Annotated in this window: 52 protein-coding genes and 5 tRNA genes (2 of these 57 only partly in view); 34 read left to right on the top strand and 23 right to left on the bottom strand. The window is 73.7% G+C overall.

The features are described from left to right. On the top strand, positions 1–780 hold the 3' portion of the coding sequence (locus tag M3185_RS01805) for a hypothetical protein (RefSeq protein ID WP_251331960.1). Its footprint begins 537 nt before the window's first position; only the last 780 of its 1,317 coding nucleotides appear in the window; its start codon lies off the left edge, out of view; its stop codon occupies positions 778–780. Between the two features lie 195 nt (positions 781–975). Here M3185_RS01805 and M3185_RS01795 read toward each other — a convergent pair whose 3' ends face one another. Together M3185_RS01795 and M3185_RS01790 are read right to left on the bottom strand one after the other, a co-directional pair. Further along, positions 976–1,758, bottom strand: coding sequence for an alpha/beta fold hydrolase (locus tag M3185_RS01795; RefSeq protein WP_251331959.1), 783 nt, complete (start codon positions 1,756–1,758; stop codon positions 976–978). 34 nt (positions 1,759–1,792) lie between these two features. After that, complete coding sequence (locus tag M3185_RS01790) at positions 1,793–2,884, bottom strand: YihY/virulence factor BrkB family protein (protein ID WP_251331958.1); 1,092 nt, start codon at positions 2,882–2,884, stop codon at positions 1,793–1,795. Positions 2,885–3,054: 170 nt separating this feature from the next. Between M3185_RS01790 and M3185_RS01785 the strand changes: the two genes are divergently transcribed. Continuing rightward, positions 3,055–3,876 (top strand): transglutaminase-like domain-containing protein, encoded by an 822-nt coding sequence (locus M3185_RS01785; protein ID WP_251331957.1) that lies wholly within the window; start codon positions 3,055–3,057, stop codon positions 3,874–3,876. A gap of 9 nt (positions 3,877–3,885) precedes the next feature. Here M3185_RS01785 and M3185_RS01780 read toward each other — a convergent pair whose 3' ends face one another. The 7 genes from M3185_RS01780 to bcp all read right to left on the bottom strand — a co-directional run bounded on the left by M3185_RS01780 (position 3,886) and on the right by bcp (position 12,929). Beyond that, positions 3,886–4,344 (bottom strand): MarR family winged helix-turn-helix transcriptional regulator, encoded by a 459-nt coding sequence (locus tag M3185_RS01780; RefSeq protein WP_251331956.1) that lies wholly within the window; start codon positions 4,342–4,344, stop codon positions 3,886–3,888. A 237-nt stretch (positions 4,345–4,581) separates the two neighbouring features. After that, the gene (locus M3185_RS01775) at positions 4,582–5,694 is read right to left on the bottom strand and encodes an LLM class flavin-dependent oxidoreductase (RefSeq protein WP_251331955.1); all 1,113 of its coding nucleotides are present in this window, start codon (positions 5,692–5,694) and stop codon (positions 4,582–4,584) included. 75 nt (positions 5,695–5,769) lie between these two features. Continuing rightward, positions 5,770–8,922 (bottom strand): efflux RND transporter permease subunit, encoded by a 3,153-nt coding sequence (locus M3185_RS01770; protein WP_251331954.1) that lies wholly within the window; start codon positions 8,920–8,922, stop codon positions 5,770–5,772. 130 nt (positions 8,923–9,052) lie between these two features. Then, positions 9,053–10,537, bottom strand: a complete 1,485-nt coding sequence (locus M3185_RS01765; RefSeq protein WP_308222163.1) for a malate:quinone oxidoreductase — start codon at positions 10,535–10,537, stop codon at positions 9,053–9,055. 114 nt (positions 10,538–10,651) lie between these two features. After that, positions 10,652–12,262, bottom strand: a complete 1,611-nt coding sequence (locus tag M3185_RS01760; RefSeq protein WP_251331952.1) for an ABC transporter substrate-binding protein — start codon at positions 12,260–12,262, stop codon at positions 10,652–10,654. A 74-nt stretch (positions 12,263–12,336) separates the two neighbouring features. Next, positions 12,337–12,420, bottom strand: a tRNA-Leu gene (locus M3185_RS01755). 35 nt (positions 12,421–12,455) lie between these two features. After that, positions 12,456–12,929, bottom strand: a complete 474-nt coding sequence (bcp, locus tag M3185_RS01750; RefSeq protein ID WP_251331951.1) for a thioredoxin-dependent thiol peroxidase — start codon at positions 12,927–12,929, stop codon at positions 12,456–12,458. A 202-nt stretch (positions 12,930–13,131) separates the two neighbouring features. Between bcp and M3185_RS01745 the strand changes: the two genes are divergently transcribed. Then, positions 13,132–13,668, top strand: a complete 537-nt coding sequence (locus tag M3185_RS01745; RefSeq protein ID WP_251331950.1) for a MarR family winged helix-turn-helix transcriptional regulator — start codon at positions 13,132–13,134, stop codon at positions 13,666–13,668. A gap of 258 nt (positions 13,669–13,926) precedes the next feature. Here M3185_RS01745 and M3185_RS01740 read toward each other — a convergent pair. Further along, a tRNA-Lys gene (locus M3185_RS01740) sits at positions 13,927–13,999 on the bottom strand. 161 nt (positions 14,000–14,160) lie between these two features. On the opposite strand from M3185_RS01740, the gene M3185_RS01735 reads away from it, so the two are divergent. From M3185_RS01735 to ilvC, 4 genes are all read left to right on the top strand, one after another. Beyond that, on the top strand, positions 14,161–15,174 hold the full coding sequence (locus tag M3185_RS01735) for an NAD(P)-dependent oxidoreductase (protein ID WP_251331949.1): 1,014 nt from the start codon (positions 14,161–14,163) through the stop codon (positions 15,172–15,174). Positions 15,175–15,443: 269 nt separating this feature from the next. Next, a complete protein-coding gene (locus M3185_RS01730; protein WP_251331948.1) occupies positions 15,444–17,336 on the top strand; it encodes an acetolactate synthase large subunit in 1,893 nt (630 codons plus the stop codon). 2 nt (positions 17,337–17,338) lie between these two features. Continuing rightward, positions 17,339–17,848, top strand: coding sequence for an acetolactate synthase small subunit (gene ilvN, locus M3185_RS01725; protein ID WP_251331947.1), 510 nt, complete (start codon positions 17,339–17,341; stop codon positions 17,846–17,848). 106 nt (positions 17,849–17,954) lie between these two features. After that, positions 17,955–18,980, top strand: a complete 1,026-nt coding sequence (ilvC, locus tag M3185_RS01720) for a ketol-acid reductoisomerase (protein WP_251331946.1) — start codon at positions 17,955–17,957, stop codon at positions 18,978–18,980. An 88-nt stretch (positions 18,981–19,068) separates the two neighbouring features. Here ilvC and M3185_RS01715 read toward each other — a convergent pair whose 3' ends face one another. From M3185_RS01715 to M3185_RS01705, 3 genes are all read right to left on the bottom strand, one after another. Further along, positions 19,069–20,130, bottom strand: a complete 1,062-nt coding sequence (locus M3185_RS01715; protein ID WP_251331945.1) for a tartrate dehydrogenase — start codon at positions 20,128–20,130, stop codon at positions 19,069–19,071. A 29-nt stretch (positions 20,131–20,159) separates the two neighbouring features. Beyond that, positions 20,160–21,794, bottom strand: coding sequence for an SLC13 family permease (locus tag M3185_RS01710; protein WP_251331944.1), 1,635 nt, complete (start codon positions 21,792–21,794; stop codon positions 20,160–20,162). A 280-nt stretch (positions 21,795–22,074) separates the two neighbouring features. After that, positions 22,075–22,743 (bottom strand): AIM24 family protein, encoded by a 669-nt coding sequence (locus tag M3185_RS01705; RefSeq protein ID WP_251331943.1) that lies wholly within the window; start codon positions 22,741–22,743, stop codon positions 22,075–22,077. Positions 22,744–22,829: 86 nt separating this feature from the next. Between M3185_RS01705 and metG the strand changes: the two genes are divergently transcribed. From metG to M3185_RS01650, 11 genes are all read left to right on the top strand, one after another. Then, the gene (gene metG / locus M3185_RS01700) at positions 22,830–24,392 is read left to right on the top strand and encodes a methionine--tRNA ligase (protein ID WP_251331942.1); all 1,563 of its coding nucleotides are present in this window, start codon (positions 22,830–22,832) and stop codon (positions 24,390–24,392) included. A gap of 83 nt (positions 24,393–24,475) precedes the next feature. Then, positions 24,476–25,552: a 3-isopropylmalate dehydrogenase gene (locus M3185_RS01695; protein ID WP_251331941.1), complete on the top strand. Its 1,077-nt coding sequence runs from the start codon at positions 24,476–24,478 to the stop codon at positions 25,550–25,552. A gap of 137 nt (positions 25,553–25,689) precedes the next feature. Continuing rightward, positions 25,690–26,799 (top strand): branched-chain amino acid aminotransferase, encoded by a 1,110-nt coding sequence (locus M3185_RS01690; RefSeq protein ID WP_251331940.1) that lies wholly within the window; start codon positions 25,690–25,692, stop codon positions 26,797–26,799. A gap of 70 nt (positions 26,800–26,869) precedes the next feature. Continuing rightward, positions 26,870–27,643, top strand: a complete 774-nt coding sequence (locus M3185_RS01685; protein WP_251331939.1) for a fumarylacetoacetate hydrolase family protein — start codon at positions 26,870–26,872, stop codon at positions 27,641–27,643. 49 nt (positions 27,644–27,692) lie between these two features. Next, positions 27,693–29,207, top strand: a complete 1,515-nt coding sequence (gltX, locus tag M3185_RS01680) for a glutamate--tRNA ligase (protein ID WP_251331938.1) — start codon at positions 27,693–27,695, stop codon at positions 29,205–29,207. A gap of 235 nt (positions 29,208–29,442) precedes the next feature. Then, positions 29,443–29,514 (top strand) — tRNA-Gln (locus tag M3185_RS01675). Between the two features lie 70 nt (positions 29,515–29,584). Then, positions 29,585–29,660 (top strand) — tRNA-Glu (locus M3185_RS01670). A gap of 147 nt (positions 29,661–29,807) precedes the next feature. Beyond that, positions 29,808–29,883, top strand: a tRNA-Glu gene (locus M3185_RS01665). A gap of 151 nt (positions 29,884–30,034) precedes the next feature. Next, a complete protein-coding gene (locus M3185_RS01660) occupies positions 30,035–30,370 on the top strand; it encodes a hypothetical protein (protein ID WP_251331937.1) in 336 nt (111 codons plus the stop codon). Positions 30,371–30,468: 98 nt separating this feature from the next. After that, positions 30,469–30,837, top strand: coding sequence for a hypothetical protein (locus M3185_RS01655; RefSeq protein WP_251331936.1), 369 nt, complete (start codon positions 30,469–30,471; stop codon positions 30,835–30,837). Then, positions 30,834–31,817 (top strand): NAD(P)/FAD-dependent oxidoreductase, encoded by a 984-nt coding sequence (locus M3185_RS01650; protein WP_251331935.1) that lies wholly within the window; start codon positions 30,834–30,836, stop codon positions 31,815–31,817. The genes M3185_RS01655 and M3185_RS01650 overlap by 4 nt, the downstream gene beginning before the upstream one ends. Here M3185_RS01650 and M3185_RS01645 read toward each other — a convergent pair. The 3 genes from M3185_RS01645 to M3185_RS01635 form a co-directional block, all read right to left on the bottom strand. After that, a complete protein-coding gene (locus M3185_RS01645) occupies positions 31,741–32,049 on the bottom strand; it encodes a hypothetical protein (protein ID WP_251331934.1) in 309 nt (102 codons plus the stop codon). The two genes, M3185_RS01650 and M3185_RS01645, sit on opposite strands and share 77 nt — an antisense overlap. Before the next feature lie 93 nt (positions 32,050–32,142). Then, a complete protein-coding gene (locus M3185_RS01640; protein ID WP_251331933.1) occupies positions 32,143–32,421 on the bottom strand; it encodes a hypothetical protein in 279 nt (92 codons plus the stop codon). Positions 32,422–32,603: 182 nt separating this feature from the next. Next, complete coding sequence (locus tag M3185_RS01635) at positions 32,604–33,035, bottom strand: OsmC family peroxiredoxin (RefSeq protein WP_251331932.1); 432 nt, start codon at positions 33,033–33,035, stop codon at positions 32,604–32,606. A gap of 312 nt (positions 33,036–33,347) precedes the next feature. Here M3185_RS01635 and M3185_RS01630 point away from each other — a divergent pair, with 312 nt between their 5' ends. Then, positions 33,348–33,785: a hypothetical protein gene (locus tag M3185_RS01630; RefSeq protein WP_251331931.1), complete on the top strand. Its 438-nt coding sequence runs from the start codon at positions 33,348–33,350 to the stop codon at positions 33,783–33,785. Between the two features lie 54 nt (positions 33,786–33,839). Continuing rightward, complete coding sequence (locus M3185_RS01625) at positions 33,840–34,076, top strand: hypothetical protein (protein WP_251331930.1); 237 nt, start codon at positions 33,840–33,842, stop codon at positions 34,074–34,076. A gap of 66 nt (positions 34,077–34,142) precedes the next feature. Here the strand turns inward: M3185_RS01625 and M3185_RS01620 are convergent, their stop codons facing one another. Beyond that, positions 34,143–34,673, bottom strand: a complete 531-nt coding sequence (locus M3185_RS01620) for a GNAT family N-acetyltransferase (RefSeq protein WP_251332076.1) — start codon at positions 34,671–34,673, stop codon at positions 34,143–34,145. Between the two features lie 133 nt (positions 34,674–34,806). Beyond that, positions 34,807–35,196: a hypothetical protein gene (locus M3185_RS01615; protein WP_251331929.1), complete on the bottom strand. Its 390-nt coding sequence runs from the start codon at positions 35,194–35,196 to the stop codon at positions 34,807–34,809. A gap of 339 nt (positions 35,197–35,535) precedes the next feature. Here M3185_RS01615 and M3185_RS01610 point away from each other — a divergent pair, with 339 nt between their 5' ends. After that, entirely contained in the window at positions 35,536–37,719 is a 2,184-nt protein-coding gene (locus M3185_RS01610; RefSeq protein WP_251331928.1) for a heavy metal translocating P-type ATPase, read from the top strand. Positions 37,720–37,855: 136 nt separating this feature from the next. Here M3185_RS01610 and M3185_RS01605 read toward each other — a convergent pair whose 3' ends face one another. Then, positions 37,856–38,206: a helix-turn-helix transcriptional regulator gene (locus tag M3185_RS01605; protein WP_251331927.1), complete on the bottom strand. Its 351-nt coding sequence runs from the start codon at positions 38,204–38,206 to the stop codon at positions 37,856–37,858. 93 nt (positions 38,207–38,299) lie between these two features. Next, on the bottom strand, positions 38,300–39,370 hold the full coding sequence (locus tag M3185_RS01600; protein ID WP_251331926.1) for a TerC family protein: 1,071 nt from the start codon (positions 39,368–39,370) through the stop codon (positions 38,300–38,302). A 380-nt stretch (positions 39,371–39,750) separates the two neighbouring features. On the opposite strand from M3185_RS01600, the gene M3185_RS01595 reads away from it, so the two are divergent. The 9 genes from M3185_RS01595 to M3185_RS01555 all read left to right on the top strand — a co-directional run bounded on the left by M3185_RS01595 (position 39,751) and on the right by M3185_RS01555 (position 48,656). Next, on the top strand, positions 39,751–40,947 hold the full coding sequence (locus tag M3185_RS01595) for a glutamate--cysteine ligase (protein WP_251331925.1): 1,197 nt from the start codon (positions 39,751–39,753) through the stop codon (positions 40,945–40,947). A gap of 134 nt (positions 40,948–41,081) precedes the next feature. Further along, positions 41,082–41,915: an alpha/beta fold hydrolase gene (locus tag M3185_RS01590; RefSeq protein ID WP_251331924.1), complete on the top strand. Its 834-nt coding sequence runs from the start codon at positions 41,082–41,084 to the stop codon at positions 41,913–41,915. Then, the gene (locus M3185_RS01585; protein WP_251331923.1) at positions 41,822–42,610 is read left to right on the top strand and encodes an alpha/beta hydrolase; all 789 of its coding nucleotides are present in this window, start codon (positions 41,822–41,824) and stop codon (positions 42,608–42,610) included. Before M3185_RS01590 ends, M3185_RS01585 begins: the two co-directional genes overlap by 94 nt. 74 nt (positions 42,611–42,684) lie before the next feature. Next, positions 42,685–43,023: an SHOCT domain-containing protein gene (locus M3185_RS01580; RefSeq protein ID WP_251331922.1), complete on the top strand. Its 339-nt coding sequence runs from the start codon at positions 42,685–42,687 to the stop codon at positions 43,021–43,023. 113 nt (positions 43,024–43,136) lie between these two features. Continuing rightward, a complete protein-coding gene (locus M3185_RS01575) occupies positions 43,137–43,331 on the top strand; it encodes a DUF2795 domain-containing protein (RefSeq protein WP_251331921.1) in 195 nt (64 codons plus the stop codon). A 261-nt stretch (positions 43,332–43,592) separates the two neighbouring features. After that, the gene (locus M3185_RS01570) at positions 43,593–44,000 is read left to right on the top strand and encodes a four-helix bundle copper-binding protein (RefSeq protein ID WP_251331920.1); all 408 of its coding nucleotides are present in this window, start codon (positions 43,593–43,595) and stop codon (positions 43,998–44,000) included. Between the two features lie 121 nt (positions 44,001–44,121). After that, a complete protein-coding gene (locus tag M3185_RS01565) occupies positions 44,122–45,042 on the top strand; it encodes an NADP-dependent oxidoreductase (RefSeq protein WP_251331919.1) in 921 nt (306 codons plus the stop codon). Positions 45,043–45,108: 66 nt separating this feature from the next. Beyond that, entirely contained in the window at positions 45,109–46,971 is a 1,863-nt protein-coding gene (locus M3185_RS01560; protein WP_251331918.1) for a dynamin family protein, read from the top strand. Further along, positions 46,968–48,656 carry a GTPase gene (locus M3185_RS01555; protein WP_251331917.1) on the top strand — a complete coding sequence of 563 codons (1,689 nt, stop codon included), beginning with the start codon at positions 46,968–46,970 and terminating at the stop codon, positions 48,654–48,656. The genes M3185_RS01560 and M3185_RS01555 overlap by 4 nt, the downstream gene beginning before the upstream one ends. Positions 48,657–48,661: 5 nt before the next feature. On the opposite strand, the gene M3185_RS01550 is transcribed toward M3185_RS01555, so the two are convergent. From M3185_RS01550 to M3185_RS01540, 3 genes are all read right to left on the bottom strand, one after another. Beyond that, positions 48,662–49,534, bottom strand: coding sequence for a hypothetical protein (locus M3185_RS01550; protein ID WP_251331916.1), 873 nt, complete (start codon positions 49,532–49,534; stop codon positions 48,662–48,664). Further along, the gene (locus M3185_RS01545; RefSeq protein ID WP_251331915.1) at positions 49,518–51,260 is read right to left on the bottom strand and encodes an FAD-dependent oxidoreductase; all 1,743 of its coding nucleotides are present in this window, start codon (positions 51,258–51,260) and stop codon (positions 49,518–49,520) included. The genes M3185_RS01550 and M3185_RS01545 overlap by 17 nt, the downstream gene beginning before the upstream one ends. Positions 51,261–51,374: 114 nt before the next feature. After that, positions 51,375–52,187, bottom strand: a complete 813-nt coding sequence (locus M3185_RS01540) for an IclR family transcriptional regulator (protein ID WP_285859311.1) — start codon at positions 52,185–52,187, stop codon at positions 51,375–51,377. Between the two features lie 143 nt (positions 52,188–52,330). Between M3185_RS01540 and leuC the strand changes: the two genes are divergently transcribed. The 4 genes from leuC to M3185_RS01520 form a co-directional block, all read left to right on the top strand. Further along, positions 52,331–53,809: a 3-isopropylmalate dehydratase large subunit gene (leuC, locus tag M3185_RS01535; protein ID WP_251331914.1), complete on the top strand. Its 1,479-nt coding sequence runs from the start codon at positions 52,331–52,333 to the stop codon at positions 53,807–53,809. Between the two features lie 28 nt (positions 53,810–53,837). Then, entirely contained in the window at positions 53,838–54,437 is a 600-nt protein-coding gene (gene leuD / locus M3185_RS01530; protein WP_251331913.1) for a 3-isopropylmalate dehydratase small subunit, read from the top strand. Between the two features lie 169 nt (positions 54,438–54,606). Continuing rightward, entirely contained in the window at positions 54,607–55,923 is a 1,317-nt protein-coding gene (murA, locus tag M3185_RS01525; protein WP_251331912.1) for a UDP-N-acetylglucosamine 1-carboxyvinyltransferase, read from the top strand. A gap of 13 nt (positions 55,924–55,936) precedes the next feature. Beyond that, positions 55,937–56,497, top strand: the 5' portion of a protein-coding gene (locus M3185_RS01520) for a lysophospholipid acyltransferase family protein (RefSeq protein WP_251331911.1). Its footprint extends 186 nt past the window's final position; 561 of the gene's 747 nt are visible here — the first part of the coding sequence; it begins with the start codon at positions 55,937–55,939; its stop codon lies off the right edge, out of view.

Genomic DNA, 56,497 nt, shown 5'->3' with positions numbered 1-56,497 from the left:
CTGGCGGCCCTGCTCGCCGGGGTCGTGGCGGTCACCCTGGGGCCCGGGGCCGTGCTGGCCCTCGCCGCGGGCCTCACCCTGGTGGGCACCGCGGCGGTCCTGCTGCACCGCTCGGCGCGGCTGCCACCGGCGGCCCTCCACTACCGGCCCCCGCTGCCGCCCGCGCCCACGCGGGCTGCCCGGCAGCACCGGCGGCGGCTCCGGGAACTGCGCCTGCTGCCCGTCGTGGGGACCACGGCGCTGGGCGCCCTCGTGGGCTCCATGCTCGGGGCCGTCGCGGTGTTCGCGTTCTCGGTGGACGCCCTCGTCTCGGTGAGCTGGCTGTACGCCGTCGCCGGCCTGACGTCCGTCCTGGCGGCGGTGCTGGGCTCCTCCGGGGCCGCCACGGGCGGGCTGTGGAACCGCTGGGTGGTCGCGGCGGCCGCGTCCGTGCTCGCCTCGATGCTCCTGTCGATCCCCGACGACTCCGTGGGGATGGTCGTGGTGCTGGCGCTCGCCGGGCTCACGATCGGGCCGGGCCTCGTGGCGGTCTACGAGATCGCCGCCCTCGTGGCGCCCAGCGCCCGGGTCACGGCCCTGACCACGGTGATGACCGCCGGCATGAGCGTCGGGCTGACCCTGGGCCTGGTGCTCTCCGGGTGGTCGGGGGAGCACTGGGGCTACCGGACCGCCGCGCTGTTCCCCGTCCTGTCGGCGGCGGTGGGGCTGGCCGCCGCGCTGCGCTTCGTCCACCGCTGGCGGCGCACCGCGCCCCCGGCGCCCCGGCCCGCCGGCGGCTGAGCTCCCGGCGCCTCCGGGCCCGGGGCGGTGAAGCACACCGAGCCCGGGCAGTGCCCCGGGGTGTGCACCGCGGTCAGGGTCGGCCCGCCGACGGCCTCCACCACCTTGGCCGGGTCGTGGGCGGGGTCGATGAGCAGGCACGCCTGGTCGTCGCCGACGACCCACACGTCGTCCTCCACCACCCAGGTGCCCCGTCTAGGGATCCTCCGCGGACCTCTGCGGGGGATCGCGGGGGACCTCCCGCGCACGGCGCAGGAAGTCCACGGCACCGTGCCGCGCGGCGCGGGCGGTCAGCACGTCCACGTGGCCGCGGCCCGGGACGAGGAGGACCTCCGTGGGGGCGCCCGCGGCCCGGCGGCGGCGGGCCAGCTCCTCCGGCTCCGCCCACGGGTCCTCCGCCCCGGCGAAGAGCAGGGCCGGCTGGGGCGGCACCGCGGTGTCCGGGTCGAAGGGGTCCGCCCCGACCCGCCGCGCGAACTCGGTCCACGCCCGGGCGCGCCGGTCGTGGTCCGTTCCGGGCCCGGACGCGGGCCGGCCGGTGAGCGCGGCGGCGAGCGCGCGGGCCGCGGGCGAGGCATCGGGGGCGCCCTCGAGGGCCCGGCCGAGCTCGGCCAGCCGGTCCCCGGCGCCGAGCCCGCCGAGCACGAGGGGCCCGGTGCCGGGGCGGCGGACGGCCGCCGCCCACGCCAGCTGGGCACCGAGGGAGTAGCCCACCAGCGGGACCGGCCGCCCGGCGCCGAGACCGTCGACCAGCTCGGTGATCCGCCCGACGAGCCCGGCCCGGGTCGTGCCGGCCAGGTCGGTGCCGGGCTCCGGCCCGTGACCGGGCAGGTCCACGCCCAGCGGCCGGAAGCCGGCGCGCTCCAGCGCGGAGGCCCAGCCCGTGCGCACCCACCCCGAGAACGCCGCAGCGGCGAACCCGTGGATCAGCACCACGGGTTCGCCGCTGCGGTTCTCGCCGAGCTCGAGGAGCTCCATGCGCGGTGCCCGTCCGCGGGCGGACGGCGCCGTCCTAGCTCTCGGAGCGGTCGTCGGCGGAGTAGTCGATGTGCTCGTGCTGGAGGCGCAGCTTGCGGCCCTGGTCGACGAGCTTCTCCTTCTTCTTGTCCACCTTGTCGATCTGGCGGGTGTCCCGCGGCGGGAGCTGGATGGTCTCCTCGGCCTTGATGCCGCCCTGGAGCTCACGGGCGCGCTCCACCTCGGCGTCGATCTCCGCGCCCAGCAGCAGGACGTTGTTGATGATCCAGATGCCGAGCAGCAGGGCGATGACGGAGCCGATGATGCCGTAGGTGGCGTTGTAGGACGAGAAGTTGCTCACGTAGAACGAGAACGCCGCCACGGCGACGGCCGCCACGAACAGGGCGACCAGCGAGCCCAGGCTGATCCAGCGGAACTTGGGCTGCCGGACGTTCGGGGTGAAGTAGTACAGCACGGCGAGCAGCAGCACGGCCAGGGCGACGACGGCGGGCCACTTCGCGATGTTCCACACCATCACGGTGGTGTCGCCGAGGCCGACGAGGTCCCCCACGACCCGGGCGAGGTCCCCGGAGAGGATGAGCGCCACCAGGATCACGGCCACGATGAGGACCGACACGAGGGTGACGAGGATGTTCATGGGCCGCAGCTTCCAGATGGGCCGGCCCTCCTCGACCTCGTAGATGCGGTTCATGGCCCGGCCGAACGCGCCGGTGTAGCCGGACGCCGTCCACAGGGCGCCGAGGATGCCGGTGACCAGGGCGAGCCCGGCCCCCGTCTGCGTGGTGAGGTTGTTGATGGGCCCCTGGAGCAGCGTGGTCAGCTCCGGCGGGGCGTACTGGCCGAGCCAGCCCGTGATCGCCCGCGTCGTGGCCTCGCCCTGCCCGAAGACGCCGAGCAGCGAGACGAGGGCGAGCAGGGCGGGGAAGAGCGAGAGCACCGCGAAGTAGGTCAGCGACGCGGCGAGATCGGTGCACTTGTCCTTGGAGAACTCGGAGAGCCCCCGCTTGAGGATGTAGCCCCACGAGGGCTTGCTGAGCTCGGTGGGGCTGTCGGGCTTCCGGGCGTCCTCCGGGTCCGGAGCGGTGTGCTCCCGGGACCGGCTGTCCTGGCTGGTGTCCTGGGCCATGCTGCGTCCTTCGAGGTCGGCCGCCGGGTGCGGGGCGCGGGACTCCGGGCGGCGGCGGGGGCGTGTGGGGGATGTCTCGTGCATCAGTGTACTGATGAATGCCCGGGGTGGGCGACAATGGAGCGTCGGACCACCGCTCCGACCAGGCCGGACCCTCCGAGAGGACCCTCGTGACCACGCGCACCGTCGCCGCCCAGGTGGACTTCACCGCCGAGACCGACCACCTCGCGGTGTTCTCCCTCGCCGTCGCCCGCCCCGGCGGCGCGGCCCCGGCCGGGGAGAGCCTGCGCCTGCTGGTGGACGGGCGGCAGGTGCCGCTCGAGGAGAGCCTGGACCTGCACGGCACCCGCCTGCACCTGGCCCGCGTGCCCGGCGGCACCGAGTGCTCCGTGTCCTACCGGCTGGAGCTGGACGGCGCCCCCGCCGCCCCGCCGGCCGATCCGGTGGACCACGTGCGCTACACGCGGCCCAGCCGCTTCTGCCCCTTCGACGAGATGGTCGGCACCGCGCAGGCCCTCTTCCCGGGCGCCGCCGGCGGGGCCGGCGGCTACGGGACGCTCCAGGCGGTGCGGGACTGGGTGCACGAGCACCTCGACTACGTCCCGGGCGCGTCGGCCGGCACCGACACCGCGGTGGACACCTTCCTCAGCCGCCGGGGCGTGTGCCGCGACTACGCGCACCTGGTGATCACGCTGCTGCGGGCCCTCGCGATCCCCGCCCGGCTGGTGTCGGTGTACGCGCCCGGGCTCGACCCGATGGACTTCCACGCCGTCGTGGAGGCCTGGCACGACGGCACCTGGTACGTCCTCGACGCCACCGGGCTCGCCCCGCGCTCGGAGTTCGTGCGCATCGCCACGGGGGCCGACGCCTCGGAGACCGCCTTCATGACCACGCTGGGCGGGAGCATCGCGCTGGGCGGGATGCAGGTGTCCGCCGCGTCCTCGGCGCGCGCCGAGGAGGACCCGCGGGCCCGGGTGGTCCTTCCCCTGTAGCCGGCGGGCTCAGAGGGAGGTGACGGCGTCCCGCAGGCGCTCGGCCAGCCGGGTCAGGATGAGCAGCTCCTCCTGGTCCAGGCCCGCGGTCATGAGCTCGTGCACGTGCAGCCGGAACTGCTCGGCGATCTCGAGCTGCATGGCCCGGCCCTTCTCCGTGAGGCGGATCCTCAGGCCTCTCAGGTCCTGGGGATCCTGCCAGCGATGCACCAGCCCCTTCAGCTCGAGGCGCTCGAGCATGCGGCTGAGGCTGGACTGCGTGAGCAGGACGTACTCGTTGAGCTCGTTGAGCCGCATCCCCGCCTCGTCGGCACGGGAGAGGTTGAAGAGCACGTCGTACTCACGGGCGGACAGGTCCGCGAACTCGGGTTGTCGCTGCAGGCGCCGCATCACCGCCACCTGGGCCCTGTAGAGGGCCTCCCAGGCGTCGGCGCTCGTCTGCACGCGATCTGTCTCTCTGCGGGGCACGCCTTCATGCTACGACCGCGTTTCATCGATGCACCCGGGCGCGGGTGTCCCCCTTTCGGGGGCCCCTCCGGGGCCCGGAGGCCGACGCCGAGGCCGGCGGCGGGCCGTTGCCGGGATGACCAGCGCCGATGCTCCGGGGACGGCCCGGGGGTGCCGGGACGGGCCCAGACACCCCCATGGGTTTTCTTGTGCAAACGTCCACGAAAGAGCACGTGCGCGCACGCTGTCACACGGTGCTCAGCCGCGGACCGGCGCCTCCTGCTGCCCGGCGGGCGCCCCGGTGCGCGCCCGCACGCGCGCCGCGTGGGTGGGGCCGTCCGGCACGTGGGCGGGGCGCCGGGCGTCCAGCTCCCTGCGCAGCTCGGGGAGGACGTGCTCGCCGAACAGGTCCAGCTGCTCCAGCACGGTGGCCAGGGGCAGGCCCGCGTGGTCGATCAGGAACAGCTGCCGCTGGTAGTCCCCGAAGTACTCCTGGAAGCCAAGCGTGCGCTCGAGCACCTCCTGCGGGGAGCCCACGGTCAGCGGCGTCTGCGCCGTGAAGTCCTCGAGGGAGGGACCGTGCCCGTACACGGGCGCGTTGTCGAAGTAGGGGCGGAACTCCCGCACGGCGTCCTGGGAGCTGGGGCGCATGAAGAACTGCCCGCCGAGGCCCACGATCGCCTGGTCGGCGGCGCCGTGCCCGTAGTGCTCGTAGCGCTCCCGGTAGAGGTCGATGAGCCGCTTGAAGTGCTCCCGCGGCCAGAAGATGTTGTTGGCGAAGAAGCCGTCGCCGTAGTAGGCGGCGACCTCGGCGACCTGCGGGGTGCGGATCGAGCCGTGCCACACGAACGGCGCGACGCCGTCGAGCGGCCGCGGGGTCGAGGTGAAGTGCTGGAGCGGGGCGCGGAAGGTCCCGGTCCAGTCCACGACCTCCTCGTCCCACAGCCGGCGCAGCAGGGCGTAGTTCTCCACGGTGAGGTTCACGGAGTCCTGCTGGCGCTTGCCGAACCAGGGATAGACCGGCCCGGTGTTGCCGCGGCCCAGGGTCAGGTCCGCCCGGCCCTGCGCCACGTGCTGGAGCATCGCGAAGTCCTCGGCGATCTTCACGGGATCGTTCGTGGTGATCAGCGTGGTCGCCGTGGAGAGGATGATGCGCTCGGTCTGCGCGGCGATCGCCGCCAGCAGCGTGGTGGGCGAGGACGAGAAGAACGGCGGGTTGTGGTGCTCCCCGATCGCGTAGACGTCCATCCCGATCTCCTCGACCTTGCGGGCGATGGCGATCTGGGCCGTGATCCGTTCGTGCTCGGTGGGCGTCCGCCCCGTGGTCGGGTCGGGGGTGATGTCCGAGACGCTGAACACGCCGATCTGCATGGGTCCTCCTGGTGCGGGTCCGCGGGACGCGGCGGGGTGCCGCGACGCCGTCATCCGGAAAACGTGGATACGTCACTAATTATTCCGGGGGGCCGTGCGCGCGGCGATGCGCTCCTCGCGCCGGCGGGAGCGGGCGAGCCGCCGGGACTCCAGGAGGCGGTAGAGCACCGGCACGAGCACCAGGGTCAACAGCGTCGAGGACGCCAGGCCGCCGATCACCACGACGGCGAGGGGCTGGGAGATGAAGCCGCCCTCGCCCGTGAGCCCCAGCGCCATGGGTGTCATGGCGAGCACCGTGGCCAGGGCCGTCATGACGATGGGGCGCAGGCGCCGGGCCGCGCCCTTCTCGATCGCCTCCTCGAGCCCCATCCCGTGCTCGGGACCGCGGTACTGGTTGATGAGGTCGATGAGCACCACCGCGTTGGTCACCACGATGCCCACGAGCATGAGCACGCCCACCAGTGACGCCAGGCCCAGCGGCACGCCGGAGACGAGCAGGGCCAGCACCGCGCCCGTCGCGGCGAAGGGGATGGAGACCAGCAGGATCAGCGGCTGGGCCAGGGACCGGAAGGCCGCCACGAGGACGATGTAGACGATGGCGATCGCGGCGAGCACGGCGAGGCCCAGCTGCTGGAACGTCGACCGCTGCTCCGTCGCCGCGCCGCCGAGCTCGGCGGCGGCCCCCTGCGGCAGCTCGAGCGCGGCGAGGGCGTCGGCGACCTCCGCGGACGTGGTGCCCAGGTCGTCCGTGCCCGGGGTGACGGCGATGGTCGCGGTGCGCCGGCCCCCGCTCGAGGTGATGGTCTCCGGCGTCAGCACCTCCTCGACCCGGGCGACGTCGGACAGCCGCGCCGCCCCGCCCTCGGCGGGCACCGGCAGGGCGCGCAGCTGCTCGACGCTGGCCACCGCCCGCCCCTCGCCGATGCGCACGGCGACCTGGTCGGCCTGGAGCTCGACGGTGCCGGCCGGGATGGGGTTGACCGTGCCGGCGAGCAGCCCGGTCACCTCCTCCTCGGTCAGCCCGCGGGCGGCGGCGGCGGCACGGTCGACGGTGACGACGACGGCCGGCTGCGTGGCGGCGAGGTTGCTGGTGACCTGCGTGGCCGAGCCGATGCCGCGCATCGCCTCGACCACCGCTTCGTCCGCCGCGGCGAGTGCGTCCTGGTCCGGGGCGGTGATCTGCACCTCGACGTCGCTGCTGGTGAAGCCCTGGCTGCCCCCGACCTCGAACTCGCCCGCGCCCTCCAGCTCGCCCAGTTCCCGGCGCACGGTCTCGCGCAGGGCCACCTGGTCGGCCTCCGGGTCCGTGACCACGCTGTAGGTCGCGCTGTTCGTCCCGTTGCCCGGCAGGAAGGCCGAGAAGCCGCCGCCCGGGCCCATGGTGACCTGCACGTCGCGGATCCCGTCCGTCCGGGCGAGCACGGCCTCGGCCTCGGCGGCCCTCTGCTCGGTGACCTCCAGGGCGGTGCCCGGCGGCAGCTCCTGGTCGATCGTCATGGTGTTCTGCCCGGTGTCGCCGAGCAGGTTCGTGGGCAGGGTCGGCAGCAGCGCCGCCGTCCCGGCCAGGACCAGCACGCTCGCCGCCAGGGTCAGCCCCGGGTGGCGCTGGGTGCCGCGCAGGACGGGCAGGTAGGCCTTCTCCAGGCGCGTGGTCGGCGCCGGGGCCGCCCGTGCCCACGGGGCGGGGCGGGAGGGCCGGGCCGACGCCCGCCCGCGCCGGGACCGCGCCAGCCGGGGGTCCCGCAGGAACCAGTACGCGAGCACCGGGACGATGGTCAGCGACACGACCAGGGAGGACAGCAGCGCGAGGGTCGTCGTCAGCGCGAAGGGCCGGAACAGCTCGCCGGTCACGTCCCCGACGAAGGCGATGGGCACGAACACCGCCACGGTGATCAGGGTCGAGGCCGTGACCGCCCCGGCGACCTCCCGCACCGCGGTGAGGATCGCCCGGGTCCTGGCGTTGGCCGGGTCCGTGCTCAGGTCGACGGTCCCGTAGTGGCGCTTGATGTTCTCGATGACCACGATCGAGTCGTCCACCACGCGCCCGATCGACAGCGTCAGGGCGGCCAGCGTCAGCAGGTTCAGCGAGTAGCCGAGGGCGTCGATGCCGATGAAGGTGGCCAGCAGGGACAGCGGGATGGAGATCGCCGTGACCAGCGTGGAGCGCAGCGAGGCCAGGAACACGAGGATCACGAGCACCGCGAAGACGAGGCCGAGCAGGCCCTCGATCGTCAGGTCGTGGATGGAGCGCTCGATGTAGGGGGCCTGGTCGAAGATCGGGGTGATGCGCGCGCCGCTGCCCAGCTGCTCCTCGAGCTCCGGGACCATCCCCGTGGCGGCGTGGGAGATCCCGACCGTGTCGCCGTCGGGGGTCTTGGTCACGGACACCGCCAGCGTGGGCTCGCCGTTGGTGCGGGTGATCGAGGTCTGCTCCTGGTCGACGAGCTCCACGGTCGCCACCTCGCCCACCGTGACCGGCTGCTCCCGGTCCCCGGCCAGCGGGACGGCCCGCACGGCCTCGAGGGAGTTCAGGGGGGAGCCGGCCTGGACCGGGATGCTGGTCCCGGCGCCGTCGACCGTGCCCACCGGCACCAGGCCACCGCTCTCCTCCAGGCCCGTGCGGATGTCGGCGGGGGTGGCTCCCGCGGCGGCCAGCCGTGCCGGGTCCGGCAGGATGGACACCGCCTGCTCCGGGGCGCCGCTGACCTCGGCGGAGCGCACGCCCTCGATCTGCTGCAGCTCCGGGACCGTGAGCCGCTCGAGGTCCGCGGCGAGGGCGCTGAGCTCCTGGTCGGAGGAGACGGCGAGGAAGAGGATGGGGAAGTCCGCCACGGACCCGGCGAAGGAGGTCGGCTCGACGTCCTCGGGCAGCTGCCCGGCGGTGTTGGAGATCGCCCGCTCGACCTGGTTGCGCGCCCGGTCGAGGTTCGTGCCGTACTCGAAGCCCAGCCGGATGCTCGACAGCCCGCTGCTCGAGGTCGACGACGACGTCTCCAGGCCCTCCACGATGTTCAGCGCGCGCTCCAGCGGCTGCCCCACCTGCTCGTCCACGACGGCGGCGGAGGCCCCGGGCATCGCGGAGACGACGCTGATGACCGGGATCTCCAGGGACGGGATCAGCTCCTGCTTCATCGAGCGCAGGCTGAAGACGCCGAACACGGCCACGAACAGGGTGATGAGGACGATCAGGGCACGGTTGGCCATGGAGGCCCGGGCGAGCTGGAACACTCGTGCTCCTCGTGTGTGGGTGTGCCGGGGAAGAGCGCCGGCACGGATCGTTCCCAGCCTAGTCCGGGGACGACGGAGGCCCCGAACCGGTGGGTCGGGGCCTCGGTCGCAATGCCTCGCGGCCGGCGCGTCAGCGGATGCCGAGCACCCGGGCGGTGTGGCCCATGACCTCGTCCGCGAGCTGCGGGTGCTCGTCGAGCTTCACGCCGTAGGACGGGATGAGCTCCTTGATCCGGGGCTCCCACGCGGGCATCCGGGCGGGGAAGGCCTTGCCGAGCAGGTTGAGCATGATCGGCACGGCCGTGGAGGCGCCGGGGGAGGCGCCCAGCAGGCCGGCGATGGAGCCGTCCGCGGAGGTGATGAGCTCGGTGCCGAACTGCAGTACGCCGCCCTTCTGCTTGTCCCGCTTCATGACCTGCACGCGCTGACCGGCCTCCACGAGCTCCCACTGCGAGCCGTCGGCGGTCGGGAAGAACTGCTGCAGGGCCTCGACGCGCTGCTTCTTCGTCTTCGCGAGCTCGCTCAGCAGGTACTTCACGAGGTCCAGGTTGGCCAGGCCCGCGCGGGTCATCGGGTAGATGTTGTGCGGGCGCACGGACAGCGGGAGGTCCAGGAAGGAGCCCTGCTTGAGGAAGTTGGGCTTGAACCCGCCGTACGGGCCGAAGAGCAGGGCGCGCTTGCCGTGCTCGTAGCGGGTGTCGAGGTGGGGGACCGACATGGGCGGGGCGCCCACGGAGGCCTGGCCGTAGACCTTGGCGTCGTGCTGGGAGGCCACGGCCTCGACGGTGTTGCGCAGCCACAGGCCGGAGACGGGGAACCCGCCGTAGCCCTTGGCCTCGGCGATGCCGGACTTCTGCAGCAGCGGCAGGGCGCCGCCGCCCGCGCCCACGAAGACGAACCGGGCCCGGACGAGCCGGTGGTCCTCGTCGTTGAGCCGGTTCTTCACCCTGGCGACCCAGCTGCCGTCGCTCTGGCGGTCGAGGTCCACGACCTGCTGGCCGTAGCGGACGGTGCCGCCCTTCGCCTGCAGGTGCGCGACCTGCTGGCGGGTGAGCTCGCCGAAGTCGACGTCGGTGCCCTCGGGGGACCAGGACGCGGCCACGCGCCCCGCGCCGCGGCCGTGCATGGTCAGGGGGGCCCACTCGGCGATCTTCTCGCGGTCCTCGGTGAACTCCATGCGCTCGAACAGCTTGTGCGGCTTGAACGCCTCGTAGCGCCGGCGCAGGTAGTCGGCGTGGGCGTCGCCGAAGACCAGGGACATGTGCGGGACGGGGTTGATGAACGTGCCGGCGTCCTGGAGCTTGCCCTCGGAGACGAGGGAGGCCCAGAACTGGCGGGAGAGCTGGAACTGCTCGTTGATGCTCAGGGCCTTGGCCGGGTCCACGGAGCCGTCCGCGGCCTGCGGTGCGTAGTTGAGCTCGCACAGCGCGGAGTGACCGGTGCCGGCGTTGTTCCAGACATTGGAGCTCTCGGCGCCGACCTGGTCCAGGCGCTCCAGCAACGTGATCCCCCACTGCGGCTCGAGCTCCTTGAGGAACACGCCGAGCGTGGCGCTCATGATGCCTCCGCCGATCAGGAGGACGTCGGTCGATTCCGTTGCCTGAGGTGATGTCACAGTCGCTGCTCCCGTTGGACGGCCGGCGCTCCGGTGCGCCGGTGAATGGTCGGGAACAGAGTAACGCTCCGCGCCGACGTTTCCGGAATCCCGGGGTCCCCGCCGCCCGGAAGCTCAGCCGGCCGGGTCGAGGCGGACCCGGTTGAACTGCTCGAAGCCCGTGGACGTCAGGGGGAAGGACTCGACCGAGCCGTCCACCGCCACGGCGGAGATCGGGTGGGCGAGGGGAACGGCCGGCAGGAGGCGCGAGACGCGGTTGTTGATGGACACGTATGCCCCCGAGCGGTCGTCCCCGTCGGGCAGCCTCGCGGCGCGGTTGACGACCCCGAACAGGGAGGTCTCCGCCAGGCCGAACTCGCCGTTGGGGGTGCCGAAGAGCGCGGCCATGAAGTAGTCGGGGTCGCGGTAGCCGCCGTTCCAGCCCAGCAGGTGCAGGGCGTGGTCGCCGTCGGGGTCCTGCACCTGCTCCACGTACCCGTCGGACCAGTCCACGGGGACCGGCTCGATGACGAAGCCCGCGCGCACCAGCTGCGCGGCGATGTCCGCGTAGACCTTCTCCGGCTCCTGCATGTACGTCCGCGACGTGTTGCGGGGGTAGTAGAACCGCAGCGGCTCGCCGTCGTAGCTGGAGGACGCGAGCAGCTCCCGCGCCCGCTGCGGGTCGTAGGAGGGGACCCGCAGGTCCGTGCCGTCCAGCGCGAAGCGCGCCGGCAGGAACTGGTCGGCCACCCGGGTGCCGTCCGGGTAGTGCTCGCGCACGATCGCCCCCCGGTCCACCGCGGCGGCGATGGCGGCGCGCACCTCCGGGTCGTCGAGCGGCTCGACGTCCTGGTTGATGCCCAGGTAGGACACCGAGTACGGGTCGCGCTGGAGCACCTGGACGCCGTGCCGGGCCAGGGGCGCGAAGGAGTCCAGGCCGACCTGGTCGTAGCCGTCGACCTGGCCCCGGCGCAGGGCCACGTAGCGCAGCTCGGGCTCGGCGATCGTGCGGAACTCGAGGGCGCCGATGTCGCCCAGCTCGCCCCAGTAGTCGGGGTTCGCGGTGAGCTCCACGGACGCGCCGTCGCCCGAGGCGTACCGGAAGGGGCCGGTCCCCACGGGGTGCTCGCCCTGGGTCCCCGCGGCCAGCGACGCCGGGGAGGCGATCCCGAAGGCCGGCTGGGTCAGGGCCCGCAGCAGCGGGGTGTGCTCCGTCGCCAGGGAGAGCACCACCGTGGAGGGCGAGGGCGCGGTGCAGTCCTCGTAGACGGGCGCCGTGCCGCGCGCGTTGGTGCGGAAGACGGTGTCGAAGGGCGTCAGGGACCCGTCGGCCCCGAGGGACTCCCAGCGCTCGAAGTTGGCGCACACCGCGGCGGCGTCCAGCTCCGTGCCGTCGTGGAAGCGCACGTCCTCGCGCAGCGCGAAGGTGTAGGACAGCCCGTCCCCGGACACCCTCCACGACGTCGCCAGCGCCGGCGCCGGCTCTCCGGTCGAGGGGTCCGCGGCCACGAGGCCGTCGAGCACCTGCGTGGCGATCCGGGAGGTCTCGAGGTTGTCGACCGTCGCGGGGTCCAGGGTGGGCGCCTCCGCGGCATTCGCGAAGACGAACGTGCGGGTGGGCACGGCCGGGGCCCCGGAGCCCGCCGGGCCGGGCGCGTCCTCGCCGGGGGAGCAGGCGCTCAGCCCGACCAGCCCGGCGACGAGCAGGAGCGCGGCCGCGGTGCGGGGGGTTCGCCTGGGCGCCATGGGTCCTTCGCTGCCTCGCCGGGTCGGTCGTCGCTGTGGGGCCTCGGCCCCGGGCCGGGCCCGGGGCCGAGCGGTGCGCGAGGCGGGACTCGAACCCGCACGCCGGTCAGGGCACAGGAACCTAAATCCTGCGTGTCTGCCAGTTCCACCACTCGCGCCGAAGGGCCCCTCGGGACCCCCGCCCATCCTAGCCTCAGGCGGTGAGCCCGAGGTCCCGGCGCAGCTTCGCGACGTGGCCGGACGCCTTGACGTTGTACTGGGCGAGCTCGACGGTCCCGTCCGCGCCGACCACGACGGTGGAGCGCACGAGGCCCTCGTAGGTCCTGCCGTAGTTCTTCTTCTCGCCCCAGGCGCCGTAGGCCTCGGCCACCTTGTGGTCGGGGTCGGACAGCAGCGGGAAGGTGAGGGACTGGTCCCGGGCGAAGCGGGCCAGCGCCTCCGGGCCGTCGGGGGAGATCCCCAGCACGGCGAAGCCCTCGGCCGTGAACCGGTCGAGGCTGTCGCGGAAGTCGCAGGCCTGCGTGGTGCACCCGGGCGTGGCGGCCTTCGGGTAGAAGTAGACGACGGTGCGCCGGCCGCGGTGCTCGGCCAGGGAGACGGGGCGGCCCGAGGCGTCGGGCAGGGTGAAGTCCGGGGCCTGCTGGCCCGGCTCGAGACGTGCGGCCATGGGTGGTCCTCCGTGGGGTCGGGCAGCGCGGGGCGCTGCGGGCGTGGTCCGGTCCCCGAACCCTACCGCCGGCTTCCCGGGCCGTCCTGGCGGCCCGCAACGGCGTGATCCGGACGACTCGGCGTTCACGTGGAGTGAAATGCTCGTAAGTTTGCTTAGCATGGTGCTGATTTCCCCCTTCCGGGTCGGTAGAATGCTTCGCATGCCTTTCACCACTCAATGGCCGACAAATCGACTGCTATCGACGGCTGCGCGGCTCGTGGAGCACGCGTGGAACGAACGCCTCGCCTCGCTCGGCGTGACCCATGCCGGGGTCATGGCCCTCGACGTCCTCCAGACGGCGGGGAGCATGACCCAGGCCCAGCTGGCCCACCGGGTGCGGGTCCAGGCCCAGACCATGGGCAAGACCCTGCACCGGCTCGAGCTCCACGGCCACGTCACCCGCTCCAAGAACGTGCGGGACCGGCGCAGCCACCTCGTGTCGATCACCCCCGAGGGCCAGCGGATCCTCGAGGCCGCCACCCAGCTCGAGGACGAGCTGGTGGGGGACGGGCTGCTCACCGACGAGTCCCTGCGCCGCACCCTCGCCGACATCATCACCACCCTGGGCGGTGCCCGCTGGAAGCTGCGGGTCCAGCCCGACGGCACCGTCACCGACGCCGGCTCGCCCGACGCCACCTCGGCCGAGGAGGTCCGGGACACGGCCGAGGCCATCGCTCCGGCCGACACCTCCTCCTGATCCCCGCTCCGCGCACCCGCGGCGGCGGGTGCGGGGTGCGGGCGCGAACGGCACGGGGCGCGACGGGGTCGCCGGCCCGTGCGTGCACGTGGGCGGGGACCGCGGCCCAGGGTCTCCGCGAAGGGCCACCCGGGACGCCTGCGCGTTCCGGGTTTTTTGCTGCCCGGGCGCGGCCGACGAGGGCCCGGGTGCGGCGCAGGGCCGGGTACGACGAAGGCCCGACCGGGCGTTCTGCCTGGTCGGGCCTTCGTTCGTGGGTGCGCCCCCTCGGACTCGAACCGAGAACCCATTGATTAAGAGTCAATTGCTCTGCCAATTGAGCTAGAGGCGCTTGTCGTGCGGCAAGAACACTAGCACGGACCCGGTCCGTGGACCGAATCGTGCGTCCCGGCTCGCGCCGTTCCTCGCCTCGCAACGAGAGAAGACTCTACCACGTCGTCCGTGCTTGTCCACTCGGCCCCGGCCGCCGCGGGCCCGTCTAGCATGGCGGTCATGGCTTCCGCACCGTCCGGCGCGCCCTCGTCCGCGCCCCCGCCCCCGCTGCCACTGTCCGCGCTGCGCGTCGTCTCCCTGCCCGAGCAGCAGCTCGTCGACCACCTCGCCGGCCGCGTGCCCGGCTTCCGCTACGTGCTCTGGGACATGGCCGGGGACCCGGTGGGGGCGCGCCCCGACGAGGTGGACGTGGCGGTGGCCCCCTACGCCACGAGCGCCTGGCGGCACGCCCTCCCCTCGGCGACCGGGCTGAAGCTGGTGCAGCTGCAGACCACGGGCTTCGACGGGGTGCCGGAGGCCGTCGGCCCGGACCTGGCGCTGACCACCGCGGGGTGGGTGCACGCGGCCGGCACGGCCGAGCTGGCGCTCGGGCTGATGATCGCCGCCCAGCGGGAGATCCCCCGCGCCGTGCTGCAGCAGCGCGAGGGCGTCTACGCCCGCTTCGAGAGCCGCTCCCTGGCCGACAGCCGCGTGCTGGTGCTCGGGGTGGGCGAGATCGGCTCCGCCGTCGTGGACCGCCTGCGCCCCTTCGAGGTCGAGATCACCCGGGTGGCGTCCCGCGCCCGCACCGACGAGCACGGTCCCGTCCACGGGGTGGACGAGCTGCCCGGGCTGCTGGCCCGCACCGACGTCCTCGTCGTGACCCTGCCCTCCAGTCCGGCCACCGACGGGCTCGTCGGCGCCCGGCTGCTCTCCCGGCTGCCCGACGACGCGCTCGTGGTCAACGTGGGCCGCGGCCGCGTGGTGGACACCCCAGCCCTGACGGCGGAGGTCGTGTCCGGCCGGCTGCGCTGCGCCCTCGACGTCGTCGAGCCGGAGCCGCTGCCCGCCGACCACCCGCTGATGCGGGCCCCCGGCTCGCTCCTCACCCCCCACACGGGCGGGTCCAACGCCTCCTTCCGCCCCCGGGTGCGCCGGCTGCTCGAGGCCCAGTTCGAGCGGCTCGCGGCCGGGGAGCGCCCCCTGTTCCTGCAGCAGGAGGGCCGCCTGGCCTTCCCGCCCGCCCGGTCGTAGGCCGCACGTGCCTTGTCTCACATCGTGGGACAGGGGGTCCGAAGTTTGACACCCTTCGTCCGGAGGCAGAGCATTGAGCCATGCAGCTCAGCCTCGGTGTCGTCCAGCTCACGGTACGCGTCCTCGTCGGACGCGGGGCCTGAGCCGCCGACTCATCGAGCGCAACGGGCCCTGTCGCACCACCGGTGCAGCGAGGGCCTTTTTTCTTGCCCGGCACCACCGGGGCGGCGGGGCGAGACGGAACCATCGAGACCACGAAGGACAGCGACATGAGCAAGGGACAGCCGATCAGCCCGGCGCTGATGGCCACCAAGCGGGTCGACACCGCCGCCGACCACCGGCCTCCGGGGGCCCCCGAGCACGTCGTCCCGGCCGCCCCGGTCGTCCACGGCCCCGGCAACACCGTGCCGCCCATGCAGATGACCGGCTCGCAGGCCGTCATCCGGTCGCTGGAGGAGCTCGGCGTCACCGACGTGTTCGGTCTGCCCGGCGGCGCCATCCTGCCGACCTACGACCCGCTGATGGACACCGACCGGATCAACCACATCCTGGTCCGCCACGAGCAGGGCGCCGGCCACGCCGCCGAGGGCTACGCGCTGGCCTCGGGCCGCGTGGGGGTGTGCATCGCGACCTCCGGGCCCGGCGCCACCAACCTCGTCACCGCGATCGCGGACGCGCACATGGACTCCATCCCCATGGTCGCGATCACCGGCCAGGTCTCGTCCAAGGTGATCGGCTCGGACGCCTTCCAGGAGGCGGACATCGTCGGCATGACGATGCCCATCACCAAGCACTCCTACCTCGTGACCCGCGCCCAGGACATCCCGCGCGTGCTCGCCGAGGCCTTCCACCTCGCCTCGACCGGCCGGCCCGGCCCCGTGCTCGTGGACATCGCCAAGGACGCCCAGCAGGACACCATGACGTTCTCCTGGCCGCCGCGGATGGACCTGCCCGGCTACCGCCCCGTCTCCCGCGGGCACTCGAAGCAGATCCGCGAGGCCGCCCGGCTCATCGCCGCCGCGCAGCGCCCCGTGCTCTACGTGGGCGGCGGGACCATGCGCGCCGACGCCGCGGCCGAGCTCATGGAGCTGGCCGAGCTGACCGGGGCCCCGGTCGTCACGACCCTCACCGCCCGCGGCGTGTTCCCCGACTCCCACGAGCAGAACCTCGGCATGCCGGGCATGCACGGCACGGTCCCCGCCGTGTACTCGATGCAGCAGGCGGACCTGCTGATCACCCTGGGCGCGCGCTTCGACGACCGCGTCACCGGCCACCTCGAGACGTTCGCCCCCACCGCCCAGGTGATCCACGCGGACATCGACCCGGCGGAGATCTCGAAGAACCGCACCGCCGACGTCCCGATCGTGGGCGACGTCAAGGAGATCATCCCCGACCTCGTGACCGCGGTGCACCAGGAGTTCGAGCGCAGCGGCACCCCCGACCTCTCCGCGTGGTGGTCCACCCTGAGCAGCCTCCGGGCCACCTACCCCCTCGGCTACCCCAAGCCGGCCGACGGGCTGGGCACCCCGCAGTACGTCGTCGAGCGCCTCTCGGCCCTCACCGGCCCCGAGGCCGTGTACGTCGCCGGCGTGGGCCAGCACCAGATGTGGAGCTCGCACTTCGTGCAGTACGAGCGGCCCCGGCAGTGGCTGAACTCCGCCGGCCTGGGCACCATGGGCTTCGCCGTGCCGGCCGCGATGGGCGCCAAGGTCTCCCAGCCCGAGCGCACCGTGTGGGCGATCGACGGCGACGGCTGCTTCCAGATGACCAACCAGGAGCTCGCCACCTGCGTCATCAACAACATCCCCATCAAGGTGGCGGTGATCAACAACTCCTCGCTGGGCATGGTGCGCCAGTGGCAGACGCTGTTCTACGACGGCCGGTACTCCAACACCGACCTGAACACCGGCCACGACAGCATCATGGTCCCCGACTTCGTGAAGCTCGCCGACGCCTACGGGTGCGCCGCCCTGCGCTGCACCCGCGACGAGGACGTGGACGACGTCATCAAGCAGGCCCTCGCGATCAACGACCGCCCCGTGGTGATCGACTTCGTGGTCTCCGCCGACGCGATGGTGTGGCCCATGGTCCCCTCCGGCGTGTCCAACGACCAGATCCAGATCGCCCGCAACATGACCCCCGACTGGGACGAGGAGGACTGACCATGAGCCGACACACCCTCTCCGTGCTCGTCGAGGACAAGCCGGGCGTGCTGACCCGCGTGGCCGGGCTGTTCGCCCGCCGCGCCTTCAACATCGACTCGCTCGCCGTGGGACCCACGGAGCTCGAGGGCGTCTCCCGCATCACCGTGGTGGTGGAGGCCGAGGGCGAGCTGCTCGAGCAGGTCACGAAGCAGCTGAACAAGCTGATCAACGTCCTCAAGATCGTCGAGCTCACCCCCGAGTCGTCGGTGCAGCGTGACCACATCATGGTCAAGGTCCGTGCCGACGCCGCGACCCGTCTGCAGGTCACCCAAGCCGCAGACCTGTTCCGTGCCACCGTTGTCGACGTCTCCACCGAGTCGCTCGTCATCGAGGCCACCGGCGCCCCGGACAAGCTCCGGGCGCTGCTGGACGTCCTGGAGCCCTTCGGCGTCCGGGAGATCGTCCGGGCCGGTACGCTGGCCCTCGGACGTGGTCCGAAGTCGATGAGCGACCGCGCCCTGCGCCACTGACGCCCCCGGGCGGCGGTGGCCGCGGGCGCCGGCCCGCCGACACCCCTGAACCGTTCCCGCGGCGGTCCCACCGCCGCGCCCATCCACGCTGCAAGGAGACACCCCCATGGCAGAGATCTTCTACGACGACGACGCCGACCTCTCGATCATCCAGGACCGCTCCGTCGCCGTCATCGGCTACGGCTCCCAGGGCCACGCCCACGCGCTGAACCTGCGCGACTCCGGCGTCGACGTCCGGATCGGCCTGGCCGAGGGCTCCCGCTCCAAGGCCAAGGCCGAGGCCGAGGGCCTGCGGGTCCTCAGCGTCGAGGACGCCGCCAAGGAGGCCGACGTCATCATGATCCTGACGCCGGACCAGGTCCAGCGCCACGTCTACGCCGAGTCCATCGCCCCGAACCTCCAGGACGGCGACGCCCTCTTCTTCGCCCACGGCTTCAACATCCGCTTCGGCTACATCGAGGCCCCCGAGGGCGTCGACGTCGTCATGGTCGCCCCCAAGGGCCCCGGCCACACCGTGCGCCGCGAGTTCGAGGCCGGCCGCGCCGTGCCCGCCCTCGTCGCCGTGGAGAAGGACGCCTCCGGCAAGGCTCTCGAGCTGGGCCTGTCCTACGCCAAGGCCATCGGCGGCACCCGCGCCGGCGTCATCAAGACCACCTTCACCGAGGAGACCGAGTCCGACCTCTTCGGTGAGCAGGCCGTGCTGTGCGGCGGCATGTCCCACCTCGTCCAGTACGGCTTCGAGACCCTCACCGAGGCCGGCTACCAGCCGGAGATCGCCTACTTCGAGGTGCTCCACGAGCTCAAGCTGATCGTGGACCTCATGGTCGAGGGCGGCATCGCCAAGCAGCGCTGGTCCATCTCGGACACCGCCGAGTACGGCGACTACGTCTCCGGTCCCCGCGTGATCGGCCCCGCGGTCAAGGAGAACATGAAGGCCGTGCTGGCCGACATCCAGGACGGCACCTTCGCCAAGCGCTTCATCGAGGACCAGGACAACGGCGGCGCCGAGTTCAAGAAGCTGCGCGAGAAGGAGGAGTCCCACCCGATCGAGGTCACCGGCCGCGAGCTGCGCCGGCTCTTCGCCTGGACCTCGCCCGACGCGGACTACGTCGAGGGCACCGCGGCGCGCTGACCGGCCGCGCTCCCCGCACGACGACGCCGCGCCGTCCCCTCCCGGGGGCGGCGCGGCGTCGTCGTGCTCAGGCGGTGTCCGGGCGTGCTCAGGCCGTGCAGCGGGCCAGCACCTCGCGCGTGAACTCCTCGGTGCCGGCGCTCCCGCCCAGGTCGGCGGTGCGCACGCCGGCGGCCATGGCCTGCTCGAACGCCGCCTCCAGGGCGCGGGCCGCGTCGGGCTCCCCGAGGTGGTCCAGCATCATGGCGGCCGCCCACATCGTGCCCACGGGGTTGGCGACGCCCCGTCCCGCGATGTCGGGGGCGGAGCCGTGGACCGGCTCGAACATGGAGGGGTGGGCCTTCTCCGGGTTCAGGTTCGCGCTGGGGGCGACCCCGATGGACCCGGCGACCCCCGCCACGAGGTCGGAGAGGATGTCGCCGAAGAGGTTGGACGCCACCACCACGTCCACGCTGTGCGGCTTCAGCACCAGGCGCGCGGCCAGCGCGTCGATGAGCACCTTCTCGACCTGCACCTGCGGGTACCCGGCCACGACCTCGGCCACGACCTCGTCCCAGAACGGCATCGTGTGGATGATGCCGTTGGACTTGGTCGCCGAGACGAGCCGCCCGCCGCGGGTCCGGGCGAGCTCGGCCGCGTAGCGGGCCACGCGGGCGACCCCGGTCCGGGTGAACACCGACTCCTGGACGGCCATCTCCTCGGGGCGGCCGCGGTAGAGCCGGCCGCCGACCTCGGAGTACTCGCCCTCGACGTTCTCGCGCACGATGACCAGGTCCAGCTCGTCCACCCCGCGCAGGGGGGAGACCACCCCGGGCAGGATGCGGATGGGCCGCAGGTTCACGTACTGCAGGAACTCGCGGCGGATCGGGATGAGCAGCCCCCACAGCGTCACCTCGTCGGCGATGTCCGGGGCGCCCACGGCACCGAGCAGGATCGCGTCCCCGGTGGCCAGCGTCTCCAGCCCGTCCACGGGCATCATCCGCCCGTGCGCGCGGTACCGGTCCGAGCCCCAGTCGCGCTCGCGCCAGTCGATCCGGAACCCGTGCGCCTGCGCGACGGCGTCGGCGCAACGCATGGCCGCCGGGGTGACCTCCTGGCCGATGCCGTCGCCGGCGATGACGTCGACGGTGTAGCGGCGTGTGCTCTCCACGTGGTGCTCCTCCTGCTCGCTTCCCGGCCTCAGCCGCTGATCCCGGTGATACTGATCATCACGGGGATGATCGTGATGATGAGGATCGCGCCGAGGATGTCGAAGACGATGCCGGTGCGGATCATGCGGGTGATGGGCACGGCCCCGGTGCCGTAGACGATGGCGTTCTGCGGGGTGGAGACCGGGAGCATGAACCCGAAGGACGCCGCGAACGTGGCCGCGAGGGCCGGGACGAAGGGGTCGACCCCGATGGCCTGGCACAGCGGGATGACGATGGGCACGATCACCGCCGCCGAGGCGGTGTTGGAGGTGGTCTCCGAGATGAGGATGGCCAGCACCGCGGAGAACACGGTGATCGCCACGACGTTGGTGATGGCCAGGTTCTCGGCCGCGCCGGTGCCGATGGTCTCGGCCAGGCCGGTGGCGGCGAGCAGGGAGCCGAAGATGATGCCGGTGCCGAAGAGGATGATGGTGCCCCAGTCGATCTTCGCCGCGTCCGACCAGGTCAGGGTGGCCTCGCGCTTGGCCCAGTTGGTGGGCAGGACGAACAGCAGGGAGGCGCCGAGCACGGCGACGATGCCCTCGTCGAGGCGGTCGTCGAGGAAGATGTAGGCGGCCGAGTCGGTGCCGCCGATCAGGCTGGCCACGGCCGGCAGCAGCCACAGGGTCACGGTGATCCCGAAGGCGGTCAGGGTGTTGACCTCCGCCCGCGACATCGGGCCCTGGGTGGCCTTCTGCTCGCGGATGTACTCCTCCACGCCCTCGATCCGCCGCACCTCGGGCTTGTTGAGCAGGAACATGACCGCCGCCAGGACCACGAACATGGCCAGGCAGATGGGGAAGGCGGTGGCCATCCACTGGGCGAAGGAGATCCGGGTGCCGGTGGCCTCCTCGATCAGCCCGCGCCCGATGAGGTTCGGGGGCGAGCCCACCGGGGTGAGCAGCCCGCCGACGGAGGCGCCGTAGGCGAGCATCAGCAGCAGGGCCGCCCCCACGCGCAGGCGCAGCGGGTCGAAGTCGGCCTTGACGATCCCGCGGTCCTGCATCATCTGGGCGATCACCGCCAGGATGCCCAGGGCGGTGGGCATGAGCATCGCCACGGTCGCGGTGTTGGAGACGAAGGCCGAGAGCAGGCAGGTGATCACGCCGAAGGCGATGATGATGCGGTAGGTGGACTTGCCCACCCCGGGCAGGGAGAGCACGGCGAAGGCCAGGCGCTGGGCGATGCCGTGCTTGAGCATCGCCGCGGCGAGGATGAAGGCGCCGATGAAGGTGAAGATCGTGGTGGAGCCGAACGGGGCCAGCACGTCCGGGGCCGGGGCGACCCCGAGGATCACGATCGCGGCCACGCCCATGAGCCCGCCCACGGGGATGGGCACCGGCTCGGTGATCCACAGGATGATCACCCCCAGCAGCACCGCGGCCAGCAGGTGCTGGGTACGGTCCAGGTCCAGCGGCAGCAGCGCGAACAGGATCGCCGCCGCCGGGGCGAGGAAGAGCCCGGTGGTCTGGCGGGCGCGTTCGAACTTCTCCTCCCGCGGGGTCAGGGTCTGCTCGCTGAGGCTGCGGAACGTCTTGCCCCCCAGCAGGGCCGCGCGCACGTCGGTGCGAGGCGGTGCGGGTGTGCTGGGCGCTCCCGAGGGCGCCGGTTCCTGGATCTGCACGGTCCTGGTCCTTCCTCGTCGGATAGCACAACCATGCTCCTGTGAGCTGCGTCACGTCCAAGGTTTGTTGGCTACTGCACGGATAGGAAAAACCGATGGATCGTCGCACCGGCTCGGGCGGAGGTGGCCGGGCGCCCGTCGTCGCAGGTCACGGGCGCCCTCGCGGCCCGGACCGCGGCGGGCGGGCCCGTCGTCCGGGACCGTTCCGGCGGCCCCGGGGAATGTGCCATTGTGACGCGCTCGGGGGTCCGTGCCCGGGCGCGCCCGCCCGGCGGGCGGCTCAGGCCTGGCGCACCACGGGCAGGCCCTCGGAGGGCTGGACGATGACGAAGCCCGGGCCGTGGAAGGCGAGCTGGAACGCCTCGCCGGAGCCCCCGCGCAGCAGCGAGCCCATCGACAGGTCGTTCTTGATCCCCGGGGCCAGGTTCGCGGACCACGCCACGGCGGCCTGCGGATCCACGAACGTGGGCTGCTGCGAGCAGTCGAGGATCATCGGGGCGCCGTCGGCGCACAGGGCCAGCATGCCGTGGCCGGACAGCTCCAGGTTGAACAGCCCGCCGGCCATCAGCCCGGCCCCCTGGAGCCGGCGGATGTCCCAGCCCAGGGTGTCGTCGAAGGCGAGCAGGGCGTCGCTGCTGACCGTCAGGGCCTCGCCCTCGAGCAGCACGGTGAAGACGTTGCGGGCCTGCCGGGCGAAGAACACCTCGCCCTGGCCGGAGACGCGCATCATGGGGGCGTCCTCATTGGTGAGGACCTTCTTCATCAGCTTGCCGATGGACCCGGAGCCCTCGTGCCTGAACCCCATCTGCCCCTGGTAGGCGACCATCGCCCCCTTGGTGGCGACGACGTCGGGGCCCAGCCCCACCCGGAGCATGCGCTCCGACTGGAGCGTCCACCGCTCGTGGCTCTGGCGTTCGAAGTTGTCCTGGGCGAAGAGCTCGCTGCGCACGGTGGCCTCCTGGGATCGGGTGCACGCTGTCCCACCCATCGTGGCACTGCGGCCACGGCAAATGCGGGATCGGTAGAGTGGACGCCGTGACTTCTTCCGACCGCACCCCGTACTACATCACCACGGCCATTGCGTACCCCAACGGCGCCCCGCACATCGGGCACGCCTACGAGGCCATCGCGACCGACGTCATGGCCCGGTTCAAGCGGCTGGACGGCTTCGACGTCCGCTTCCTGACGGGCACCGACGAGCACGGGCAGAAGATGCAGCAGACCGCCGAGCAGGAGGGCCTCACCGCCCGGCAGCTCGCGGACCGCAACGCGGCGCGCTTCCGGGAGATGGACGACGCCCTCAACATCTCCTACGACCGGTTCATCCGCACCACGGACGACGACCACTACGCGGCGTCCGCGGCGCTGTGGCGGCGCATGGAGGAGGCCGGGGACATCTACCTCGGCAAGTACGCGGGCTGGTACTCGGTGCGCGACGAGGCCTACTACGCCGAGGACGAGACCGAGCTGCGCGAGGACGGCGCCCGCTACTCCACCGGCACCGGCACGGAGGTCACCTGGACCGAGGAGGAGTCCTACTTCTTCCGGCTCTCCGCCTACCAGGACCGGCTCCTGGCCCTCTACGAGCAGGAGGGCTTCGTCCTGCCCGAGACCCGCCGCAACGAGGTCGCCTCGTTCGTGCGCTCCGGGCTGGAGGACCTGTCGATCTCCCGCACCACGTTCGACTGGGGCGTGCCCGTGCCCGGCAACCCCGACCACGTGATGTACGTGTGGGTGGACGCCCTGACCAACTACCTCACCGGCGCGGGCTTCCCGGACACCGGCTCCGAGCTGTTCCGCACCTACTGGCCGGCCGACGCCCACGTCATCGGCAAGGACATCGCCCGCTTCCACGCCGTGTACTGGCCGGCGTTCCTCATGTCCGCCGGCCTGCCCCTGCCCAAGCGGGTCTTCGCCCACGGGTTCCTGTTCAACCAGGGCGAGAAGATGTCGAAGTCCGTGGGCAACGTCATCGACCCGCACGCCCTCGTCGCCGAGTACGGCCTCGACCCGCTGCGCTTCTTCCTGCTCCGCGAGGTGCCCTTCGGCCAGGACGGCAGCTACTCCCACGACGGGATCCGCAACCGGATCAACTCCGACCTCGCGAACGACCTCGGCAACCTCGCCCAGCGCTCGCTGTCCATGGTCGCCAAGAACTGCGAGGGCCGGGTACCCGCGCCGGGGGAGCTCACCGCCGAGGACCGCGCCCTGCTCGACGCCGCGGCCGGGCTCTACGCACCGGTGCGCGCCGAGTTCGACGAGCAGCAGTTCCACCGCGCGCTCGAGCTCGTCTGGAAGGTGGTCGCCGAGACCAACCGGTACTTCAGCGCGATGGAGCCGTGGAAGCTGCGCAGGACCGACCCCGAGCGCATGGCCACGGTCCTGTGGGTGACGCTCGAGGTCGTGCGGGTCGTGGGCATCCTCGTCCAGGCGGTCATGCCCGGCTCCGCGGCCCGGCTGCTCGACGTCCTCGGCCAGCCCGAGGGAGAGGCCCGCCTGTTCGCCGCGCTGGGCACGCCCATCGCCGCGGGCACCGAGCTGCCGAAGCCCGCGCCGGTCTTCCCGCGCTACGAGGAGCCCGCCGTGCTGCAGGCCTGAGCCGGGCACGCCCGGCTGTCCGGGATGTGAGACGTCCGTCCGGTGCGTGGATAGGACCGTGACGGCGCTCATATCCTGGCGGAATGAGCGACTCGACACCCGCAGCAGCCCCCACCCACCTGAGCATCGCCGTCGTGCCCGGCGACGGGATCGGCCCGGAGGTCGTGGCCGAGGCCGAGAAGGTCCTCGACGCCGTGACCTCCGGCGCCGGTCTCACCGTGGAGAAGCGCCGGTTCGGGCTCGGCGCCCAGCACTGGCTCGAGACGGGGGAGACCCTCACCGAGCAGACGCTCGAGGAGCTGCGGGCCTGCGACGCCATCCTCTTCGGCGCGGTCGGCGCCGCCCCGGGCGACCAGCGGGTGCCCTCCGGGATCATCGAGCGCGACGTCCTGCTGAAGATGCGCTTCAGCCTGGACCACTTCGTGAACCTCCGCCCGTCGAAGCTGTTCCCGGGCACCACGAGCCCGCTGGCCCGGCCGGGGGAGATCGACTTCGTGGTGGTCCGCGAGGGCACCGAGGGCCCCTACGCCGGCAACGGCGGGCGGTTGCGCGCGGGCACCGACGCCGAGATCGCCACCGAGGTCTCCCTCAACACCGCCTACGGGGTGCGCCGGCTCGTGCGCTACGCCTTCGAGCTCGCCGCCCGGCGGGAGCGCCGGAAGCTGACCCTGGTGCACAAGCACAACGTGCTCGTCAACGCCGGGCGGCTCTACGCCCGCCTCGTCGAGGAGATCGGCGCGGAGTACCCGCAGGTGGCCGTCGACTACCTGCACGTGGACGCCGCCACGATCTTCCTCACCACCGACCCCTCGCGCTTCGACGTCATCGTCACCGACAACCTCTTCGGCGACATCCTCACCGACCTCGCCGGGGCCGTCAGCGGCGGGATCGGCCTCGCCCCGGCCGGCAACATCAACGCCGACCGCACCGCCCCGTCGATGTTCGAGCCCGTCCACGGCTCGGCACCCGACATCGCGGGGCAGCAGAAGGCGAACCCGGTCGCCGCGATCCTGGCCGCCGCCATGATGCTCGACCACCTGGGCCACCCCGAGCTCGCCGCCCGCGTCGAGGCCGCCGTGGAGCAGGACCTCGCCGAGCACGGCCACGAGGAGCGCACCACGGCGCAGATCGGCGACGGCGTCCTCGCGGCCCTGCGCTGAGCCCCGGGCGGGCCGCCGCCCCGGGCCCCTCCGCGTCCCCGCCGCGCCGCACGGTGCGGCGGGGATAGGCTGGAGCACGAACCATCCGCCCGCCCCGCGTGCCGGTCGCCACGGGGTCGACCCCGCAGGGAGACGCAGTGACCACACAGCCCACCACCTTCGCCCACAACCTCAACCCGGACCCCGTCCCGGAGGAGGTCAGGGCGGCCGTCCTCGCCGACCCGGGCTTCGGCACGAACTTCTCCGACCACATGGTGAAGATCGACTGGTTCGGCGACGTCGTCGCCGGCACGGGCCGCTGGAGCGACGCGCGGATCGAGCCGTACGGGCCGCTGGTGCTGGACCCGGCCGCCGCGGTCCTCCACTACGGCCAGGAGATCTTCGAGGGGCTCAAGGCGTACCGGCACGCGGACGGGTCCGTGTGGACCTTCCGGCCCGAGGCCAACGCCGCCCGGCTCAACCGCTCCGCCCGCCGGCTGGCGCTGCCGGAGCTGCCCGAGGAGATGTTCCTGGACTCCCTCCGGGAGCTCGTGTCCGTGGACGAGCAGTGGGTCCCCGACGGGGAGGGCGAGTCCCTCTACCTGCGCCCCTTCATGATCGCCACGGAGGCGTTCCTCGGCGTGCGCCCGTCCCGGCAGGTGCTGTACTCGGTGATCGCCTCCCCGGCGGGCAACTACTTCGGCGGCCCCGTCAAGCCGGTGGACATCTGGCTCTCCCGCAACTGGGCCCGCGCGGGCCGCGGCGGCACCGGCGCCGCCAAGTGCGGCGGGAACTACGCGGCCTCCCTTATCGCGCAGATCGAGGGCGACACCCACGGCTGCCAGCAGGTGATGTTCCTGGACCACGACCGCGGGGACGCCGTCGAGGAGCTGGGCGGGATGAACGTCTTCTTCGTCTACGACGACGGCACGCTCGTGACCCCGGAGCTCACCGGCACCATCCTCGAGGGCGTCACCCGCAGCTCCATCATCCAGCTCGCCAAGGACCGGGGAATGGCCGTCGAGGAGCGCCGCTTCGCCCTGGACGAGTGGCGCGAGGGCTGGCAGAGCGGGCGGATCACCGAGGCGTTCGCCTGCGGCACCGCCGCCGTGATCACCCCGATCGGCCGGCTCCTGTCCACCGAGGGGACCATCGGCGACGAGGGGGCCCGTCCCGGCGAGGTCACCATGGACATCCGCAAGCAGCTGCTGGACATCCAGACCGGCCGCGCCGAGGACCCCCACGGCTGGCTCACCCGCCTCGTCTGAGCCGCACCCCCCGCGCGGCCCCGCCCCGGGGCCGCGCGGGGCCGTGCGGACCGTGGGATAGCCTGGACCCATGCGTATTGCCAGGTTCACGGTCGACAACGAGATCCACTTCGGCGCGGTGCAGGGCGGGCCGGGAGCGGAGACCCTCACCGTCCTCGCGGGCGACCCCTTCTACACCGGGATCCACCCCACCGAACAGGTCCACGACCTCGCCGACGTCCGCCTCCTGGCCCCCGTGATCCCGCGCTCCAAGATCGTGTGCGTCGGGCGCAACTATGCCGACCACGCCGCCGAGCTGGGCAACGAGCTGCCCACCTCCCCGCTGCTGTTCCTCAAGCCCAACACCGCCGTCGCCGGGCCGGGCGACCCCGTGACGCTGCCCTCCTGGACCGAGGAGGTCTCCTACGAGGCCGAGCTCGCCGTCGTCATCGGGCGGATGTGCAAGGACGTCCCCGTGGAGCGGGTGCCCGAGGTCGTCTTCGGCTACACCGGCGCCAACGACCTCACCGGCCGCGACGTCCAGCGGACGGACGGGCAGTGGGCCCGCGCCAAGGGCTTCGACGGCGCCTGCCCGCTCGGGCCCTGGATCGAGACCCAGCTCGACACCTCGGCGCTCGCCGTGCGCAGCCGCGTCAACGGCGAGACGAAACAGGACGGCAGCACCCGGGACATGGTCTTCGACGTCCCCTTCCTCGTCTCCTACATCTCCCAGGCGTTCACCCTCCTGCCCGGCGACGTGATCCTCACGGGCACGCCGGCCGGCGTCGGCATCGTCGACGAGGGCGACCGCATCGAGGTGGAGGTCGAGGGCATCGGCGTGCTGCCCACCGTCCTGCGCCGCTGACCCGGACCCCACGACACCCCACCACACCCACGAACTCCACGAAAGAGCCATGACTGCAGAGCCCCTCACCCCGGCCGCCTCCGACCCCGACGCCACCCCGGTGCGCGTGCGCTTCTGCCCGTCCCCGACGGGCACGCCCCACGTCGGGCTGATCCGCACCGCCCTGTTCAACTGGGCCCACGCCCGCCACACCGGCGGCACCATGGTGTTCCGCGTGGAGGACACCGACACGGCGCGCGACTCGGAGGAGAGCTACCAGCAGCTGCTCGAGGCGCTGCGCTGGCTGGGCATCGACTGGGACGAGGGCGTCGAGACGGGCGGGCCCCACGGGCCGTACCGGCAGTCCCAGCGCCTGGACCTGTACCGGGACGTCGCCCGGAAGCTGCTCGAGCACGGCGCCGTCTACGAGTCCTGGTCCACCCCCGAGGAGGTCGAGGCCCGCCACCGGGCGGCCGGGCGCGACCCCAAGCTGGGCTACGACAACTTCGACCGCGACCTCACCGAGGAGCAGGTGGCGGCGTACCGGGCGGAGGGCCGCGAGCCCGTCCTGCGCTTCCGCATGCCGGACGAGGACATCGTGGTGGAGGACCTGATCCGGGGGGAGATCGTCTTCAAGGCCGGGTCCGTCCCGGACTACGTGGTGGTGCGCGCCAACGGCCAGCCGCTCTACACCCTCACCAACCCCGTGGACGACGCCCTCATGGAGATCACCCAGGTGCTGCGCGGGGAGGACCTCCTCTCCTCGACGCCCCGGCAGCTCGCGCTGTTCCGGGTGCTCGTGGAGATCGGCGTCGCCCAGTACGTCCCCGCGTACGGGCACCTGCCCTACGTCATGGGGGAGGGCAACAAGAAGCTGTCCAAGCGGGACCCGGAGTCGAGCCTCTTCCACCTGCGGGACAGCGGCTTCATCGCCGAGGGCCTGCTCAACTACCTCGCCCTGCTCGGCTGGTCCCTGTCCGCGGACGAGGACGTCTTCACCGTCGAGCAGCTCGTCGCGAACTTCGACGTGCGCCACGTCCTGGCCAACCCGGCGCGCTTCGACCTCAAGAAGGCGACCGCCATCAACGGCACCCACGTCCGCAGGCTCGACCCGCGTGACTTCCGCGACCGGCTGGTCCCGTACCTGCAGGCCGCGGGCGTGCTGGGGGAGAGCCTCGACGAGCGGGAGGAGGACATCCTCGACCGCGCGGCCCCGCTGGTCCAGGAGCGGATGAACCTGCTCGGGGAGGCCCCCGAGCTGCTGTCCTTCCTCTTCGCGGCCGACGACGCGATCGAGGTGGCCGACGACGCCCGCAAGCAGCTCAAGGACTCCGCCGGCGACGTCCTGCGCGCCGCCCTGGGCGCCCTGGAGCCCCTCGAGGACTGGAGCGCCCCGGCCCTGGAGACCGCGCTGCGCGAGGCGATCGTGGACGGGTTGGGCATCAAGCCGCGCCTGGCCTTCGGCCCCGTGCGCACCGCCGTGTCCGGCCGGCGGATCTCCCCGCCGCTGTTCGAGTCCCTGGAGATCCTCGGGAAGGACTCCTCGCTCGCCCGCCTGCGGACGCTGGCCGCCGAGCTCGGCTGAGCGCCGGCACCGCCCGACGACGGCCCGGCCTCCCCTGCGCGGGGAGGCCGGGCCGTCGTCGTCGCCGGGCGGCGCCCCCTCCCGGAGCCGGCCACCGGAGGGGACGCCGCCCGGCAGCCGGTGGAGCACCGCCGCCGGTGGGGGACGACCCGATTTGCCGACCGCCCCCGGGACCGGTATAGTTCTTTTGCGTTGCGCCGGTCGGTGCGGGAGACCGCAGGGCCGGGGACGACAGTGGGATATGGTGTAATTGGCAACACTACGGTTTCTGGTACCGTCATTCTAGGTTCGAGTCCTGGTATCCCAGCGCTGCTCCACCTCCGGGTGGAGCTGCACCGATCGGTTCCTCCGGCACCCGCCGGGGCACCGGGCGACACGGCCCCATCGTATAGCGGCCTAGTACGCCGCCCTCTCACGGCGGTAACGCGGGTTCAAATCCCGCTGGGGTCACCACGAGAAGCCCCCGGACCACACGGTCCGGGGGCTTCTTCCATGGGTGCGGAGTGCTCGCCCCCCGCGGTCCGCGGAGTTCGGATCCGCCCCCGGAACCTGGTACAGTGTACGAGGCCGGTCGCGGGAAGCCGCGGACCGGCACGGCAGGGCCCCATCGTATAGCGGCCTAGTACGCCGCCCTCTCACGGCGGTAACGCGGGTTCAAATCCCGCTGGGGTCACCACGAGAAGCCCCCCGGACCACACGGTCCGGGGGGCTTCTTTCACCTCCGCACATCGACAAGCAGCCTTACTTCCTGGCTCCGCCCCTGTTAGCGTGGCAGGACAGTCCAGGACCGGCGCCGGGCCCCGTCGCCGACGAGCAAAGGAGCTGACGTGAGCGACACCCCTCAGCACGACGACCTCCCGCTTCCCGACTACGACCACCTGCCGACGGGCGTGCTCGCCACGCACGTGCGTGGTCTCGACGAGGCCGGAGTCGACCAGGTGCTGCGCTACGAGCGTGCGCACGGCAACCGGCTGCCGGTGGTCCAGCTCCTCGAGCGCCGCCTCGAGGAGCTGCGCTCCGGCGCCGAGCCGAGCGGTGTGTCCGCCGAGACCCCGGAGGCCACCCAGGGCGGGAAGGAATCGCCCGTCTCGCCCGCGACCTCCGGCCCGCCGATCAACCCGCCCTCCCACGGCACTCCCTTCAACCCGACCCAGCCCCGCTGACCCGGATCCGCCGACCCAGCCCCGCTGAGCCGGCCCTACGCCCCCCGACCATGCGCAGGCCCGGTCCCGCGCCCCTCCGATCCCCCGACAGGACGGCCATGCACCCCAGATCACTCGCCCGCGCCCACGGCGCGTTCAACATCCTCAGCGGCGCCTGGCCGCTCGTGCACATGCGCAGCTTCGAAGCGGTCTCCGGGCCGAAGGCCGACCGGTGGCTCGCGCGGACGGTGGCGGGCCTGCTCGTGGGCAACGGCGCCGTCCAGCTCTCCGCGGGGGCCTCCGCCGACGCGCTCGCACAGGCGCGGCGGATCGGACTGGGCACCTCGGCCACGCTGGGGGCCGTGGACGCCGTCTACGGCGGGACGGGCCGGATCAGCCGCGTCTACCTCCTCGACGGCCTCGTGCAGCTGGGGTGGCTCACCGCCTGGGCCGCCGCGCGCCGGCCCGACGGACGGAGCGCGCGATGAGGGAGGTCTACGACGTCGTCGTGGTCGGCGGAGGGCCCGCGGGCCTCGCCGGCGCCCTGTGCCTCGCCCGGGCCCGGCGCACCGTGCTGGTCGTGGACGCCGGGGCGCCGCGCAACGACCCGGCCGAGCACATGCACAACTACCTCGGGCGCGACGGGAACTCCCCGAAGGCACTGCTCGAGGACGGGCGCGCCGAGGTCGCCCGCTACGGCGGCGAGTGCGTGTCCGGCACGGTGGTCTCCGCCGAGGCCCTGAGCGGCTCCGAAGAGGCTCCCCGCTTCCGCGTGGAGCTCGCGGACGGCCGGTCCGTGTCGGCGCGCCGGCTGCTGCTGACGTCCGGGCTGGTGGACGAGCTCCCGGAGGTTCCCGGGGTGGCCGAGCGCTGGGGCAAGGACGTCGTCCACTGCCCCTACTGCCACGGCTGGGAGTGGCGGGACCAGCCGATGGCTGTCCTCGCGACCGCTCCCTCGGCGGTGCAGCAGGCCCTGCTGTTCCGGCAGTGGAGCGCCGACGTGACGTGGGTGCAGCACACCGCCCCCTGGCCGGACGACGAGGCGCTGGAGCAGCTGGCCGCCCGGGACATCGAGGTGGTCGCCGAGCGGGTCGCGGCCGTCGAGGCGGGCGAGGACGGGATCACCGGGCTGCGGCTGGCCTCGGGGGAGAGGGTGCCGTGCCGTGCGGTCGTCGTGGTCCCGCGCTTCACGGTGCGTTCGGACGTCGTCGCGGCACTGGGCCTGGACCTCGAGGAGGAACACAGCGACGGGCACGTGGACGGGACCTACGTTCCCTCCGCGCCCACCGGCGGCACCGAGGTCCCCGGGGTCTACGTGGCGGGCAACGTCACGGACCTGCACGCGCAGGTGCTCGCCGCCGCGGCGGCGGGGCTGAAGACGGCCACCGCCATCAACACCGATCTGATGGCCGAGGACCTCCGCCGTGCGGTGGACGACCGCCGAGCAGCTGGGCGATCGCGCGGGTGAGCAGCTCCTGGTCCGAGGGCGGGAGCCGCAGGCACCCGTGGAGGTAGGCGTCGACCTCCAGCTCGCCGACCTCGCTGCCCAGCGTGAAGCTGCGGAACCAGACCTCCCGGGGGGCGATCCCGGCCCGCCGCACGGCGCGGCACAGCACCCGGGCCCGGGCCGAGCCCTCGCCGTCGTCCGGTGTCTCGTCGCGCACGGTCGTCTCCTCGCCGTTGTCGTCCTGTGACCTCATGGTCCGGAAGCCCGGGTCCCCGAGGCAAACGGCCGTGCGTGAGGGAGCGCATTCCGTCCCTCCGGTGCGTCCTGCGGCCGCCGGCCGGCCCCTTCACCAGGCCCAGCGGCGCGCGGCCTCCTCGTGGGCCGGGGAGGGACCGTCCTCGGTGACCGCCGTGACGGCCGGGCGGCGGGTCAGGCGGTGCTCGGCCGTGGAGAGCAGCCGCCGGGTGCCGTTGCGGGCCTCCCGGATCCACAGCACGCCCAGTTCGGGGGCGGTCTGCTCCACGACGCCGGCCCAGAGCAGGGTCCGGTGCGACCAGACGTCGACCTCGTCGCCGGGGGAGAGGGCGGTCGGGTCGGGGATCTGGAGATCGAGGCGGTCGAGCACGGCGCACGTCCTTCGGGGGAGGGGGGCAGGAACAGGCCCAGGATGCCCCGACCACGTGACGGCGATGTTGCGGGACGGTTGCCTCCACATGTTTCCTCGGCGACCGGCGGTCCTCCCGGCGGCACGCCCCGTCCGGCTCGTCCGCCGGTCCGGGCTCCTCCCGGACCGGCGGACGGTGCGGGTCAGACCAGCGAGGCGTCCACGGTGATGTCCACGGCGAGCGCCTGGGAGACCGGGCAGCCGGACTTCGCCTCGTCCGCGAGGCGGGCGAAGTCCTCCGCGGAGACGTTCTCCACCTGCGCCCGGACGGTGAGCTTGACGCCCTTGATGCCCTCACCGGCCACGAAGGTGACCTCGGCGGAGGAGTCGAGCTGGGTGGGCGGGGTGCCGTTCTGCGCCAGGCCGTTGGACAGCGCCATGGAGTAGCACGTGGCGTGGGCGGCGGCGAGGAGCTCCTCGGGGCTGGTCTTGGCGCCGGGGCCCTCCTCCGCACGGGCCTTCCAGTCGACGCTGAACGGGCCCAGGCCCGAGCCGGACAGACCGGTGGTGCCCGAGCCGTTGAAGAGATCGCCGTTCCAGACGGTACTGGCCGTGCTGATGACGGGTTTGGGCATGGTTCCTCCTGAAGATCCACGGCAGGCGGGCGCTCCGCCTGCCGGCGCCGGGGGCGCTGCCTGCCACGGTAACCGATCAGGCTGCTGATGTGACGGCTGCGCCGTCCCGGGGAACCGGTCCCGGCGAGTCGGCCGCCCCGTCCTCCGGCCAACGTCACCCCGGATCCGGTATCGTGTTGTTCGAACACATCTTCGAACAACGCGACGTGGCGCCCGGCCAGGGGCCGCACCGGACGGTCTCAGGGGGCCGTGGGCGACGACACGAGGGCCCTCCCCGGTGGGTTCGGGAGGGCCGTCGGGAAGGGAGGGGCGATGGGCCTCGCCGGACGGCTGTCCTGGACCATGCTGCTCGTTGCCGGGCTGCTCGTCGCCGGCACGCTCTCGGTGGCCGTGACCTGGCTCAACGTGTCCCAGGGGCGCTGGGGCGCGCACTCGTGGGCGGTGCTCGGGGACGTCTGGAAGGTGGCCGCGGCCTTCATCCCGGCGGCCGTGGTCCTCGTGGCCTTCCAGGTCTACCGTGCCGACCAGTGGTGGAAGCGCGTGGAGTGGGCCCTCGACGCCGCGGCCGACGACGAGCACCCGGTGCGCCAGTTGGCCGGGCTCAAGGTCCTGAACGAGCTCAAGAAGCCCGGTTCGTGGCGGCCGCCCCCGCAGGACAGCGCGATGTTCCAGGCCGTGGGGGCCGCGATCGAGAAGCACGTGCGCGCGCAGTGGGGACGGGCCGACGACACCGGCGACGGCCCGGAGTAGAGTGGGGCCACGACCCGCCACGGGCGGGCGCGCGCGCACGAGAGGAGGGGGCCCATGAGCGACTTCGCCCAGCGGACCCCGGCCGGCTCCCTGACCTACCGGGCCGCCAAGAAGCGCCGCCGCCTGAAGGCGCTGCCGACGTCCTCCGCGGCGGGCGGGAGTGCCGCCGACCCCGTCGACGCCAAGGAGCTCCACACGGCCCGGACGAGCGACGGGGGTACCGTGCGGGTGGACTCGGAGCTGCGCAAGGAGATCATCGAGGAGGCGGCGCGGCTGGCCTCCGGGCACTGACCGGCCGGCACGAGGGGCCCTCCCGGGCGCGGGAGATGACCTCCGTCGTGGCAGGGCGGACCGTGCTCAGGCGGACAGGGTCGCGCCGAGCCCGTGGTGCTCCTCCGGCCCCCGGGCCGGGATCGGGCGGTGCATCACCACGGCCTCCAGCGGCCCCGCCGTCCGCTCCCGGTGCGCGCTGAGCAGCTGGAAGCCCTGCCGGCACCAGAACGTGCGGGCCTCGCGATGGCGGGCGATCACCGACAGCATCAGCTGGCGGCACCCCTGTGCCCGGGCGGCGTCCTGGGCGTGGGCGAGCAGGGCGGTGCCGATCCCTGCCCCGCGGCGTCCCGGACGGACCTGCAGCAGTCCGACGTAGCCGCTGGCCGGGGTCGGCCAGCGGGCCACCCAGTCCAGCAGCCCGACGAGCGTCCCGCCGGCGTCGAACGCTCCCACGAGAGCGTGGGCGGGGGCCCCGGCGCCGTAGGCGGCCGACGACAGGAGCGCGTCGGCGTCCTCGGGGACCGGCTCGCGGTCGAAGCAGATCCTCGTGTGCGCGGGGTCGCTCAGCAGGAACTCCGCGATCACCGCCCGGTCTCCGGCGGTCAGGGTGCGCATCGTCAACACCCGGAACAGGGTAGAGCATCCTCCTGAGAACGTCCGGCCGGCTCCCGCCGGGCGGACGGTACCGCCGCCGGGGCGGACGCGGCTCCGGGTGGGAGCCTCCGGGGGCCTCCCGCGGGGCGGGGGCTCAGGAGGCGGTGTCGAGCTCCAGCTCGGGCAGCGGCACGGGAAGGGCGGCGGAGCGGCGCCGCAGCACCTCCGCGCGCAGCCGGCGGCGGGCGTCCAGCGCGGACGCGGCGGCCTCCGCGGGCGCCTCCCGGGGAAGGAGGAGCTCCACGGCGCCGCGCAGGTGGTCCTCGTGCTCCACGGCCCGGCGCAGCAGGTCCACCGCGACCGGCTCCAGCTCGCGCACGCACGTGAGGTCCACGGTGACCGTGGCGTCCGGCAGCATCGTGCGCGCCCGGCGGAGCACGGGGTGCAGGCCCTGCTGGTTCATCGCGGTGAGCGCCCCCGTGACGTTGACGCGGACGAACTGGCCGTCGAGGTCCACCTCGACGAGGACGGAGATCTTGTTCACGGGGCTGCTCCTTCGGGGGGTGCGCGGCCGGGCGGCCGCGCGGCGGCCCGGGCGCGCAGCGGAACACTAAGCCCACTGCCTGCCGAGGCGCAGGAAAATACTAAGCCCCCTGTTGTTCCTTGTTCAAGTCCGGCCCGGCGGTGCCCGCCGAGCTCCCGTGCGGCCGGCGTCGCGGACCCTCCGTGCCGGCTCCAGGGGTGCGTGCGCCCCTCCCGGCCGGGTGGTCGTGGCGGGCGGGGCGAGGTGCTCCGGGGGTGCCGCCGCACCCTTGACTGATACCCCCAGGGGGTATAACTTCGGGGCAGTGCACCAGCTCCACCGACGACCGAGGGGCCCCCGATGACCACCCCGTCCCACTCCCGTCCCGAGCACGACGGCGGACACGCCGCCGACGCCGCCACCCACGGGCAGGCCATGCCCCACGACCACGCCCACTCGGGCCTCGACGAGGAGCGCCAGGTCCACGCCCACTGCCAGCACGCCGGGCACTCCACGGTGATGTTCAAGCACCGGTTCTGGCTCTCCCTCGCGCTGGCCGTTCCCGTGGTGTCCTTCAGTCCGATGCTCGCCCACCTGCTGGGCTACCACGTCCCCGTGTTCCCCGGGTCGGCCTGGATCCCCCCGGTCCTGGGCACCGTGATCTTCCTCCACGGCGGGGCCCCGTTCCTGCGCGGGGCGCTCACCGAGCTGAGGGCCCGCCGACCGGGCATGATGCTGCTGATCGCCATGGCCATCACCGTGGCCTTCGTCGCGTCCTGGGTCACCACGCTGGGCGTGGGCGGCTTCGACCTGGACTTCTGGTGGGAGCTGGCCCTGCTGATTGTCATCATGCTCCTGGGCCACTGGATGGAGATGCGCGCCCTGGGCGCCGCCTCCGGGGCCCTCGACGCCCTGGCCGCGCTGCTGCCCGACCGGGCCGACAAGGTCACCGACGCCGGCGTCGTCACCGTCCCGATCGCGGAGCTGGCGGTGGGCGACGTGGTCCTCATCCGCCCGGGGGCCCGCGTCCCGGCCGACGGGCAGGTCGTCGACGGCGAGGCCGAGTTCGACGAGTCCATGATCACGGGCGAGTCCCGGCCCGCCGGCCGCCGTCCCGGGGACACCGTGGTGGCCGGGACGGTGGCCACCGACAACTCCGTGCGCGTGCGGATCGGCGCCGTGGGCGCGGACACCGCGCTGGCCGGCATCCAGCGCATGGTCGCCGCCGCCCAGGAGTCCTCCTCCCGCGCCCAGGCCCTGGCCGACCGCGCCGCCGCGTGGCTGTTCTGGTTCGCCCTGGCGGCCGGTGCCGTCACCTTCCTGGTCTGGGTGCTGCTCGGCGACGTGGACGGCGCCGTCGTGCGCACCGTCACCGTCCTGGTCATCGCCTGCCCGCACGCCCTGGGGCTGGCCATCCCGCTGGTCATCGCCATCTCCACCGAGCGCGCGGCCCGGTCCGGCGTCCTGATCAAGGACCGCCTGGCGCTGGAGCGGATGCGCACGATCGACGTGGTGCTCTTCGACAAGACCGGCACCCTCACCGAGGGCCGGCACGCCGTCACCGGCGCGGCCGTCGTCCCCGGGGTCTCCGAGGCCGAGCTGCTGGCGCTGGCCGCCGCGGCCGAGGCCGACAGCGAGCACCCCGTCGCGCGCGCCGTCGTCACGGCCGCCGCCGGCCACCCCGGGGCCGCCCGGCAGGCCCGGCGCGGCGCCCGCTTCAGCTCCGTGACCGGCCGCGGCGTGCGCGCCGTCGTCGACGGGTCCGAGATCACCGTGGGCGGGCCCAACATGCTCCGCGAGCTGGGCGTGGAGATCCCCGCCGAGATCGCGGGCACGACCGGCGAGTGGGCCGGGCGCGGCGCCGGCGTGCTGCACGTCCTGCGCGACGGGCGCGTGATCGGTGCCCTGGCCCTGGAGGACGCGGTGCGCGAGGAGTCCCGCGCGGCCGTGACCGCCCTGCAGGACCGCGGCGTGCGGGTCGCCATGATCACCGGGGACGCCCGTCAGGTGGCCGAGGCCGTGGGGCGCGAGCTGGGCATCGACGAGGTCTTCGCCGAGGTCCTGCCGCGGGACAAGGATGCGGAGGTCGCGCAGCTCCAGCGCCGCGGGGCGACGGTCGCCATGGTCGGGGACGGCGTCAACGACGCCCCGGCGCTGGCCCGGGCGGAGGTCGGCATCGCCATCGGCGCCGGCACCGACGTGGCCGTGGAGTCCGCCGGGGTGGTCCTGGCCGGCAACGACCCCCGTGCCGTGCTGTCCATGATCGACCTCTCCCGGGCCAGCTACCGCAAGGCGGTCCAGAACCTGGGGTGGGCGGCGGGCTACAACGTCGTCGCCGTCCCCCTCGCCGCGGGAGCGCTGGCCCCGGCCGGGATCGTCCTCTCCCCGGCCGTCGGGGCCGTGCTGATGTCCTTGTCCACCATCGTCGTGGCGCTCAACGCCCAGCTGTTGCGCCGGATCGACCTCGACCCCGCCCGCCTCGCGCCCGCCGCCGCGGCGGAGCCGGCAGTCCGGGCCCACCGGAGCCCGACCCCGAGGAGGTGAGGAGGACCCCCGGCCCACGCCACCCGAGCTCCTCCTGGCCGCCCTCGCCCGGCCGCCGTCCCGGCCGGGGTGGTCCTGATCGGCGGTCGTCCGGGACGCACCGGCACCGCAGGGCCGGGGCGTCGTCACCGCAGGCTCACGGCCCCGGACGGTCCTCACCGGCCGGGGCCGTGGGCTGCGCCGTGAAGATCGACAGCAGCTCCCCGACCTCGTGCGCGGCGATCGCCGGGTGCCGGAACGGCCGGTGCCCGTCCACCGTGTAGTGGGTGCGCCGGCCCACGCGCCGCCGTGCCAGGTAGCCGGCCTCCTCCAGCTCCTTGAGGATCGCCAGCGTGGTCCGCACGGTGATCCCCACCCGCGCCGCGATGTCGCTGACCCGGGCGTCCTCGGCCTGCGCCACGGCCAGGAGGACGTGTCCGTGGTTCGTGAGGAACGTCCACGCCGGGCGCTGGACCGGCGGGGCGGCGTCGTGCTGGTCCGGGGTCATGGCGACCATTCTGCTCGCCCCGCGCCGTCCGCGCCCACCGCGCCGGCACCCATCGGGCCGATGGGCGGCGGTGGGGGCGGGGCGGGGCAGAGGTCAGCGGAGGTCTCCCCCGTGCTGTCGGTCCTGGTGCCGGCCGTCCCGCTCCGGGTGCGGGGGTCGGCGGCGGGGCCAGACGGGCTCCAGGGCGGCGTCCTCGGCGGCGGTGGCCACCCGGAAGGGCGGGTCGGACGGGGACGGCAGGGCGCGGCGGCCCGCACCGCGGGTGGCGGCCAGGCTGGCGAGGATGGAGACGGTGATGATCGTGGCGACCACCGCCAGGGAGATGCTGGTGGGGATGTAGAACACGTCGATCTTCAGCAGCATCTTGATCCCCACCCAGATCAGCACCAGGGCCAGCCCGATCTTGAGGTAGACGAACCGGTGGATCAGGTCCGCCAGCAGGAAGTACATCGCCCGTAGCCCCAGGATCGCGAAGGCGTTGGCGGTGAAGACCAGGAACACCTCCTCGGTGACGGCGAAGATCGCCGGGATGGAGTCCACGGCGAAGACCACGTCGGTGACCTCGATCAGCACCAGCACCGCCAGCAGCGGGGTGGCCAGCAGCACCCCGTCGCGGCGCACGAGCAGCCGCTGGCCGTGGTAGGCCTCGGTCATCGGCACGAACCGGCGGAAGCCGCGCAGCACCGTCGAGGCCTCGGGGTCCAGGTGCTGGTGGCGCTGACGGATCATCCGCCACCCGGTGTAGAGCAGGAACGCGGCGAAGACGTAGAGGATCCAGGAGAAGTGCTGGATCAGCACCGCCCCGGCGGCGATGAAGACCCCGCGCAGCACCAGCGCCCCGAGAACGCCCAGGAACAGCACCCGGTGCTGGAACGCCCGCGGCACGGCGAAGTGGCTGAAGACGATGGCCCACACGAACACGTTGTCCACGGCCAGGGACTTCTCGATCAGGTAGCCGGAGAAGTACTGCTGCCCGTACTCCGCCCCCCACCGCAGCCACACCAGCACCCCGAAGCCGACCCCGAAGGCCACCCACACCCCCGACCACACGGCCGCCTCGGCCACCCCGATCACGTGGGCGCGGCGGTGGGCGAACAGGTCCACGGCCAGCATCACCACGATGACCCCGACCACCGCGGCCCAGACCCACAACGGCACATCCATCACGAGAACCTCCCGATCGATCCGATCGGAGGTCTCTCCCGGCCCGCGGCGGGGCCCGCCCCGCCGGACCCCGCCCACGGGGCCGAAGTGACGGCGGAACGTCGGTGGGATACTCCCCTCCCTGTACCGAATAGTGAAGCGCAGTTCATGCTTTGCGTCAAGGGGTGCCGCGGGCGTCGTGGCCGGTGGCAGGGCCTCCACCGCGCTCGCCCGGCGTGCCCGGCGCCGCCGGGCCGGGCTCCCGGGCTCTTCACCGGCTGCACCACCGCCGGCGGTGTTCCCGGTGCTACGCTCCTCGTGAGTTGACCAGGCAGCTCGGCGATGACGACGGGCCCGTGGCAGGTGCCCGCCCCCACCGCTCTCCTCGAGCCCCGATGGTGGTGACGACCGTTCTCCAGTACCCGAACCCCGCGGGACCCCCTCCCGCGCTCTCGCCCACGGCCGGGCCCGAGGCCCCGCCCGCGGCGGGCCCCCTCCGCACCTTCGGGGTGGAGGAGGAGCTGCTCCTCGTGGACGCCGAGACCCTCGACCCGCTGGCCGTGAGCCGCCTCGTCGTGCGCCGCCACGCCGAGCGGGTGCGCGGGCGCGCTCCTGCCCCGCGGCACCAGGTCACCACGGAGCTGCAGCAGGAACAGCTCGAGGTGGCCGGGCCCCCGGTGACCCGGCTCGCCGACCAGATCACCGCCATCCGCCGGGGCCGTGCCCTCGCCGACGCCGCCGCCCGGGAGGTGGGCGCCCGCGTCGTCGCGCTCGCCTCCCCGGTCTCTACGGCCCTGCCGCACCTGGTGCCCGAGCCCCGCTACCGCCGGATCCAGGAGCGGTTCGGGCTGATCGCCGCCGAGCAGCTCACCTGCGGGTTCCACGTCCACGTGGGCGTGGCGGGCCCCGACGAGGGCGTGGCCGTGCTGGACCGGATCCGGCTCTGGCTGCCCGTCGTGCTGGGGCTCAGCGCCAACTCCCCGTTCTGGTACGGCCGGGAGACCGGGTTCAGCAGCTTCCGCTACCAGGCGTGGCTGCGCTGGCCCACCGCCGGGCCCACGGAGCGCTTCGGCTCCGCGGAGGAGTACGAGCGGCGCTGCGCCGCCCTCCTGCGCTCCGGCGTGCCGCTGGACCGGGGCATGCTCTACTTCGACGCCCGGCTCTCCGCCCGCTTTCCCACCGTGGAGGTCCGCATCGCGGACGTGTGCCTCGACGCCGAGCACGCCGGGGTGCTGGCGGCCCTGGTCCGGGCCCTCGTCGAGACCGCGGCCCGGCAGTGGCGGGCCGGCCTGCCCGCGGCGCCGGTCGGGGCCGCGCAGCTGAGCGCGTGGACGTGGCAGGCCAGCATGGCCGGACCCGACGGTCCGCTGGTCAGCCCCGCCTCCCAGGCTCCCGCCCCCGCCGGGGAGGTCGTCGCGGAACTGCTCGAGCACGTGCGCCCCGCCCTGGCGGCGAGCGGCGAGCAGCAGCACGTCGAGTCCGTGGTGGCGTCCGTCCTGCGGGACGGCAGCGGCGCCCGCCGCCAGCGGGAGGCCCGTGCCGCCCGGGGGGAGCCGCGCGACGTCGTGCACGCCGCCGTCGCGGCGACCCACCGCTGAGCGGTGCCCGGTGACCCGGCCACGGTCGTGACAGCGGCCGCCGGCGCACCGCCCCCGATCCCACCCCCGTTCCCGACCCTCCGTTCCCGACCCTCCGTTCCCGACCCTCCGTTCCCGACCCCGAGGAGAACACCGTGCCCCGACCCCCGGCGAAGCACCCCGCTCTGGCGAGGCGGCGCCTCGCCGTCGGCGCCCGCACCGTCGACATCCGCGGCACCTTCGACCGCGCCCGCCCGCCGGTCGTGCTCGTGCACGGCATCGGCGTGTCGGGGGAGTACTTCCTGCGCTTCGCCGACGTGCTCGCGGCCGACCACGACGTCTACGCGCTCGACCTGCCCGGCTACGGCACCACACCCCGGCCGGAGCGCCCGCTGGACGTCCAGGAGCTCGGCGAGATCACGGCCGGCACGATCGCCGCGCTGGGGCTGGACGCGCCCGTCGTCGTCGGCCACTCCATGGGCTGCCAGATCGTGGTGGACACCGTCAAGGACCACCCCGGACTGTGCGCGGGCTACGTGCTGATCGGGCCCACCGTGGACCCGGACGCGCGCACCGCCCTGGCCCAGGGCCGGCGGCTGCTGCAGGACACCCTGCGCGAGCCGCCGCCGACCAACGTCGTGATCTTCCGCAACTACCTCCGGATGGGACCGCTGCGCTACCTGCGCACCACGCGCCACATGCTGGCCGACCGGATCGAGGACGACATCCGCGGCTGCGCGGCGCCGGGGCTCGTGGTCCGCGGGGCCGACGACCCGATCGCCCCCCGGCCCTGGGCGCAGCGCCTGGCCCGCGCCGCGCCCGACGCCCGTTTCCTCGAGATCCCCGGCGGCGCCCACGCCGTCCAGCACACCCGACCCCAGGAGCTCGCCGCCGCATGCGCACCCTTCCTCGCCCTCCTCGCCGCCCGTCGCCCCGGGCCCCGCACGGACTTCCCGAGCGCCTCCTCGACCGGCTTCCCCGGCGCCTGACCGCAGGGGCCGCCGAGACCGGCAGCAACCTCGCCGCCTGGGCCCGGGACTACGCCTACGCCCTGCGCTGGCAGGCCGCCGGGCTCCTGCGCCGGCCGGACCCCCTCGGCTACCGCCGGGGCGCCCCGGACCGGCCGGCCGTCGTGCTCATCCCCGGCATCTACGAGAGCTGGACGTTCCTGCTGCCCGTGGCCGAGCTGCTGCGCGGGCACGGCTACGGGGTGCACGTCGTCGAGGACCTGAAGTACAACACCGGGACCATCGAGGAGATGGCCCGGCTCGTGGACCGCCACATCCGGGACGAGGGCATCGAGCGCTGCGTGCTCGTGGCCCACAGCAAGGGCGGGCTGATCGGCAAGCGGCTGCTGTCCCACCACAACGACGCGACCGCGATCCAGGGCCTCGTGGCGATCAACACCCCCTTCACCGGGTCCAAGCTCGCCTACCTGCTGCCCCTCCCGGCGATCCGCGTGTTCCTGCCGCACTCCCCGGAGCTCACCGAGCTCACGTCCAGCCGGCACGTGGACCAGCACATCGTGTCCATCTACGGCCGGTTCGATCCGCACATCCCCGGCGGCAGCAGGCTGGAGGGGGCGCGCAACGTGCAGCTGGAGACCCGCGGGCACTTCCTGCCGCTCAGCGACCCGCGCGTGCACGAGGCCGTCGTGGACGGCGTGCGGACGCTCTCGCGCTGAGCCCTCCGGGCGCTCCGGCGCCGGGACGGGCCCGTCCGACGTCCGAGGTGCCTGCTATTCTCGCGCCACCGTCCGTGCCTGCGCCTGAGGCCGGGAAAGCCGGGGCGGCGGACGACGTCGGAGGGATCGGTGGGACCGTGGGCGTGCTGGGGCTGTCGCCGTTCCAGGCGTGGGAGCTGGTGGTCTGGGTGCTCCTGATCGCCATCGTGGGGTGGGGCGCGGCCCGGGCCCTCGTGTGGTTCGTGCTGCGCTACGGGCAGGACACCCGGTGGGGGCGCAGGACGCGGACGCGGCTGGGCCTGCGCAGGGCGCGCGACGACCTGCTGGACCGCCATGCCCGCGGGGAGATCACCGAGGAGGAGTACCGGGAGCGGCTGCGGATCCTCGAGCAGGAGGGCCGGGCCGGTCAGTGAGCACGGGCAGCGCCGCGGCGGGGGCTGACGTGCGCCCAGCAGGCTGACAGACTGGGGGCGTTCGTGCCCCGCCCCGCCGGCGGGGCGAGACCGCCCGCGCAGAGGAGACAGCCATGTCCGACAACCCCAACCCGATCGAGCTGCAGAAGCACCTCGGCGGCCTGGACTACCCGGTCAGCAAGGAGGACGTCGTGCGGAAGGCCGAGGACTCCGGGGCCGGCGACACCGTGCTCGAGGCGCTGCGCAACCTCCCGGACAAGACCTTCGAGAAGCCCACGGACGTCACCGAGGCCGTCTTCAACCAGTAGGGCAGGACCCGTCCCCGGGGTCCCGTGCCGCGGACGCCCGCGGCGCGGGGCCCCGCCGTGCCCCGGGGCGGCGCGGGAGGAGGCCCGGGTGCGACGTCATCGTCGACGCTTCGGCGCCCGGGTCTTCACCCGGGGCGACCACCGGGCTACTGTCGGCGACGTGACCGCCGGAGCGCACCCGCGGGCCGCCGATCGCACCCCCCACCGCAGGGCCGGTGCCCGGGAACCGTCCCGGCGCCGCACGGACGAAGGAGCGGGACCATGACCCACGTGACAGCGATGCTCGAGGCCTACCCGAAGGACCTGGGCGGGGTGGACCGGGGCAAGCTGGCGGCCTGCATCGCCGCCTGCTTCGAGTGCGCCCAGACCTGCACCGCGTGCGCGGACGCGTGCCTGTCCGAGGACATGGTCGCCCAGCTGACCAAGTGCATCCGCACCAACCTGGACTGCGCGGATCTGTGCGAGGCGACCGGGCGGGTGCTGTCGAGGCACACCGGCTACGACGCGAACATCACGCTCTCGGCGGTGCAGGCGTGCTGGATGGCGTGCAAGGCCTGCGCCGACGAGTGCGAACGCCACGCGTCCATGCACGAGCACTGCCGGATCTGCGCCGAGGCCTGCCGGCGCTGCGAGGCCGCGTGCTCGGAGCTGGTCGACGCGCTGGGCTGAGCCCGGCGCCTCGCCACGGGCGGATCCCACGGCGCGCCCGTGCGCGCCGTGGGATCTCCTCGTTCCGGCCCGGCCCCCGGCGCCCGGGGAATAGTCCACCGGGAGGCCCCGTTGCCCGGGCATGAGAGCACTGGCCTACGCACGCTACGGCGACCCCGACGTCCTCGAGCTCACCGAGCTGCCCCTGCCCAAGGTCCCGCCCGGATGGGTGCTGGTGAAGGTGCGCAGCGCCGCCGTCAACCCGGTCGACTGGAAGATCATGTCCGGGGGCCTGGACGCCCTCATGGAGGTCCAGTTCCCCGTGGTGCCCGGCTGGGACGTCGCCGGGGTCGTGGAGTCCGTCGGCATCGACGTGCCCGAGTGGTCCCCGGGCGACGAGGTCGTCGCCTACGCCCGCACCGACTGGGTGCACGGCGGCACCATGGCCGAGTACGTGGCCCTGCCCTCGCGCCTGCTCGCGCCGAAGCCCGCGTCCTCGGACTGGGACCGGGCCGCCGCCCTGCCGCTGGCCGGGCTCAGCGCGTACCAGGTCCTCGGCCGCCTGGGAGTCGCCGCCGACGAGACCGTGCTGATCCACAACGCCTCCGGCGGCGTGGGCGGCTTCGCGGTCCAGCTCGCGCTCGCCCGCGGCGCCCGGGTGATCGGCACGGCCTCGGAGGCCAACCACGACTACCTGCGCGGGCTCGGCGCCGAGCCGGTCGCCTACGGGGACGGCCTGCCGGAGCGCGTCCGCGCGCTCGCGCCCGGCGGGGTGGACGTCGTCGTCGACCTCGTGGGCGGGGTCGTGGAGCAGACCCTGGCGGTGCTCGCGGGGGGCGGCCGGCACGCCTCCATCGCCGACGACGCCGTCGAGGCCCACGGCGGCACCTGGATGTGGGTGCGCCCCTCCGCCGAGGACCTCACGCAGCTGAGCCGCCTGGTCGACGGCGGCGCGGTGCAGGTCGAGCTCGCCCGGACGGTCCCGCTGGACGAGGCCGCGGAGGCGTACCGGCTCAGTGCGCAGGGCCACGTCCGCGGCAAGATCGCCGTCCGGATGCCCTGAGCCCCGCCGGGCCCCGCCCCTCCGGGCCCGGTGCGTGCACCCATGCCCCCCGCGAGCGCGGGGAGCATGGGTGCACAGCAGGCTTACTGGCACAATGAGGCTGTGACCGACCAGACGGAGATCCTCAGAGCGCTCGAGGACGCGCGGGCCCTGCTCGCGGCGTCGAGCCTGCCGCTGTCCACGAGCACCGTCCTGCGGGAGCGGGAGGACGTCCAGCGGGCGGTGGCTCAGCTCGACGACTACGTCCTGCCCCGGGTGCGCTCCCTCGACGCCCCGCTGCTCGCGGTGGTGGGCGGCTCCACCGGCGCGGGCAAGTCCACGCTGGTCAACGCGATCGTGGGCCACCCCGTGACCCGGTCGGGGGCGATCCGCCCCACCACCCGCCAGCCCATCCTCATCCACCACCCGCGCGACGCCGAGGCGTTCTCGACCCAGCGGGTGCTGCCGCACCTGAGCCGGATCCACGCGCGGAAGGTCACCCCCGCCGGCTCGGGCGCCGCGGACACGTCCTCGCCCCGGTCCCTGCCCGGCACGGCGGACGGGCAGGCGCTCGTGCTGCTCGCCGAGCCGCGCATCCCGGAGGGCGTCGCCCTGCTCGACGCCCCGGACGTGGACTCGATCTCCGACGAGAACCGCCGCCTCGCCGGGCAGCTGCTGGCCGCCGCCGACCTGTGGCTGTTCGTCACCACCGCCAACCGCTACGCCGACGCCGTCCCGTGGCGGCTGCTCGTGGAGGCCGCCCAGCGCGACATCACCGTGGCGGTGGTCCTCGATCGGGTCCCGCCGGGGCTCGAGGCCGAGATCCAGGAGGACTTGGGGCGGATGCTCGCCGAGCAGGGCCTGGCCGACGCCCCCGTCTTCGTGGTCCCGGAGTCGCCGCTCAACGAGACCGGGATGCTGCCCCCGCCCGTCGTCGCCCCCGTGGTCGACTACCTCGCCGCGCTGGGCCGCGACGCCGCGGCGCGCTCCGAGATCGCCCGCCGCACCCTCGGCGGTGCCGTGCGCTCGATCGCCGACCGCACCGACGCGGCCGGTGACGCCGTGCTCGCCCAGCAGCGCGTCGAGGCGCAGCTGCGCGCGGACGTCGAGCGGGCGTTCGAGGAGGCGCTGGCCTCCGTCGTCGACTCGACCCGGGACGGCACGCTGCTGCGCGGGGAGGTGCTCGCCCGCTGGCAGGACTTCGTGGGCACCGGCGAGTTCTTCCGCAACCTCGAGGCCGGGGTCGGGCGGATGCGCGACCGGCTGACGGCCTTCTTCACCGGCCGGCCCGCCCCGGAGGTGCAGGTCGAGGAGGCCATCGAGACCGGCCTGCAGACCGTGATCGTCGAGGAGGCCGCCCGCGCGGCCGAGACCGCCGAGCGGCGCTGGCAGGCCGAGACCGCCGGGCGCGTGCTGCTCGGCGACAGCGACCTCGGCTCCCTCCCCGCCGACTTCCCCGAGCGCACCGGCGAGCAGATCCGCGCGTGGCAGAGCGACCTCATGGCGCTCATCCAGCGCGAGGGCGCGGGCAAGCGGACCCAGGCCCGGGCGATGTCCCTGGGCGTCAACGCCCTGACCGTGATCCTCATGATCGGGGTGTTCTCCATGACGGGCGGGCTCACCGGGCTGGAGGTCGGCATCGCCGGCGGCTCCGGCGTGGTCGGGACCAAGCTCCTGGAGGCCGTCTTCGGCGAGGACGCCGTGCGGCGCATGGCCGAGGAGGCCCGGCGCAACCTCGAGGTGCGCATCCACGAGCTCATGGACGAGCAGGCGGACGTGTTCCTGCGCCGCCTCGACGTCCTGGAGGGCCACCCGCAGGCCCACGAGCTCAAGGCCGCCGCCGAGCGGGTGCGCGCCGCCGGGCGCGGCGTGGGGGACGGCACCACCGGGGACCCGGGCGGGGACCCGGGCGGCAGCTCCGCCGTCGACGGCACGGGGGAGCGCCGGTGAGCCCGGCGAAGCAGGCCGCCCCGACCCTGTCCGAGCGGCTCACGGCGCTGGCGCGCGCCACCGACCTCGCCGAGGGCCGTCTCGACGACGACGCCGTGGCCACCGCGCGCACCGTGCTCGACCGTGCCGCCGAGCGCCGCTCCCTGTCCGCCGACCACACGGTGGTCGGTTTCTTCGGGGCCACGGGCTCCGGGAAGTCCACCCTGTTCAACGCCGTCGTGGGCCGGGAGATCGCCCGTACCGCCGCCCGCCGCCCCACCACTTCCCAGCCCCTCGCGGCGGTGTGGGGCGAGGCCGGCAGCGAGCCCCTCCTGGACTGGCTCGACGTCGCCCAGCGCCACCACGTCGACACGCCCCTGCCCACCGGGCAGGAGGACGCGGGCCGCTGGAGCCGCGTCAAGGGGCGGTTCACCGGCGCGCCCGCCCCCGAGGCCCCCGGCGGGCTGATCCTGCTCGACCTGCCCGACTTCGACTCCGTGAGCCTGCACCACCGCACCATCGTGCAGCGCCTCGTCGGGATGGTCGACGTCGTGGTGTGGGTCGTGGACCCGCAGAAGTACGCGGACGCGATCATCCACCAGGAGTTCATCGCGCCCCTGGCCCGGCACGGCGCCGTGACCATGGTCGTGATGAACCAGGTGGACCGGCTCCCGCCCGCCGAGGTCCCCGCGGTGATGCGCTCCCTCGAGGAGCTCGTGGCCGAGGACGGGCTGCCGACCACCGGGCTGTCGAAGCCCGTGGCCGTCTCCGCGCTCACGGGGGAGGGCGTCGAGGCCCTGCGCGCCCGGATCCGGCAGGTCGCCGACTCCCGGGCCGCGGCCGGGGCCCGCCTCGACGCCGACGTCACCGACGCCGCCGAGCTCCTCGCGCAGGCCTCCGGCGGCGGCGAGCCGGCCGGGATCACCCCGCAGGCCGAGGAGCGGCTCGCCGACGGGCTCGCGCAGGCGGCCAACGTGTCCGGCATCGCCCGGGCCGCCGGGAAGTCCTACACCCTGCACGCCACCGGGCACACCGGGTGGATCGCCACCCGCTGGCTGCAGAAGTTCCGCAAGGACCCGCTGCGCCGGCTCAACCTCGACCGCGGCGACAGCGTCAACCCCGAGGTCAACCGCACCTCCCTGCCGCCCCTGGGCGCCGCTCAGCGGGCCGCCGCGGACTCGGCCGTGCGCACGTTCGCGCACGACGCGGCCTCCGGCGCGGCCGAGCCCTGGACCCGTTCCCTTCGCCAGGCCGCCCGCACCCACGAGGCGCGCCTGCCCGACGCGATCGACCAGGCCATCGCCCGCACCGACTTCCGGGCCCGCCGCACGTCCTGGTGGTGGATCGTCTTCGACGTGCTGCAGTGGCTCGCGATGCTCGCCGTGGTGGCCGGCCTCGTGTGGCTGCTCGGACTGTTCCTGCTCGAGTACTTCCAGATCCCGGTGCCCCCGCCGCCCTACGTCGAGGGCTTCCCGCTGCCGGTGCCCACGCTGCTCGTGCTGGCCGGGGTGGTCCTCGGGCTGTTCCTGGCCCTGACCGGGCGGGTCCTCGCCGGCTTCGGCGCCCGGATGCGGGAGCGCTCCGTGCGCCGGAAGCTGCGCGCGTCGGTCGCCGAGGCGGGACAGCGCACCGTCGTCGAGCCCGTGCGGGCGGAGCTCGAGGCCTTCGCCGCCTTCCGGGCGGCGCTGGCGGCGCTGCGGCGCTGAGGCCCCTAGTCCGGGCGCCGCTCCCAGCGGCGGGCGGGGACCGGGTCCAGGGCGACGATCCATCCGCCCGCGACGCCGACGGCGAGCAGTACGGTGGCGAAGCCGATCGCGGGCGCGCCGTCCCACGCCAGGGCGTCGCCGTACCTCACCAGGGCGATCGCCTGCAGGAGCGCGAAGACGAGGGCGCTCAGCCCGAGGGGGCGGACGGTGCGGGCGTCCCCCCTCCACCGGGCATACGCCGCCGCCCACCCCAGGCCGACCAGCCAGGCCCCGAGCGCCCTCGCCGTGAGCGGGGTCAGCGGCCAGGGCCACAGCGTCGCGGCCTGCGCGGGCAGTGCCAGGAGCGCGGCGCCGACCGTCAGCTGCGCAGCGGCGATGCCCCCCAGGAGGAGCCGCAGCCCGGGCGGCAGAGGCGCTCGGGCCACCGCCGCGCAGTCCGCGGCCGGCTGCCGGGACCGGGTCTGGCGCCGGCTGACGTCGAGCATCGCCACGGGCACCCCGGCGTAGATGGCCAGCCACGCCCAGGCGGCGACCCGGGCCAGCGGCGGGTGGTCCGGCGACAGGTGGAAGCGCTCGAGGTGGAGCAGGGTCACTGCGAGGGTCAGTGCCGTGAAGACGAACACCGGCCAGACCGCCAGCCTCGCCCGGTCCCAGCCGGCGGAGCGGGCGCCCGCCACCTCGAGGACCGCGCTCGACCAGTACGCCGCGCCGAGGAAGACGGCGGTCATGGGCGGCTCGATGGTCCAGGCGAACCAGTCCGCGGTCCGCAGCGGGAACACGAAGAGCACCAGCCCCGCGAGGAACACCAGGAACGCGGCGACGTAGAGCAGCCTCCGCACCGACGGGACCACCGCGGCGGCCTCAGCCGAGGGGCGCATCGCCGACCGGCTCCTCGGGGACGGCCGCCCGGGCCGCGGGCGGCGGGTGCTCGGCGAGGTAGCCGTGCAGGAGCGAGACCACGGTCGCGCCGTCCCCGACAGCGGTCGCCACCCGCTTGATCGAGCCGGCCCGGACGTCGCCGATTGCGAAGACGCCCGGCATGCTGGTCTCCAGCGGCAGCGGGGCCCTGGCCGGTCCGGCGTCCCCGGTGTCCCAGGTGCCGCCCGTGCGCAGGAACCCGGAGCGGTCGCGCAGCACCGTGGCGGGCAGCCACGACGTCCGCGGCGCCGAACCGATCAGCACGAACAGGCCGGCCGCCTCGATCTCCTCGGTGGAGGCTCCGCCGGAGCCCCCGGTGGCGGCGACCTCGACGGCGGCGAGAGACCCGTCCAGCTCTCGGGCCCCCACGACCACGGTTCCGTAGCGGATCGTCACGTTCCCGGTCGCCTCGAGCTGGGCGATGAGGTAGTCGGACATGGTCGCGGCCAGGGAGGGGCCCCGCACCAGCAGCGTCACGTGCTCCGCGTACCGCGCGACGTGCAGGGCGGCCTGCCCGGCCGAGTTGCCGCCGCCCACGACGCAGGCAGGCTGCCCGGCCAGCGACGGCGCCTCGGAGACGGCGGCGCCGTAGAAGACGCCCCTGCCGACCAGCTCCTCCAGCCGGGGCACGCCGAGGCGGCGGTAGTCCACGCCCGTGGCCACCACGACCGTGCGGCCCCGCACGACCCCGCCGTCGGACGTCGTCACCGTGCGCACGGCCCCGTCGGCCCCGAGGCCCTCCACCTGGCGCATGAACAGGAAGTCGGTGCCGAAGACCCAGGCCTGCTGGAAGGACCGGTAGGCCAGGTGGGCCCCGCTCACGCCGCGGGAGAAGCCCGGGTAGTTGCGGATCAGCGAACTGGTGCCGGCCTGGCCCCCCACGGCCTGCTGCTCCACGACCATCGTGGAGAGCCCCTCGGACGAGGCGTACACCGCCGCGGCGAGTCCGGCGGGGCCGGCGCCGACGACGACGACGTCGAAGACCTTGTCCGTCGGCGGGGGCCGGTTCAGCCCGAACGCGTCGGCGATCTCCAGGTTGCTGGGGTTCACGAGGACGGTCGGCGGGGAGGTGAACTCCAGCACCAGGACCGGCAGCTCGGGCTCGTGCAGGCCCAGGCCCGCCAGCATCCGCTGCGTCGCCGCGGACCCGACCGGGTGGAAGCCCACGGGGATGTGGTTGCGACCGAGGATGTCGCGCAGCGAGTGGGTCCGTCCGTCGCGCTGCTCCCCGATCAGCCGGACCGCCTCGAACCCTCCGCCCTGGGCGAGGTGCCAGTCGTCGAGGGCGTCGGTGATCGCGCCGTGGAACTCCTCGTCGCGGGGGCCCTCGGGGCGCAGGACGAGCAGGTCGGCGTGGCCCCGGGCGACGGCCCCGAGCACGGCGGGGGCGCTGGCGAAGTCGCCCCAGGTCACCGCGACGGCCCGTTTGGCGGCCGGGTGGTCGACGTAGGCGCGCCGCAGGAAGTCCAGCCCGTCGCGGTCGGCAGGACCGTAGCACCCGACGATGAGGGCCACCGCGCGATGCCAGCGGCGGAGCCCCTCGAGCACCGCCCGGGCATGGGCGTGGTCGCCGCAGACCACGACCTCGTAGTCGGCGCCGTAGCGCCGGCGCAGCTCATCTCCCAGGATTGCCCGGGAGACCGGGTCCTTGGTCGCGAGCAGCATGACCGGAGCCGAGTCATCCATGGCCGCCACCTCCGGGCGGGTTCCTGGCCGGATGGCGTTCACGCTACTCGCGCGGGAATCCGGGGCGCAAGAGGAGCTCTGCGGGCCCCGGCGCTCGCAGGCACGGTCCCGGCGCTACTGCGCGGCGGCCCGCACCGCCTCCGTGAGCTGGCGGGCCGCCTGCACCACGACCTCGGCGTGCAGGCGCCCGGGCTGGCGGGTGAGCCGCTCGATCGGCCCGGAGATGGACACGGCGGCGATCACGCGCCCCGACGGCCCCCGCACCGGCGCCGACACCGACGCGATCCCCGGCTCGCGCTCGCCCAGCGACTGGGCCCAGCCGCGGCGGCGGACCCCCGCCAGGACCGTGGCGGAGAAGCGCGCGTGCCGCAGCCCCTCGAGCAGGCGGTCGTGGTCCTCCCACGCCACGAGGACCTGGGCGGCGGAGCCCGCCTTCATCGACAGCTGCGTGCCCACGGGGATCGTGTCCCGCAGGCCGATGGGCCGCTCGGCCGAGGCGACGCACACACGCCAGTCGCCCTGCCGGCGGAAGATCTGCGCGGACTCCCCGGTGGCGTCGCGCAGCTGGACCAGCACGGGCCCGGCGGCGGCGATGAGCCGGTCCTCGCCCGCGGCGGAGGCCAGCTCCACGAGCCGCGTGCCCAGCACGAACCGGCCCTGGATGTCGCGGCCCACGAAGCGGTGGTGGGCGAGGGCCACGGCCAGGCGGTGGACCGTCGGGCGGGCCAGGCCCGTGGCGGTCACCAGCTGGGCCAGCGTGGCAGGGCCCGCCTCGAGGGCGTCGAGGATCATCGACGCCTTGTCGACCACGCCCACACCGCTGGGCGAGGAGCCGGCCGGCAGGTCGAGGCCCTCGCCGCTGCCCACCCCGCCCAGGGGACTGCCCAGGGGCGCGCCGGACGGGTCCATGTGTCCAGATGTGTCCATGTGCTGATACTGGCGTCTCAGCATGTGAGAAGCAAGCCGAAAAGCTGGTCTGCGGGCGACGTCGGCACGGACCATGGGAGCACCACGTTCCTCAGGCGGCGCGCCCATCCGGCGCGGCCCCAGGCAGCACGGAAGGATCCGCCATGCCGGACACCCAGTCCACGACCCCCTCCCCGATCTCCGCGACGTCCGCGCCCTCCGCCGCCCCGGCGCCCGGACGCACCCTCGCCGAGAAGGTCTGGGCGGACCACCTCGTGCGCAAGGGTGAGGACGGGCAGCCGGACCTCCTCTACATCGACCTCCACCTGCTGCACGAGGTGACCTCCCCGCAGGCCTTCGAGGGGCTGCGGCTGGCCGGCCGGGGGCTGCGGCGCACGGACCTGACCATCGCCACCGAGGACCACAACACCCCCACGCAGGACATCTTCTCCCGCATCGCCGACGACACCTCCCGCAAGCAGATCGAGACCCTGCGCGCCAACTGCGCGGAGTTCGGCGTGCGCCTGCACTCGCTGGGCGACGCCGAGCAGGGCATCGTGCACGTGGTGGGCCCGCAGCTGGGCCTGACCCAGCCCGGGATGACCGTGGTGTGCGGCGACTCCCACACCTCCACCCACGGCGCGTTCGGCGCCCTGGCCTTCGGCATCGGCACCTCCGAGGTCGAGCACGTCATGGCCACCCAGACCCTGCCGCTCGCGCCGTTCCGCACCATGGCCGTCAACGTCGAGGGCACGCTGCGCCCCGGGGTCTCGGCGAAGGACGTCATCCTGGCCGTGATCGCGAAGATCGGCACCGGCGGCGGGCAGGGCTACGTCCTGGAGTACCGCGGCTCCGCGATCCGGTCCCTGTCGATGGAGGCGCGGATGACCATCTGCAACATGTCCATCGAGGCCGGGGCCCGGGCCGGGATGATCGCCCCCGACGAGACGACGTTCGACTACGTCAAGGGCCGCCCGCACGCCCCCGAGGGCGCCGACTGGGACGCGGCCGTCGAGTACTGGCGCACCCTGCGCAGCGACGACGACGCCGTCTTCGACGCCGAGGTGTTCCTCGACGCCGACGAGCTCGAGCCGTTCGTCACGTGGGGCACCAACCCGGGCCAGGGCGTGCCGCTGTCCCAGGCGGTGCCGGACCCCGAGCAGCTCGGCGACGAGAACGACAAGGCCAACGCCCTGCGGGCCCTGGAGTACATGGGCCTGACCGCGGGCACGCCCATGAAGGAGATCCCGGTGGACACCGTCTTCCTGGGCTCCTGCACCAACTCCCGGATCGAGGACCTGCGCGCCGCGGCCGAGATCGTCAAGGGCCGCACGAAGGCGCAGAACGTCCGCATGATGGTGGTCCCCGGCTCCGCGAAGGTGCGCCTGCAGGCCGAGGCCGAGGGCCTGGACAAGGTCTTCACCGCGTTCGGCGCCGACTGGCGCTTCGCCGGGTGCTCGATGTGCCTGGGCATGAACCCCGACCAGCTCGCCCCCGGGGAGCGGTGCGCCTCGACGTCGAACCGCAACTTCGAGGGCCGCCAGGGCAAGGGCGGGCGCACGCACCTCGTCTCGCCGGTCGTGGCCGCCGCGACCGCCGTGCGCGGCACGCTGTCCTCCCCGTCCGACCTGGCCTCCGCCTGACCGGCGCCCCACCCGAAGGAGACCTCCCATGGAGAAGTTCACCACCCACCGGGGCGTCGGCGTCCCGCTGAAGCAGTCCAACGTGGACACCGACCAGATCATCCCCGCCGTCTACCTCAAGCGGATCACCAAGACCGGCTTCGACGACGCCCTCTTCGCGGCCTGGCGCAAGAACGAGGACTTCGTGCTCAACCGGGAGCCGTACCGCCACGGCTCCGTGCTGGTGGCCGGGCCCGACTTCGGCACCGGCTCCTCGCGCGAGCACGCGGTGTGGGCGCTGCGCGACTACGGGTTCAAGGTCGTGATCTCCTCGCGCTTCGCCGACATCTTCCGCGGCAACTCCGGCAAGCAGGGCCTGCTGGCCGCGCAGGTGGACCAGGCCGACGTCGAGCTGCTGTGGAAGCTGATCGAGGAGCACCCCGGCACCGAGATCGAGGTGGACCTCGAGTCCCGCACCGTGACGTGCGACACGGTGACCGTGCCGTTCTCCATCGACGACTACACGCGCTGGCGCCTGACGGAGGGCCTCGACGACATCGGGCTGACCCTCCAGCACGAGGACGAGATCACCGCGTTCGAGGCGGCCCGCCCCGCGTTCAAGCCCACCACGCTGCCCGCGCGCACCTGAGCCCCACGGCGGAGCCCCGGCCCGGCGCAGCCCTTCGGGGCCGCCGGGCCGTGCGCTGTTCCGGACCCGGCGGCCCCGGCCGTGTCCGGGGGCGCTCCGTGGGGAAACTACACTGTACGGGTGCCGCCTCCGCTCGGGGGGCGGACCGGCAACAGCAGATCGGAAGGTCATGAGCAGCGCACTGCACATCACGGGCGGGGTCCCCCTCTCCGGACAGGTCACCGTGCGAGGTGCCAAGAACCTCGTTCCCAAGGCCATGGTGGCCGCCCTCCTGGGATCGACGCCCTCCACCCTGGCCAACGTGCCGGAGATCAAGGACGTCCAGGTCGTCACCAACCTGCTGTCGCTGCACGGCGTGGAGGTGGGCCGGGAGGACGGCGTCCTCACCCTCGACCCCTCGAACGTCACCACGGCGCGGCACGCGGACATCGACGCCCACGCCGGGGACTCCCGGATCCCGATCCTGCTGTGCGGGCCCCTGCTGCACGCCCTCGGCGAGGCGTTCATCCCCGACCTCGGCGGCTGCAAGATCGGCGACCGGCCGATCAACTACCACCTCGACGTGCTGCGCCACTTCGGCGCCCGGGTCGAGAAGCTCGCCAACGGCATCCGGATGAGCGCCCCCCACGGGCTCACCGGCGCCAAGGTCGAGCTGCCCTACCCCTCCGTCGGCGCGACCGAGCAGGTGCTGCTCACCGCGACCCGCGCGGAGGGCCACACCGAGCTGCGCGGCGCGGCCACCGAGCCCGAGATCATGGACCTCATCGCCATCCTGCAGAAGATGGGCGCCATCATCACCGTGCAGACCGACCGGGTGATCCGGATCGAGGGCGTGCCCGAGCTCACCGGCTACCGCCACCGGGCGATGCCCGACCGGATCGAGGCGGCCTCCTGGGGCTCCGCGGCCCTCGCCACCGGCGGCGACATCTTCGTCGCCGGCGCCCGGCAGTCCGACATGATGACCTTCCTCAACACCTTCCGGAAGATCGGCGGCGGCCTCGACATCACCGAGGACGGCATCCGCTTCTTCCACCCCGGCGGGGACCTCAACCCGCTGATCGTGGAGACCGACGTCCACCCCGGCTTCATGACCGACTGGCAGCAGCCCCTCGTCGTCGCCCTGACCCAGGCCAAGGGCGTGTCCATCGTCCACGAGACGGTCTACGAGAACCGCTTCGGCTTCACCGGGGCGCTCAACCGGATGGGCGCCACCATCCAGCTGCACCGCGAGTGCCTGGGCTCCGTGCCCTGCCGGTTCGGGCAGCGCAACTTCGTGCACTCCGCCGTGATCTCCGGGCCCACCCCGCTGCGGGCCTCCGAGATCAACATCCCCGACCTGCGCGGCGGCTTCTCGCACCTCATCGCGGCCATGGCCGCCGCGGGCACCTCCCACGTGACCGGCGTGGAGCTCATCAAGCGCGGCTACGAGCACTTCACCGACAAGCTGACGGGGCTCGGGGCGTCGTTCGAGCTCGACGGCGAGTGAGCCGGTCCCGCCGATGAGCCGCACCTCCGACCGCAGCCTCTTCCGCGTCCTGGCCGGCGTGGTGAAGCCGGTGTACCGGCTGGTCGCCCGGATCAGCTGGACGGGGGAGGAGCACTTCCCCGCGGAGGGCGGGTTCGTCGTGGTGGCCAACCACCTCACCGAGCTGGACCCCCTCACGCTCGCCCTGACCCTCTACGACAACGGGATCATGCCCCGGTTCCTCGCGAAGGAGTCGCTGTTCCGCGCCCCCGTGCTCGGGACGGTGCTGCGGGCGACCGGCCAGGTGCCGGTGCTGCGCGGCACCGCCGACGCCGCGGCCGCGCTCACGGCCGCCCGGGCGGAGCTCGAGTCCGGCGGGGCGGTCGTCGTCTACCCTGAGGGCACCCTGACCCTCGACCCCGAGCAGTGGCCGATGGCCGGGCGCACCGGGGCGGCGCGCCTGGCCCTCGCCACGGGCCTGCCGGTCGTGCCCGTCGCGCACTGGGGCGACCAGGAGGTGCTCGGCCGCGACCCCTCGGGGAAGCGCTCCGTGCGCCTGTTCCCCCGCCGGGAGGTGCGGGTGCGGATCGGTCCG

This window comes from Kocuria rosea (genome assembly GCF_023715525.1).
Classification (GTDB): Bacteria; Actinomycetota; Actinomycetes; order Actinomycetales; family Micrococcaceae; genus Kocuria; species Kocuria rosea_A.
Note: the sequence above shows the minus strand (reverse complement) of the source record. Positions and strands in the feature narration are given on the sequence as shown.

What these genes read in the sequence shown, in the direction of transcription:
- M3185_RS01795 (WP_251331959.1), bottom strand. Translation starts at nt 1,758, where the DNA reads ATGGAGCTCCTCGAGCTCGGCGAGAACCGCAGCGGCGAACCCGTGGTG.
- M3185_RS01790 (WP_251331958.1), bottom strand. Translation starts at nt 2,884, where the DNA reads ATGGCCCAGGACACCAGCCAGGACAGCCGGTCCCGGGAGCACACCGCT.
- M3185_RS01775 (WP_251331955.1), bottom strand. Translation starts at nt 5,694, where the DNA reads ATGCAGATCGGCGTGTTCAGCGTCTCGGACATCACCCCCGACCCGACC.
- M3185_RS01760 (WP_251331952.1), bottom strand. Translation starts at nt 12,262, where the DNA reads ATGGCGCCCAGGCGAACCCCCCGCACCGCGGCCGCGCTCCTGCTCGTC.
- bcp (WP_251331951.1), bottom strand. Translation starts at nt 12,929, where the DNA reads ATGGCCGCACGTCTCGAGCCGGGCCAGCAGGCCCCGGACTTCACCCTG.
- M3185_RS01745 (WP_251331950.1), top strand. Translation starts at nt 13,132, where the DNA reads ATGCCTTTCACCACTCAATGGCCGACAAATCGACTGCTATCGACGGCT.
- M3185_RS01735 (WP_251331949.1), top strand. Translation starts at nt 14,161, where the DNA reads ATGGCTTCCGCACCGTCCGGCGCGCCCTCGTCCGCGCCCCCGCCCCCG.
- M3185_RS01730 (WP_251331948.1), top strand. Translation starts at nt 15,444, where the DNA reads ATGAGCAAGGGACAGCCGATCAGCCCGGCGCTGATGGCCACCAAGCGG.
- ilvN (WP_251331947.1), top strand. Translation starts at nt 17,339, where the DNA reads ATGAGCCGACACACCCTCTCCGTGCTCGTCGAGGACAAGCCGGGCGTG.
- ilvC (WP_251331946.1), top strand. Translation starts at nt 17,955, where the DNA reads ATGGCAGAGATCTTCTACGACGACGACGCCGACCTCTCGATCATCCAG.
- M3185_RS01695 (WP_251331941.1), top strand. Translation starts at nt 24,476, where the DNA reads ATGAGCGACTCGACACCCGCAGCAGCCCCCACCCACCTGAGCATCGCC.
- M3185_RS01685 (WP_251331939.1), top strand. Translation starts at nt 26,870, where the DNA reads ATGCGTATTGCCAGGTTCACGGTCGACAACGAGATCCACTTCGGCGCG.
- gltX (WP_251331938.1), top strand. Translation starts at nt 27,693, where the DNA reads ATGACTGCAGAGCCCCTCACCCCGGCCGCCTCCGACCCCGACGCCACC.
- M3185_RS01655 (WP_251331936.1), top strand. Translation starts at nt 30,469, where the DNA reads ATGCACCCCAGATCACTCGCCCGCGCCCACGGCGCGTTCAACATCCTC.
- M3185_RS01650 (WP_251331935.1), top strand. Translation starts at nt 30,834, where the DNA reads ATGAGGGAGGTCTACGACGTCGTCGTGGTCGGCGGAGGGCCCGCGGGC.
- M3185_RS01645 (WP_251331934.1), bottom strand. Translation starts at nt 32,049, where the DNA reads ATGAGGTCACAGGACGACAACGGCGAGGAGACGACCGTGCGCGACGAG.
- M3185_RS01635 (WP_251331932.1), bottom strand. Translation starts at nt 33,035, where the DNA reads ATGCCCAAACCCGTCATCAGCACGGCCAGTACCGTCTGGAACGGCGAT.
- M3185_RS01630 (WP_251331931.1), top strand. Translation starts at nt 33,348, where the DNA reads ATGGGCCTCGCCGGACGGCTGTCCTGGACCATGCTGCTCGTTGCCGGG.
- M3185_RS01625 (WP_251331930.1), top strand. Translation starts at nt 33,840, where the DNA reads ATGAGCGACTTCGCCCAGCGGACCCCGGCCGGCTCCCTGACCTACCGG.
- M3185_RS01620 (WP_251332076.1), bottom strand. Translation starts at nt 34,673, where the DNA reads ATGCGCACCCTGACCGCCGGAGACCGGGCGGTGATCGCGGAGTTCCTG.
- M3185_RS01610 (WP_251331928.1), top strand. Translation starts at nt 35,536, where the DNA reads ATGACCACCCCGTCCCACTCCCGTCCCGAGCACGACGGCGGACACGCC.
- M3185_RS01605 (WP_251331927.1), bottom strand. Translation starts at nt 38,206, where the DNA reads ATGACCCCGGACCAGCACGACGCCGCCCCGCCGGTCCAGCGCCCGGCG.
- M3185_RS01600 (WP_251331926.1), bottom strand. Translation starts at nt 39,370, where the DNA reads ATGGATGTGCCGTTGTGGGTCTGGGCCGCGGTGGTCGGGGTCATCGTG.
- M3185_RS01585 (WP_251331923.1), top strand. Translation starts at nt 41,822, where the DNA reads ATGCGCACCCTTCCTCGCCCTCCTCGCCGCCCGTCGCCCCGGGCCCCG.
- M3185_RS01575 (WP_251331921.1), top strand. Translation starts at nt 43,137, where the DNA reads ATGTCCGACAACCCCAACCCGATCGAGCTGCAGAAGCACCTCGGCGGC.
- M3185_RS01570 (WP_251331920.1), top strand. Translation starts at nt 43,593, where the DNA reads ATGACCCACGTGACAGCGATGCTCGAGGCCTACCCGAAGGACCTGGGC.
- M3185_RS01565 (WP_251331919.1), top strand. Translation starts at nt 44,122, where the DNA reads ATGAGAGCACTGGCCTACGCACGCTACGGCGACCCCGACGTCCTCGAG.
- M3185_RS01560 (WP_251331918.1), top strand. Translation starts at nt 45,109, where the DNA reads ATGGGTGCACAGCAGGCTTACTGGCACAATGAGGCTGTGACCGACCAG.
- M3185_RS01550 (WP_251331916.1), bottom strand. Translation starts at nt 49,534, where the DNA reads ATGCGCCCCTCGGCTGAGGCCGCCGCGGTGGTCCCGTCGGTGCGGAGG.
- M3185_RS01545 (WP_251331915.1), bottom strand. Translation starts at nt 51,260, where the DNA reads ATGGATGACTCGGCTCCGGTCATGCTGCTCGCGACCAAGGACCCGGTC.
- M3185_RS01540 (WP_285859311.1), bottom strand. Translation starts at nt 52,187, where the DNA reads ATGGACACATCTGGACACATGGACCCGTCCGGCGCGCCCCTGGGCAGT.
- leuC (WP_251331914.1), top strand. Translation starts at nt 52,331, where the DNA reads ATGCCGGACACCCAGTCCACGACCCCCTCCCCGATCTCCGCGACGTCC.
- leuD (WP_251331913.1), top strand. Translation starts at nt 53,838, where the DNA reads ATGGAGAAGTTCACCACCCACCGGGGCGTCGGCGTCCCGCTGAAGCAG.
- murA (WP_251331912.1), top strand. Translation starts at nt 54,607, where the DNA reads ATGAGCAGCGCACTGCACATCACGGGCGGGGTCCCCCTCTCCGGACAG.